This window comes from Agarivorans sp. Toyoura001 (genome assembly GCF_005405585.1).
Lineage (GTDB): Bacteria > Pseudomonadota > Gammaproteobacteria > Enterobacterales > Celerinatantimonadaceae > Agarivorans.
Genome location: NZ_BJEQ01000017.1, coordinates 57,672 through 106,980, shown reverse-complemented (window position 1 = coordinate 106,980; position 49,309 = coordinate 57,672). Strand labels below are relative to the sequence as shown.

General features: G+C 42.6%; 39 protein-coding genes (1 of these 39 running past the window's edge). 22 read left to right on the top strand and 17 right to left on the bottom strand.

What is annotated here, in order from left to right; all coding sequences use genetic code 11:
* Nucleotides 1–319: integrase core domain-containing protein (locus FFR00_RS17360; RefSeq protein WP_137674683.1), on the top strand; the 319-nt coding region annotated here is incomplete at its 5' end.
* Between the two features lie 49 nt (nt 320–368).
* Here FFR00_RS17360 and FFR00_RS17355 read toward each other — a convergent pair.
* Nucleotides 369–1,310: a LysR family transcriptional regulator gene (locus tag FFR00_RS17355; protein WP_137674682.1), complete on the bottom strand. Its 942-nt coding sequence runs from the start codon at nt 1,308–1,310 to the stop codon at nt 369–371.
* Nucleotides 1,311–2,739: 1,429 nt separating this feature from the next.
* Between FFR00_RS17355 and FFR00_RS17350 the strand changes: the two genes are divergently transcribed.
* The 6 genes from FFR00_RS17350 (at nt 2,740) to FFR00_RS17325 (ending at nt 9,050) form a co-directional block, all read left to right on the top strand.
* On the top strand, nt 2,740–4,593 hold the full coding sequence (locus FFR00_RS17350; RefSeq protein ID WP_137674681.1) for a LamG-like jellyroll fold domain-containing protein: 1,854 nt from the start codon (nt 2,740–2,742) through the stop codon (nt 4,591–4,593).
* A 466-nt stretch (nt 4,594–5,059) separates the two neighbouring features.
* Complete coding sequence (locus FFR00_RS17345; RefSeq protein ID WP_137674680.1) at nt 5,060–5,740, top strand: oligogalacturonate-specific porin KdgM family protein; 681 nt, start codon at nt 5,060–5,062, stop codon at nt 5,738–5,740.
* A 103-nt stretch (nt 5,741–5,843) separates the two neighbouring features.
* On the top strand, nt 5,844–6,599 hold the full coding sequence (locus FFR00_RS17340) for an SDR family NAD(P)-dependent oxidoreductase (RefSeq protein WP_137674679.1): 756 nt from the start codon (nt 5,844–5,846) through the stop codon (nt 6,597–6,599).
* A 581-nt stretch (nt 6,600–7,180) separates the two neighbouring features.
* Complete coding sequence (locus tag FFR00_RS17335) at nt 7,181–7,903, top strand: FadR/GntR family transcriptional regulator (protein ID WP_137674678.1); 723 nt, start codon at nt 7,181–7,183, stop codon at nt 7,901–7,903.
* Between the two features lie 115 nt (nt 7,904–8,018).
* Nucleotides 8,019–8,261: a hypothetical protein gene (locus FFR00_RS17330; protein ID WP_137674677.1), complete on the top strand. Its 243-nt coding sequence runs from the start codon at nt 8,019–8,021 to the stop codon at nt 8,259–8,261.
* Between the two features lie 87 nt (nt 8,262–8,348).
* On the top strand, nt 8,349–9,050 hold the full coding sequence (locus FFR00_RS17325; RefSeq protein ID WP_137674676.1) for a DUF4336 domain-containing protein: 702 nt from the start codon (nt 8,349–8,351) through the stop codon (nt 9,048–9,050).
* A gap of 12 nt (nt 9,051–9,062) precedes the next feature.
* Here the strand turns inward: FFR00_RS17325 and FFR00_RS17320 are convergent, their stop codons facing one another.
* From FFR00_RS17320 to FFR00_RS17300, 5 genes are all read right to left on the bottom strand, one after another.
* Nucleotides 9,063–10,229 carry a sterol desaturase family protein gene (locus FFR00_RS17320; RefSeq protein WP_137674675.1) on the bottom strand — a complete coding sequence of 389 codons (1,167 nt, stop codon included), beginning with the start codon at nt 10,227–10,229 and terminating at the stop codon, nt 9,063–9,065.
* Between the two features lie 318 nt (nt 10,230–10,547).
* Entirely contained in the window at nt 10,548–12,173 is a 1,626-nt protein-coding gene (locus tag FFR00_RS17315) for a phospholipase A (protein WP_137674674.1), read from the bottom strand.
* A 220-nt stretch (nt 12,174–12,393) separates the two neighbouring features.
* Nucleotides 12,394–12,732: a hypothetical protein gene (locus tag FFR00_RS17310; protein WP_137674673.1), complete on the bottom strand. Its 339-nt coding sequence runs from the start codon at nt 12,730–12,732 to the stop codon at nt 12,394–12,396.
* 441 nt (nt 12,733–13,173) lie between these two features.
* Nucleotides 13,174–15,321: a heparinase II/III family protein gene (locus tag FFR00_RS17305; protein WP_137674672.1), complete on the bottom strand. Its 2,148-nt coding sequence runs from the start codon at nt 15,319–15,321 to the stop codon at nt 13,174–13,176.
* A 2-nt stretch (nt 15,322–15,323) separates the two neighbouring features.
* On the bottom strand, nt 15,324–17,462 hold the full coding sequence (locus FFR00_RS17300; protein ID WP_137674671.1) for a heparinase II/III family protein: 2,139 nt from the start codon (nt 17,460–17,462) through the stop codon (nt 15,324–15,326).
* A gap of 320 nt (nt 17,463–17,782) precedes the next feature.
* Here FFR00_RS17300 and FFR00_RS17295 point away from each other — a divergent pair, with 320 nt between their 5' ends.
* The 10 genes from FFR00_RS17295 to FFR00_RS17245 all read left to right on the top strand — a co-directional run bounded on the left by FFR00_RS17295 (nt 17,783) and on the right by FFR00_RS17245 (nt 31,897).
* Complete coding sequence (locus FFR00_RS17295; protein WP_137674670.1) at nt 17,783–19,549, top strand: transporter; 1,767 nt, start codon at nt 17,783–17,785, stop codon at nt 19,547–19,549.
* Nucleotides 19,550–19,651: 102 nt separating this feature from the next.
* The gene (locus tag FFR00_RS17290; RefSeq protein ID WP_137674669.1) at nt 19,652–19,987 is read left to right on the top strand and encodes a cupin domain-containing protein; all 336 of its coding nucleotides are present in this window, start codon (nt 19,652–19,654) and stop codon (nt 19,985–19,987) included.
* A 12-nt stretch (nt 19,988–19,999) separates the two neighbouring features.
* Nucleotides 20,000–20,944: a sugar kinase gene (locus FFR00_RS17285; protein ID WP_137674668.1), complete on the top strand. Its 945-nt coding sequence runs from the start codon at nt 20,000–20,002 to the stop codon at nt 20,942–20,944.
* Between the two features lie 16 nt (nt 20,945–20,960).
* The gene (locus tag FFR00_RS17280) at nt 20,961–21,575 is read left to right on the top strand and encodes a bifunctional 4-hydroxy-2-oxoglutarate aldolase/2-dehydro-3-deoxy-phosphogluconate aldolase (protein ID WP_137674667.1); all 615 of its coding nucleotides are present in this window, start codon (nt 20,961–20,963) and stop codon (nt 21,573–21,575) included.
* 222 nt (nt 21,576–21,797) lie between these two features.
* A complete protein-coding gene (locus FFR00_RS17275) occupies nt 21,798–24,497 on the top strand; it encodes an Ig-like domain-containing protein (protein WP_137674666.1) in 2,700 nt (899 codons plus the stop codon).
* A gap of 92 nt (nt 24,498–24,589) precedes the next feature.
* Nucleotides 24,590–25,360 (top strand): N-acetyltransferase, encoded by a 771-nt coding sequence (locus FFR00_RS17270; RefSeq protein WP_137674665.1) that lies wholly within the window; start codon nt 24,590–24,592, stop codon nt 25,358–25,360.
* 721 nt (nt 25,361–26,081) lie between these two features.
* Complete coding sequence (locus FFR00_RS17260) at nt 26,082–27,719, top strand: bifunctional diguanylate cyclase/phosphodiesterase (protein ID WP_137674664.1); 1,638 nt, start codon at nt 26,082–26,084, stop codon at nt 27,717–27,719.
* Between the two features lie 553 nt (nt 27,720–28,272).
* Entirely contained in the window at nt 28,273–30,045 is a 1,773-nt protein-coding gene (locus FFR00_RS17255; protein WP_137674663.1) for a M28 family peptidase, read from the top strand.
* Between the two features lie 118 nt (nt 30,046–30,163).
* Nucleotides 30,164–31,306, top strand: coding sequence for a GNAT family N-acetyltransferase (locus FFR00_RS17250; protein WP_137674662.1), 1,143 nt, complete (start codon nt 30,164–30,166; stop codon nt 31,304–31,306).
* A gap of 18 nt (nt 31,307–31,324) precedes the next feature.
* Nucleotides 31,325–31,897, top strand: coding sequence for a DUF6151 family protein (locus tag FFR00_RS17245; protein ID WP_137674661.1), 573 nt, complete (start codon nt 31,325–31,327; stop codon nt 31,895–31,897).
* Nucleotides 31,898–32,150: 253 nt separating this feature from the next.
* Here the strand turns inward: FFR00_RS17245 and FFR00_RS17240 are convergent, their stop codons facing one another.
* Complete coding sequence (locus tag FFR00_RS17240; RefSeq protein ID WP_137674660.1) at nt 32,151–33,371, bottom strand: DEAD/DEAH box helicase; 1,221 nt, start codon at nt 33,369–33,371, stop codon at nt 32,151–32,153.
* A gap of 154 nt (nt 33,372–33,525) precedes the next feature.
* Here FFR00_RS17240 and FFR00_RS17235 point away from each other — a divergent pair, with 154 nt between their 5' ends.
* The gene (locus FFR00_RS17235) at nt 33,526–33,771 is read left to right on the top strand and encodes a Rho-binding antiterminator (RefSeq protein WP_137674659.1); all 246 of its coding nucleotides are present in this window, start codon (nt 33,526–33,528) and stop codon (nt 33,769–33,771) included.
* A 75-nt stretch (nt 33,772–33,846) separates the two neighbouring features.
* Here the strand turns inward: FFR00_RS17235 and FFR00_RS17230 are convergent, their stop codons facing one another.
* The 3 genes from FFR00_RS17230 to leuC form a co-directional block, all read right to left on the bottom strand.
* A complete protein-coding gene (locus FFR00_RS17230) occupies nt 33,847–35,355 on the bottom strand; it encodes an alpha-isopropylmalate synthase regulatory domain-containing protein (protein WP_235836250.1) in 1,509 nt (502 codons plus the stop codon).
* A gap of 93 nt (nt 35,356–35,448) precedes the next feature.
* Complete coding sequence (gene leuD / locus FFR00_RS17225) at nt 35,449–36,066, bottom strand: 3-isopropylmalate dehydratase small subunit (protein WP_137674686.1); 618 nt, start codon at nt 36,064–36,066, stop codon at nt 35,449–35,451.
* Between the two features lie 49 nt (nt 36,067–36,115).
* Nucleotides 36,116–37,519, bottom strand: coding sequence for a 3-isopropylmalate dehydratase large subunit (leuC, locus tag FFR00_RS17220; protein WP_137674657.1), 1,404 nt, complete (start codon nt 37,517–37,519; stop codon nt 36,116–36,118).
* 385 nt (nt 37,520–37,904) lie between these two features.
* On the opposite strand from leuC, the gene FFR00_RS17215 reads away from it, so the two are divergent.
* Nucleotides 37,905–40,046 carry an alpha-amylase gene (locus tag FFR00_RS17215; RefSeq protein WP_137674656.1) on the top strand — a complete coding sequence of 714 codons (2,142 nt, stop codon included), beginning with the start codon at nt 37,905–37,907 and terminating at the stop codon, nt 40,044–40,046.
* 64 nt (nt 40,047–40,110) lie between these two features.
* Here FFR00_RS17215 and FFR00_RS17210 read toward each other — a convergent pair whose 3' ends face one another.
* Nucleotides 40,111–40,989 (bottom strand): PEP-CTERM sorting domain-containing protein, encoded by an 879-nt coding sequence (locus tag FFR00_RS17210; RefSeq protein WP_137674655.1) that lies wholly within the window; start codon nt 40,987–40,989, stop codon nt 40,111–40,113.
* Nucleotides 40,990–41,261: 272 nt separating this feature from the next.
* On the opposite strand from FFR00_RS17210, the gene FFR00_RS17205 reads away from it, so the two are divergent.
* Nucleotides 41,262–41,696, top strand: a complete 435-nt coding sequence (locus tag FFR00_RS17205) for a DUF4174 domain-containing protein (protein WP_161985200.1) — start codon at nt 41,262–41,264, stop codon at nt 41,694–41,696.
* Nucleotides 41,697–41,756: 60 nt separating this feature from the next.
* Here the strand turns inward: FFR00_RS17205 and FFR00_RS17200 are convergent, their stop codons facing one another.
* The 6 genes from FFR00_RS17200 to FFR00_RS17175 all read right to left on the bottom strand — a co-directional run bounded on the left by FFR00_RS17200 (nt 41,757) and on the right by FFR00_RS17175 (nt 47,717).
* Complete coding sequence (locus FFR00_RS17200; protein ID WP_137674653.1) at nt 41,757–42,512, bottom strand: oligogalacturonate-specific porin KdgM family protein; 756 nt, start codon at nt 42,510–42,512, stop codon at nt 41,757–41,759.
* Between the two features lie 72 nt (nt 42,513–42,584).
* Nucleotides 42,585–43,835: an alginate lyase family protein gene (locus FFR00_RS17195; protein ID WP_235836249.1), complete on the bottom strand. Its 1,251-nt coding sequence runs from the start codon at nt 43,833–43,835 to the stop codon at nt 42,585–42,587.
* 698 nt (nt 43,836–44,533) lie between these two features.
* A complete protein-coding gene (locus FFR00_RS17190; RefSeq protein ID WP_137674652.1) occupies nt 44,534–44,971 on the bottom strand; it encodes a dCMP deaminase family protein in 438 nt (145 codons plus the stop codon).
* A 108-nt stretch (nt 44,972–45,079) separates the two neighbouring features.
* Nucleotides 45,080–46,663 (bottom strand): EAL domain-containing protein, encoded by a 1,584-nt coding sequence (locus FFR00_RS17185; RefSeq protein WP_137674651.1) that lies wholly within the window; start codon nt 46,661–46,663, stop codon nt 45,080–45,082.
* 194 nt (nt 46,664–46,857) lie between these two features.
* The gene (locus tag FFR00_RS17180) at nt 46,858–47,490 is read right to left on the bottom strand and encodes a DUF2959 domain-containing protein (RefSeq protein WP_137674650.1); all 633 of its coding nucleotides are present in this window, start codon (nt 47,488–47,490) and stop codon (nt 46,858–46,860) included.
* Nucleotides 47,487–47,717 carry a hypothetical protein gene (locus FFR00_RS17175; RefSeq protein WP_137674649.1) on the bottom strand — a complete coding sequence of 77 codons (231 nt, stop codon included), beginning with the start codon at nt 47,715–47,717 and terminating at the stop codon, nt 47,487–47,489. The genes FFR00_RS17180 and FFR00_RS17175 overlap by 4 nt, the downstream gene beginning before the upstream one ends.
* A 213-nt stretch (nt 47,718–47,930) precedes the next feature.
* Here FFR00_RS17175 and FFR00_RS17170 point away from each other — a divergent pair, with 213 nt between their 5' ends.
* Both FFR00_RS17170 and FFR00_RS17165 read left to right on the top strand, forming a co-directional pair.
* Nucleotides 47,931–49,064, top strand: coding sequence for an exonuclease SbcCD subunit D (locus FFR00_RS17170; RefSeq protein ID WP_137674648.1), 1,134 nt, complete (start codon nt 47,931–47,933; stop codon nt 49,062–49,064).
* Nucleotides 49,064–49,309, top strand: partial view of an AAA family ATPase gene (locus FFR00_RS17165; RefSeq protein ID WP_137674647.1) — the start only. The gene runs 2,817 nt beyond the window's last position; the window shows 246 of its 3,063 coding nt (coding positions 1–246); its start codon is at nt 49,064–49,066; its stop codon lies off the right edge, out of view. The genes FFR00_RS17170 and FFR00_RS17165 overlap by 1 nt, the downstream gene beginning before the upstream one ends.

Below are 49,309 nucleotides of genomic sequence, written 5' to 3'. Positions count from 1 at the left end.
TGCGTTGAAGGAACGAAGGTCTATAGGGGAGCTTGTTCATCATTCGGACCGAGGTGTTCAGTATTGCTCCAGTGAATATCAAGCGATACACCGTCAGCAGAATGTATCTTGTTCGATGACAGACGGTTATGACTGTTATCAGAACGCCCTTGCGGAGAGAATAAATGGAATACTAAAGATGGAGTACTTGCTGAATAAACCTACAAACTTAAATGAGGCACGAAAAATGGTCGATGAATCGGTTAAGCTCTACAATGAATATAGGCCTCACGAGGCACTAAAATACAAAACGCCCGATGAAGTGCATCGAGCGTTTTAGTTAATCAAGTGTCAACCCATATCAGGACGGGTCATGCTTACAATATGTATTAAAGCAAGCCCATGTCCTGTACTCGCTTGCTAATGAGTCGGCTGCACTCTTGTTTAATAATGCTTCTAAGCCACATTTGAGGTGCAGAGTAATCACAGCGAGCATGCCATATTAGCGAATAATCAAAGGGTTCAAACTTGAATGGAAGCGGCTTAATAACTAGCTGATTTTTTTCTGCCACCAAGTAGGCTAAATCTGCTGGTACAGTGATAATAACCGGGACTTTATCGGTTATCGCTAGAGCTGCTTCTAAGTGATAGGCGCGTAACAATGTGGCAGGTTTGGGGTGTTCAATTAAGGCTTCGTCTAGCAGTGCTTTAACGCCATCGCTAATGGCGATCATCGCGTGAGGGTAGGCGAGGTAGTCTTCAATTGTTAATTCTTTTTCCGCTAGGGGGTGATGTTTTGCTAACAAGCAAAATACGCTCACTAGCCCTAAACTTTCTTTTAGTAGTGGCTCTACCGCTTGTACTGGTCGACAAATGGCCATATCGCAACCTTCGGAAGTCAGTTGCTTGGCAAGATCTTGGTGCTGCAAAGGAGCAAACTCTAAAGAGATATTTGGAGCTTCTTGATAGATACGTGCTAGTGCAAAGGGCAATATGGTTTGCATGGCATAGTCGGTGGTGGCAATTCGAAAATGCTGCTGGCAAGTAGCTGGGTCAAACTCACTGGGGCTAAGTACCTGTCGCAATTCCTCTAGCGGATTTTGCAAAGACAGAGTAATGTCTAGCGCGCGTTGTGTAGGAACAAGACCTTGGCCTTGGCGAATAAACAAAGGGTCGTTTAGCAGCTCTCGTAAACGGGTCAATACTCGGCTCATGGCTGATTGACTGAGATTTAGTCGGCTGGCGGCGCGGCTCACACTGCCTTCCTCAATAAGCACTGTTAGTGCAATGAGGAGGTTTAAATCCCGACGATATATTTCTTCTAATTCCATCGCTAGCTTAGGTAATTATGTCTATGTTTAGTATGCATTAATTACCATAATTTTGGTGGGTTTTTCTAAAGCAAATGGCTAGCTTAAGCTAACGTTTGCTTCTTTTAGAGCTTTGCCAGAAACCTTCACTACTTTCTAACAGATTGAGTTTATCGTTAAGCTTGGGGTTGAAGATTGTGTTGAGCGGCTAGTAAGGGCTAACACTGAGATGAAGTAAGAGTTCTAGCCGGCAAACTACAGCGGCTAGAGGCTTAGTCTTATTCATATCTTTTCTTAATGTATTTAGTGATGGCTCTTAATAACTTGTGCAATATCTATTAGCACTAAGTAAGAGGCAACCAATGCTAGGAATATCCCTATAAATATCATGACGTTGTCCTTTTAAAATCGCGTTTAATTATTAAGAGATTCGTTTCCGACAACAATTTAACGAAAGTCTTAATGTCGATATTTTTTAGTTTTTATTGTTGGTTCTTTATTGCTATGTATACCATTAAATCTTGCTAAAACTTAATAGTAATACAATTAAAGCTCAATAATTGAGCGCGTGTCTGTGAGAATGATCGGGTTTTGACTTTTCAAGCCAAAGAATCTCCTTGTTTGGTGACAATGATCGGCGGCTTAAGCAAAAATCAGTAAGGGAATGTTAACGTTAATAAACGTGCGAATGTGAGCTTAGGAAAATCTGAAAACGACGGTTATTTGTATTACTAGTGGTGTGAGGCGCCATGAAGATCTTTGTTTGTGGTCATGATGTGGCTAACGAAATGTAAGTAGTACCAGATAGTTTTTGCTTTAGGGTTAGTTATAGTTGTCACGCCATTATATTACTCTTTCTAAACGATGCCTTTACTTACCCTATTGTAAATTGAAACTTGGTTAAGTATTGATGAGTACCTTTGACTAAAGAGCTTGTACTAAGCGACTCCCAATAGATATTGTCTTTATTATTCATAGTGAAAAGAATCACGTCCCCACTTATAGAGCAACATGTCTCCTTCCTAGGCGCTCAACCATTATTGACGGATTTACTACTAAAGGAAGGGTGGAAACAAGCATGTAAGCAAATCTGCTAAAGACAAATCGAACCAAACTTACCTGTAAAACAGCATAGATCTCAACTTGAGAAATAGACGGCTTTTTAAGCGTAATAGTGCGAGGCAGGTCACTTTACAATCGCTTTTATTTGCCACATTATAGTTTTGTATTACTAATACAATATGATCATTTTTACCGATTTAAGGAGGTTTAAATGAAACCTTTATCCGGTTACTCGATTTTTAAGTGAGTAACTATAAGAAGGCGAAGTAGCGACTTAAGCTAATAGTGTTAATTCTTCAATAAAACACCTAAGCAATTAATAGCTACGCAGAAACATTAGTACCTTAACTATTACAATAATATTATTTATTCCTACAAGGAGGTTTAAATGAAAGCGTCTAAGCTGCTGCTAATCCCTATGAGCACTACTTTTATGTTTGGCTGTTTCGATGCACCAGAGGTGTACGTTCCACCAGCTGAGCCTACTTACGCTATTGAAGATACAGACTGGAATATCTCCAGTGAGACTTCAAACATCACTACGTCATCAACTGAATACGCACAAATTTACAACTTTGAAAATGATGTGCTTAAAATTTATAGCTACGATGAAACTAACGATCTATACACTTATACAACTCAAGCTTACACCGTTTCAGAAACTACTATTGCTTACGGTACCGTAGACGGTACTTATGTGGTTGATAGTGCAGGAGCGTTAACAATTACATATACCTTGGAAGGTGTTGATTACAACGACTCTGGCGCAGAAGTTACTGATGAAACTATCTTAGCGGCTATTGCTGAAGCAGAAAAAGAGCCAACGCCTGGTGTTGATGTGCCAACTGCAGCTTATGAGTGGGATTTTTCTACCGTAGATGCTGATGCCGCTGAAGGCGATAAAGTTTTACAAATGAGTAAAGCTGATGATAACCCTCGTGCAGTGGTAACTGGCGCAGTAGACAATGGTTCAGCTGTATCAATTGAACAATCAACTACATCTGGTTCATACGGTTACCATTACACGGTAATGGACAGCGCTTCAGATCCATTAGCAGCTGAAGATGGTGTAATTTCAATGGAGATTACATTTAAGGCCGATGATGCAAGCTTTAACGCTGATATGTCGCAAGACTTACAATTACTAGAAAATACCGATAGCAATAAGGGTTGGAAGGTTATTGTAAATAAGAGCACCTTGATTCCAGAACTACGTATTTACAACGGTGATGGTTCAACCAGTATTAAAGCAACGTCTATGTTAGAAGACGATACCTACATGCACCTTGTAGCTACATATAATGGCACAACGGCTAATATTTATGTAAATGGTAAGTTAGAAGGCACTGCTGAAGTAACTGATTACATCGCTAACACCAAAGAAGGCGATAAAGTATACGTTGGTGGCGGCTCAAACAGTTCACAGAAAAACTTAGCTGGAGCGATTGATAGCACGGCGTTTTGGTTAGAGACACTAACAGCAGAGCAAGTTGCTGAACGAGCTAAAGACTTTGGGTTTGGTGATACCGATCCTGATGTACCAGCTGGCCCAGCCGCAGACTTTGAATGGAACTTTGCTAGTGTAGACGCTGCTCCTTCTTTAGGTGCTAAAGTTTTGCAGATGAGTAAAGCTGATGATAACACTAGAGCCGTGGTTGATGGAGCTGTAGATGCTGATGCAGCTGTATCTATTACTCAAACCTCTGCATCTGGTTTATTTGGTTATCACTATACTGTTATGGACTCAACTACGGATCCATTAGCGGCGATTGATGGCGTTATCTCAATGGAGATCGTGTACAAATCAACCAGCGCTAGTTTTAATGCTGACCTAGGCCAAGACCTACAGTTGTTAGAAAATACGGATAGCAATAAGGGGTGGAAGTTACTTGTAAATAAAGGGACTTTAATTCCAGAGATTCGTATCTATAACAGTACCGGTTCTACTAGTGTTAAAGCTACTTCGGTACTTACTGACGATACTTACCAACATCTTGTAGCTACCTATGACGGTACAACAGCAAGCATTTATGTAAATGGTGTGCTTGAGAACTCAGCTGAAATTACTGACTATGTTGCTAACACCAAAGAAGGTGACAAAGTATATGTTGGTGGTGGTTCAAACAGCTCTCAGAAAAACCTAGATGGTGCAATTGACAATACAGCGTTCTGGTTGTCAACACTAACAGCTGAAGAGGTTGCTGCCCGTGCTGAATCTTTTGGTTTCACTGTTGCTCAATAATGAATGGTGACCGCTTAAGTTAGCTTCTTTGGCTTAAGCGATAAAACAGAGCTCCTCGCAACTTAGTTGTGAGGGGCTTTTTTGTGGAAAACGTTTTAGTTTAGGTTTTACTAAGCGGGTACTGCTTATTTCATCGATAGATTTGCTTTGAGTGGCAAAGCTCCTCGCATTTGACTGCCAGGGCTCGAATAGCCTCTCCTGTATTTTGCCAATTTTTCTTTGCTATTTAACGGCATGATTTCTTTTAGACCTTATACTGACCTAGCATCAGAATGCTCTTGATGTTGTGCTAATTAAATGTGCCGAGAAATCTTTTATTTGCGGGTTAAAAATCTGCTCAGCTTCAAAGTTGCCGTCAATTTGACTGATTCGTTTTGATTGTGATCACATTTTATTCACCTCTTACTTGGAAGTGATTACAAATAGTATTGTAATACAAATAATTTCATCCTAAACAGAGTAAATAATGAAATCTAGCAGTCTAGTTATGTTGATTGGCGGCGTAAGTTTGTTGAGCGTAAATGCAATGGCAACGTCGGTAGACTTTCGTCACGAGTATAAAAGTGACACTAAACAACATGCTAGCCGAGTGAAGATGGCCCACACCTTTGAAAACAATTTCTCTATGGCTTTAGAGTTAAAGTTTAAGGGAGAAGAGGGCAAATTTATGGAAGATTTACAATCAAACGGATCCGAAATCGATCTCGGCTATCGTTACAAAATAAACGACCAATGGGCGTTGATACCTGGTATGCCAATTGAATTTGGCACTTCAGGAACAACCTATAAACCACAGCTACGTTTAACCTATACACCCGAGAAGGTTAAGGGCTTGTCTGTTAGTGGCCGTTATCGCCTTGATGTAAAACCCGGCGAAGACGTTAAAAAATACCGTCATCGTTATACCGCAAACATTGGTTATAAATATCAGCAATGGGCATTTGGCTTAGAGAGTAACTACTACTACGCTGATAATTCAGATTACCTGTTGTACAACAACGACAGAACGAACTATGAAAACAACTTTACCATTCATTACAGCATTGGTGATTGGACTCCTTGGTTAGAATTTGGTGATGTATCTGTATCTGATCAGTCTAGCCAGAGGGAACTAAGAAGTCGTATCGGGCTTCGTTATAACTTCTAAAATGTGAACTGAGTATTTGTAATACAATAAAAACATGTTTAATCTTATTGTATTAATAAACGATTCATTTATTTTAGATTAACTAATCAATGAGAGCGTAGATATGTCTAATAAAGTTGCTTTAATCACGGGCGCAACAGGTGGTATTGGTTTCCAAGTCGCCAAGCGATTGGGTCAAGATGGCTACACAGTTTTACTTAATGGTATCGAAGACGAACAAGGCGCAGCGCGTGTTGCTCAACTTAAAGACGCAGGTATTAAAGCTGAATACTATGGATTTGATGTCACTGACGATGCCGCTGTTACCAAAAACGTAAATCTAATCGGCGAAAAGTTTGGACAGATTGATGTTGTGGTGAACAATGCTGGTGGTTTAGGTGGCCGTAGTCCAATGGAGGAAATGACCACTGAATTCTATCGTTTTGTTATGGCACTTAACTTAGATAGTGCGTTCTTTGTTTCGCGTGCGGCCATTCCATTTTTAAAGAAAGCCGAAAATGCCTCAATTATCAACTTTACGTCTAATGCTGCGTGGAATGCTGGTGGTCCAGGAGCGGGTATATACGGTGTGTCTAAAGCTGCGGTTCATACTTTAACTCGTGCTTTAGCAAAAGAGCTCGCGCCCACTGGTATTCGTGTTAATGCAGTATCACCAGGTACTATCGATACGCCATTCCATGCTCAGATAAAAGAAACTAAGCCAGAAGTCTTTGCCTCTTGGAAGGACAGCATTTTGCTTGGGCGTTTAGGTCAACCAGAAGAAGTGGCTTCAACGATCTCTTTCCTTGTTAGTAAAGATGCGTCATTTATCACTGCTGAAACAGTACAAATTGGCGGTGGTCAAGCCTTGGGTATTTAGCCTCTACTAATAAGTATTTGGTAGCGGTGAGATAAATTCTTGATTGCATCATCAAAAAGCCACATGGTTAGCTGTGTGGTTTTTTCTTTTAAAGTGTCTAGATCTAGATTGCTATAGTCTTTCCGGCTCTAACACTTATTCAAACACCCCGTTTGGTCAGTTGAATCTTCCAAATCCATAGTTTGGCTTTCTTACCTATATGGAACGCGAGCGTTTTGCATCGCTGACTCACCACGTCATTAACCTTAGCGAAGCTTACGTAAGCTAATTACCGGATCATTTTGGTGGGTAGGAGGCTCATCTACTGCAGCAAACAAGTGAACGCGGATGGTGTTGTTACTTAAAAGAGTAAAAGAATTATGGTAACTAATTTCCCAAGTCAGTTTAAAAGTAAACGGTCGCTTGATTAGTCTTTAAGTGTTACAAATAAGGCGATCAAGCCTGCATTTGCTAGTATTTTATGTATCTGAGATAAAATAATTACTGTAGTATTAGTAATACTAAATGTGTATTAATTTGTGTTAGCAATGGCAATTCTCAGGGTTGCTATTGCTAACACAAAATTTGGAAAAGGTTATTCTATGTCTAACGAATTCACTCAGATTGAGGGCTCATCACGCAGTCTTCATTTGCAAGTGGCCCGCGAAATTGCCCGCGGTATTTTATCGGGGGCGCTACCACAAGGCAGTATTATCCCTGGCGAGCTTGATTTATGTGAACAGTTTGGTGTGAGTCGCACTGCTTTGCGTGAAGCTATCAAGCTGCTTAACTCAAAAGGTTTGTTAGAGTCTCGTCCTAAAATTGGTACTCGCGTTCGTGACCGCGAGTATTGGAATTTCTTAGACTCCCAATTGCTTGATTGGATGATGGGTTTAAACAACACCGAACTAGCGTATCAAGATTTCTTAGCGTTACGCCGAGCTATTGAGCCAGAAGCCGCTGCGTTAGCCGCACGTAATGCCAGCGCTGAACAGCGTATGGGACTTTCTGCAGTGTTTCAACAGATGGCTGATGTTGCCTCTGGAGCAGATTTAGAAACATCCTGGACTGACGTAGATATGGAGTTCCACCGTTTGGTATTTTTATCAACTGGGAATAGTTTCTATATTCCATTTGCTAATGTATTACGCACCATGTTTATTGGGTTTATCGATCACTCATCGAAAGATGGCGGCACCTGTATTGAAGAACATAAGGCTATCTACGATGCGATTATGGCCGGAAACGCAGATAAAGCACGCGATGCCAATTTAGCCTTGTTAAACAATAGTAATCACCGCCTACCATCGCATAACGCGGCTTAGTATCTAACTACCGTTTTATAAAAGCCTAACTCATTCTTGAGTTAGGCTTTTTTGTTGCTTGATTAATAAAAACAAGGAACCAACTAATTGAGAGTTTAGTTATCATCATGGGATAATGGTTGGAGAAAAAGGCCAAAGTAGAGACTTTGGTTTGCCTACTATTGGTAATCATGTTCGTCTCTCCGCCGGGGCTATTGTTCTTGGCAGTGTTCAAATAGGCGAGAATACAACTGTTGGTGCAGGAGCGGTAGTGGTTAAAGATGTACCTGCTAATTCTGTTGCTGTGGGTAACCCCGCTCGATGTTTTGATAAACCCGTTGAGCATCAAATTGTTGGTGATGAACTAGGTGTGGAGTAAGGTTTCTTACTAAGTCGTCTACTGCCATGAGAATATTCGAGCGGTTATTGGAGTTCTCTCTAAATTGTTTAACCGATAGGGAGTGGAATGAGAAAGCTAGCTGAAGATATTTGGATAATGGAAGGCGAAGCCGTTCCTTTTTTCACCTTACCATACACCACGCGAATGACCGTTGTTCGGCTTGATGACGGCGGGCTATGGCTCCATAGTCCAATCCGTTTTAGTGAGCAGTTAGCTAGTCAATTAAGTGTTCTAGGTGTTGTTAAATACCTGATTGCCCCGAATGATTTACATCACCTTTTTATTGGTGAATGGCAGGGCCGTTACCCTAATGCCAGCACCTACGGCACCGAGCAAGTTATAAACAAACGCGGAGATTTGGTTTTTGACGGAGCGTTAACTAATAGCGCGAATATGCATTGGCCGTGGCAAGAGTTCATAGAACAAACCTTGTTCACCGGCTCACCTGCAATGCAAGAATGTGTCTTTTTCCATAAAAAATCAGCTGTTCTTATTGTTACTGATTTGGTTGAAAATTTTAGTATTGAGCATTTTTCTTGCTGTCATCGATTGATTGCCAAAGGGGTAGGGATTTTAGCGCCTGACGGAAAAATGCCGATAGATTGGCGTTTGAGTTTTATGTTTGGTAAAGCAGAAGCTCGAGATCATCTAGCAAGTATTCTCAATTGGCAGCCCAAGGTTCTGGTAATGGCACATGGCGAGATTGTTGAAACAGAGGCTACAGCTTTTCTAAAACGCTCATTCCGCTGGTTAAGCAAAGCGGAATAAGCGGTCTGTAGCCTAAGCTGTGTGTTTGGTCTTTAGTCTTTTTAGCCACACTTTGAGCGGGTAAAGAGTTTGTCCTATTACTGTCCGAGGCAATCGTTGGGTTGTGCCGTAACTTGCTGGCCAATGTTGTTTGGGAAAATGATAAGTCTTGAATAAGCGGTCGAATAACACGGTATGCGCAGAATAATTAGTATCAATAGCCGGTTTTTCCGAACTATGGTGCCAGTGATGGAATTGCGGCGTAACCAATATGTACTTTAGTGGTCCAAATGAAATACCCAAATTACAATGGATAAGTACTGCTTGCAGCGCGGCGAAGGTAACGTATATATTCAGCGCAGCCTGATCAACGCCCAATAAGTAGAGAGGAATCATTACCATCGCTCGTTCTGAGAATACTTGAACGAAATGTCCTCGCGAACCGGCTAGCCAATCAATATTTTCAATCGAATGATGAACCGCATGAATAGGCCACAAAACTGTGAACTCGTGATAAGCACGATGCTCCCAATATAAAACTAAATCAGCGCTAATCACGATAACGACGAACTGTACAATGGTAGGTATGCTTCGAATGTTTTCTTGAAAGCTGGCGCTAACAGCCCAGTCAAAGTGACTGACATGGTAGTTGGCAAAAACGAGTATGGCCGAAATAGCGAGGTGATTAAAAGAAAAGTAGAACAAGTCTACATCCCATTCAGGCCTCATGATTAATTGATTTCGGTACTTGGGGAATAACTTCTCTAAGCTTAAAAATATGAAGATGGAACCTAAAAATGCCAAGATTAACCAATCAATCCCCAGTGATAGCGCGGCGGGTTCAACGGGGCCTACAGGAATTCTGTATCCACCTAACAACAAAGCGACCGCTGTAAATAGTATTCCCGAAATACCCAAATATTTGTAAGCACCTTTATTGAGCAAAAATGTCAGAATACCTAATACGATTGACGTATACATACCGTATTTAAGCACCTGTTGTAACTGCTCCGCGTCATAGATTTTTCTTAACTCGGTGGTAGTCAGCATGGAAGGATATAGGTAAGCAATAACCGCTAAAAGGCTGAGTATTCCTAGAAATAATGAGCAAAATCCGCTGATTCGTCCTTCACCTAAACGAAATTCTTTGTCTACATTTTTTGAAACGGTACGTGGTTTGTAGTCGTACTCACTATCCATGTGATTCTCTGCTTGTATGGGAACTCAGTTTACGCTTAAGTCTTGGTGCTCAAATAACACTGCTATGAAATGGCAACTGCTGATTAGACCTAAACCGCATTTTGTGGCAGGCATAGTAAAGCGTTTGCTGTTGAGAATAAAGTTATTAACATATTTAATACAACAAAGGGTTTATTGTTAAGCATATGAGTGGGGCTTCGGGGTAGTCTGCTAGGTTTTGTGATTCCAACAGTCCAAACGCCAATATAGTTGGCGTTTGGAAAAGTGAATAGAAGAGAGGGGACTTTAACGCCCACCAGTTTGTTGCTAGCAACGAGATTATTGGTTGATAGCGAAACCTATCCCCAGACTTTTGTTATGTTTGTTGTAGTCAATGAGTGATTCGCCGTAACCATTAAAATACTTAAGATACAGCGCTAATTCTTGGGTAATTCCGTAAGACCAACGTAGGTCTACCGCGCCCTTGTTGTCGCTTTTTAGGTTATTCCGGCCTAAAAAGCTTAAGCGATGTCGGTCATTGATTTGCCATTTGGCTGTGAGCTCTCCGTAACCGTAATAATCTTCCATATTGGGGTTGTCATCTTCTTCCGCTGTTTCCTCAAACCGATACCAAGGTTTTACAGCAATAGTGACTGGTTTAGCGTCAAAGCTAAACTCGGTATATATGCGATTCCACGAACGAGAACGTATTTGGGTCTGACCGTTAGATTCATGCACTAAACCTAAACGTATCCATTCTGGCGACCAAGCCGAGCTGCGCGCCTCTTTTTTGCTGTTCCACTGATAGAAAAACTCGGGCTCGTAGTTAGTTTCCCTCACTGAATCGCCAGAGCGTTCATAAGGTTGCCAAAAGGTTTGTTGGGTATACGCAAAGCTGAGGTTGTCGGTGTCGGTAAACAAGTTGAAGGGCATGGTTAAGCGAAAGCTAAACTGGAACTCCACTTCTACTTTGTCGGGCTGCTGGCCTGGAACGCCTCCTGCCAAGTCGGGAACCGATGGGGAAGGGTTGTACTTGAAAGGCAGAATATAACTATCTCTAAATATGCTCATGCCAGCAAATGTCCATTGGCTGCTATCAGACATCATTTCGCGTCTATCACCAATTCGGTTTAATGCTACTCCTAAGCCGAAGGATTGATTGTGAATGTTGTAATCAAGCATCGATTCACCATAGCCATTAAAGTACTTGGCATAAAGCGAAAACGCTGGCGTTATACAATAGGCAAAGCGTAAATCTATTGCGCCTTTGTTATCAGACTTTAAGTTGTTTCTGCCCATAGCGCTGACGCGATGGTTACATTGGTTGTCACCAAACAAGTAAGCTACAGAAACTTCGCCGTATCCGTAATAATCGGTAAAGTCTCCGCCATTATTAACTTCAGGGCCTATCGGGATCCAAGGTTTAGCGGAGAACAACCAGTCGTTGTAGGATGCATCAAACTGAGCATAAATCCGCTCCCAAGAGCGGTCAAACTCGCCATAAGAGCCATTGGCTTGATGGCTAAAACCAAAACTGGCTGAGCGCAGGTGCCATTTATTCGCGTCAATAGCAAAATTATCAGGTCGCCAAGTATAAATTAGCTCGGGTTCATAGTTGGTATCGCGAAAAGGGGAAGAGAATGGTTTGTTGTATACTTGCCAAAAGCTTCGTTGAGTATAGGCAATACTAAAGTAGTCCCGCTGGCTAAACAGGCTCTCGCCAACAATCAACTTACCACTGATTTGAAACTCGGTTTCTAAGTTATCGATACCGCGATTACCGTCAGCTTCTTTTGTGGCTAAGGCCGAAGAATAGTCACCAAGATCAGGCGGGTTAGGGTTATATTTTCCGAGTAGAATATAAGTGTCGCGATAGGCCACGAGCCTTGGACCGGTTTGTTGTTCTGCAAAACCGCTGGTGCTCGCCAGCGAAAATAACAAGGCGCTAAAGGTTAACTTTTTCATCTCATCCCTGATATTCAAGCAATGGTTTTAAACCTGATTGCAATTTCTATATCAATTTAACAATGTTGTTACCTTAATGTTAGCGGTGATACGTTTAAGATGCGAGGTTTTGTAAGCCAAAGTGTGCTGCGATAGGGTTAGCAACTTGTTGTAACTGAGAGAAAATTTGGAAATAAAAAAGGAAGCGAGACGCTTCCTTTTCTTAGGAGACAAGTACCAGTTAAGAGAGGGTATACGCAATAGCCACACCAAATGCCACAATTGCTACGGTGAATAGTAGCTGGATCCCGGTGGATAATAAGGCTAAAACAAATCCTGCAACTGCAGTGGTTTTAAACAACAGTGAAAATAAAATACTGGTTACCACTATTGCTACCAAAGTGGGGAAGAACCCTTGGCCAATGACTATATCGGTTAGCATGCCTGCTGCAATGGCCAAGATGACCGCAACAAAGCATACATCCATGCCTGAGCGTTCTATTTTTAATACTTGAGTGCCAATTTTAATTGGTGCCAACATGATTAAAGTGAGCAGTGCGAGAGTGATTACTACAGTCATATCATTACCTCATTCCTTGATATTAAGCATCCGTGCTAGTGACAATGAACTGATTTATTGTCATACCTAATTAGGTATAGCTGCAGAATATCTTTCGTTTAGAAAATGAGCCATTCCCCATTTGGGTTAAATTTGTCGTTTAAATAGTGAACACTCTGCTAAGTCTTTGATTATGCTATTTCACAGTGTGAATTTTTTATGACGAGAAGGTTTGTTAGGTTTTCTAAGCGCGGAGTGAAGCGATGTTCCAGAATGTCGTCCATTAGCCCGCTTCAGTTTTTCGTTGTATGAGGAGTTATTGGCGAATGGAGTGGTTACGAACAACCAGTAGAAAGTGTCGTTATATCAGTAAGCTATTGTCTAGTTAGAATCTGAATATAAGTGTTGAATAAGAGAAAGCCTCGCGATAGCGAGGCTTTATAAGCGCTTACATAATAATTGTTATGCAATGAATACAGGACCACTCCAGCGCAGGATTTTACCGTCAACTTCTAGCTGATGCTGAGTGTCTTTTTTTACATTGGCTTGGTTAGACACACATACCGTAATGTGTTTACCCGACACCAGATGAATCGCAACCGCTGACGCCACTTTATTATGAGTGAGAACCTCTACGGCACTTACTTGGCCGCGTGCCTCAGTGCTGGCTTCAATGGCTTCATTAAAGTAGCCGTGAGTTTCAAATACATTAGCAAATAAATGATCTTTAGCTTTCTGGCGAAGTATCAGTACTGGCTCGCTGCGTAAATTAAAGTCAGCATCATTGGCGCCAGTGCGCGCCATTATCACTTGGCTGTTCGCTGTTGCTGAGCTTATTACTGAGTAATAACTGTTGCCTTGTAACCATGTCATTAGGCTTGAGTTGTTTACCTCTGCAGTCGCTTGATGCCACAAGTGCTGGTAACCGTGTGCGTCGCCCAAGGGTTTTAACGTGGCTTTGCATTGGTAGTTAAAATCGCTGTTAATAAAGTGACCAGAGTAGTGCAGGGTATAGTCGTAGTTATGTTCTTGCTCACTCACCAAGCGGAATAAATCTAGCACTAATGGCTTAGTAAAGCCTTCCGCTTCAAACATTATAACGCTGCGTTGTTGGTCTACACCTGGGTAGTAGTTACGTACAAACGCACTCATCGCTTGTAATTTGCTGTTGCCGCTTACGAAGAAATGTTTCTCTCCCCACTTTTGTTCAGCGGTTGCTGTGTCACCTTGGTTTTGGCTTTGGAAATCAACCACCACGGTATTATGGGCAATCGTTTGCTTAGCGTAGCTTTTGTTTTCAGGAATGTAGCGACCACCGAATTTAGGCTCAATGTTTACCCAGCGGCCATAACCGTAATCGTGAAGCACTTCTTGGCCACGATTAAATAGGTTGAAGTGCAGGCCATCAAAGTGGCCGTGGTCTAGCGCCGAGTGAAGTTTATGATCACTGCCGTGTTGGCCAAACCATAGAAGCGCCATGCTGTCGTCTTGCCTAGTGTCACGGTGGCGTAAAATCGCCACGCCGCCGCGATCGCCTTCAGCGCCGTCTGTTAACACTAAACTGCCCCAGTTAAAACCGCCTAAGTTTGCAGCGTTATTGCTGGCATCAGACAAGCTAGCGCCCGAGGCGTGTACCCACACTTTGTTTTGGTGTTTAGCCATAGCAACCAAGTTTGCGTCACGTTGGTAACGGCTAAAGCACATGCTGGTCGCAATCAAAATGCCTTCGTCATTAATGTCCATAGATTTAGAGGAATCATTAAGCGCTGGCAGTACACCATTTGGAAAGGCGGTAGACATTACCGCGTAAGTGGTGGTTTTAATCACTTGGTCTTTTAACTGATAAATACCAATTTCTGGTTGGCGACGTTCAATGGCTTCGGCAAACAAAAAGATTGGACGCAGCGAAAAGCGGTGATAGTAAGGGCCTTCCATGTAGTAACCGTCTGGCGAAAATAATTGAGTAAGTTGGGCAATAAAGCCGCCACTTACGCTATCGCCTTTTAAACCGTATAAGGCTTTATCTACACTGGCTTGGTCTTGAATGGCATAGCCACAAATACCTACCCCTGCTACTGCCCACAAACCATGGTTATGTACTATGTCAAAATCATGGGCATAAACGTCAACAAACAATTCAATCATCAATTTGAACAAATCATTTTCGATCAATGTTTGTTCATCGTCTGCGAGTTTGTGGCGAATACACGAATAGGCACATGAGGCGTAAAGCATCCACATGTTTTCGTTCAAGGTTTGGTGAAACAAGCGCCCTGGTGGATTGGTGTCTCGGCTAGTGTTTAGCTCTAAAGTAGGGTACACCTTGGCGTATTCAACCAGCATGCTTCGCGCATAATCTAGGTAGCGTTGTTCTTCTGTAATTAGGTACAAACGACCGGCTAAATCTAAATGGATGTAGTTTTGCTTATGGCGGTTATGTTCGTAACCACCGGCTTCACCGTGACCAGGGATCTCGATGCCTAATGGCATGTATGCCTCTAACGCGGCTATTTCGCTAGCGATAGATTGACCAATAAGTGAATCGGTATTTAATTGCTTAGCGAGCTCTTTTGCTTCTTCAAAGCTTATCAATAGTGGTTGGTAAGTCATGATTAACCTCGGTTCTTTTCTAACGCCAGAGATCCCTGCCAGCAATAAGTTTGTTGATTAGTTTCTATAGAATGCTGAGTATCGGCGCTTATGTTTCGCTGATTACTAAGCATTACGGTGAAATGAATATTTTCGCCCAGTATTTGAATCACAGTGCCTATTTCGTTACTGGCTATCACCTTTACTTCTGTTACTTTACCGCGAGCATTGGTACTCGCTTCTACGGCTTCATTAAAGTAACCATGTGTTTCCAACACGTTGGCAAATACTGTCGATTTGGCTTGGCGGCGCAGAATAAGACTGGTTTCGCTACGCAAGTTATATTGTGGGTCATTGGCACCAACGCGGGTAAAGAATAGCTCGTCGTTGGCTTCACTGGCGCTAATCCACGAATAGTAGCTATTGCCTTGTAACCAGCTAACAAGGCTGTTGTTTGCGGCTTTGCCTTGGGCAACATTCCATAAGTGCTGGTAACCAAAGTCGCTACCCATTGGCAAGAGTTCGCCATGCATTTGGTAGTCGCTGTTACAGCGAATTATTTGCCCTTGATATTGCAATGCGTAGTCGTAACTATGCTCTTCTTCACTGTTTATGCGGAAAACATCTAACAGCAAGGGGGCGTCTAAGGCATCATCGTTTATCAGCAATAAGCTGCGTTGCTGGTCCACGCCAGGATAAAAGTTATCGGCAAATGCACTTACCGCTTGCAGGTCTTTGGTTTGGTTTTCGAAGAAATGTGGAACACCATGTTTAGCGTCGGCAGTTTCTACATCAAAGTCATTTTGGCAACCTTGGTCTACTGCCACCGCGTTATGGGCAATAGTTTGGCGCGCGTAAGACTTGTTTTCATCTAAGTAGCGTCCGCCAAATTTTGGCTCTACGTTAACCCAGCGTCCAAAACCGTACTCTTTAAGCACTTCTTGGCCACGGTTAAAGAAGCTAATGCCTAAGGTGTCAAAGTGACCATGCCCCATACCGTGTTGGCCATAGTTCATAACTAATTGGCTTACGTCACCGTCTTGGCTTTGAAGGCGAATAAAGCCCTGAGCACCACGGTCTCCGTTTGGTCCTTCGTTCAATTCAACACTTGGCCAATGCGGCAGGCTGGTATTGGTTGATTTTTCAAAGCCTTGTGAAAGCGCTGAACCACAACCGTGTATCCACACTTGCTGCTGAATGTTAGCCATACCGAGCAGTTTGTCATCGTGGCCATAATGTTTGTAGGCCAAACTTACTGCTACCACCACGCCTTGGTCTTTAATACCCATAGATAAAGACGCATCGTTTAAAGCAGGGAATACGCCATTAGGATAGGCAGTGGCTAATAAGGCTTTAATGGTTTTACCAATCACTTGGTCTTTGTATTCAAAAATATTTAGGCTAGGGCGATGGCGGTGCAATACTTCAGCAAATAAACACAGAGGGCGAATCGCATAACGGTGATAATAAGGCCCCTCCATGTAGTAACCGGAAGGTGCAAACAATTGACTAATTTGCGCTAAGAAGCCACCACTTACATCATCGCCTTTAAGGCCATGCACAGACATTTCAACGTACTCTGGTTTATCGATGGCTAAACCACAAATCGCTACCGCAGCTACTGCCCATAAGCCATGGTTATGAATGCGGTCAAAATCGTGACCGTATTTTACCGTGAACATATTCAACATAGGTTGGAATAGTTTGCTTTCGATGTGCTGGCGCTGTTCATCATTCAACCAGTGCTTAATGCAGCTATAGCCTAAGCTTGAGTAAAGTAACCACACATGTTCATTTAGGATCTGATGGAACAAACGACCTGGTGGGTTGGTGTTGCGTTGAATGTGAAAGCCAAAGCCTAAGTATTTGTCGGCATATTCAGTCAGTATCTCAGCGGTAAATTTGGCGTATTGTTCGTCGCCAGTGATTAGAAATAAACGACCCGCCTGATTGATGTATTGGTAGTTTTGCTTGTGACGGTTGTGCTCGTAGCCGCCGGCTTCTCCATGTCCCGGTACTTCGATAGGGGCGGCCATGTAAGTTTGAGTATCGCTAATCATTTTAGCTAGGCTTAAACCCATTAAGCTGTTGGTACCAAGCTGCGCACTAATCTCGGTAATTTCTTGCTGGTCGAGTAGCACTGCATTTGTTGTCGCAAGCATCTAAAAACCTCTGAATACATTAATTTATTGCTATAAAGTAATACAAATAAAGGGTGGGTTCATCCTTGCGGACAAAAAATAGTGAGATTACTCACAATATATCTTTCTTTATATTTTATGTTTGTGGTGTTGCTGCTGATCTGTGTATTCGTTGTTATTGCTGGCTTTATGTGCTTTTTGACGCATCAACTGAATGTATCGGAAAAATAATTGGATCTTCATCACGAATAAAGTGTTTTTGTATTACAATATAATTTAATTGTTTTAGACTTAGCGTGTTCTTACATTTTCTCATTAAACTTTAACCTTCAGAGGCGGCTATGAGTATTGATATCGTTGTTGTACTGGCCTACTTCGTATTTTTAATTGCGATAGGTTGGATGTTCCGTACCTTCACATCTTCTACCAGTGACTACTTTAGAGGCGGCGGTAAAATGCTGTGGTGGATGGTAGGTGCGACAGCATTTATGACTCAATTTTCAGCATGGACCTTTACTGGAGCAGCAGGGAAAGCATTTAGCGACGGTTTTGCCATCGTTATCTTGTTCTTAGCCAACGCGTTTGGCTACTTTATGAATTACATTTATTTCGCACCGAAGTTTAGACAACTTCGCGTGGTAACAGCCATAGAAGCCATTAAGAAACGTTTCGGACGTACCTCTGAACAGTTTTTCACTTGGTTAGGTATGCCAGACAGCCTTATTTCGGCGGGTGTGTGGTTAAACGGTTTGGCTATTTTTGTTGCCGCTGTGTTCAACATCCCAATGGAAACAACCATTATCTTTACTGGTGTAGTGCTAGTGATTATGGCGGTAACCGGCGGTTCGTGGGCTGTTGTCGCGTCTGATTTCATGCAAATGTTGGTTATTATGGCGGTAACAATTACCTGTGCCATAGCGGCTTACTTCCACGGTGGTGGCTTAACTAACATTATTGGTAACTTCCATGGCGACTTCGTGATGGGCAGTAACCTTAATTACGTGAGTATTTTCTTACTATGGATTGTTTTCATCTTTGTAAAACAGTTCGGTGTAATGAACAACAGCATTAATGCTTATCGCTACCTTTGTGCTAAAGACAGCGATAACGCGCGTAAGGCTGCAGGCCTAGCGTGTATCTTGATGATTGTTGGCCCTCTTATTTGGTTCTTACCACCTTGGTACGTTAATGCCTTTATGCCTGACTTTGCCGAAGCGTATAGCTCGGTAGGTGGTGCTGATGCAGCTTACCTGGCCTTTGTACAAAACGTTATGCCAGCGGGCATGGTGGGTCTGTTAATGTCGGCAATGTTTGCGGCAACCATGAGCTCTATGGACTCGGGTCTTAACCGTAACGCCGGTATCTTTATTCGCAACTTCTATTCACCCATCGTGCGTAAAGAAGCCGCTAGCGAAAAAGAACTGATTGTAGCGAGTAAAGCAGCCACTATTTTCATGGGGATTGTGATTATCTCTATCGGGCTATTTATTAACTCGCTTCGTCACTTAAGTTTGTTCGACATTGTATTGAATATTGGTGCCTTAATTGGCTTCCCAATGCTCATTCCTGTGCTACTAGGCATGTGGATCCGCAATACGCCTGATTGGGCTGGTTGGGGAACCTTAGTTGTGGGTGGTGTGGTGTCTTACGTATTTGGTATCGCGTTAACTGCAGACGATATTCAAAACTGGTTTGGTTTGGACCAAGCGTTAACTGGTCGTGAGTGGGCAGATCTTAAAGTTGGCCTGAGCTTAGCGGCACACGTAGTGTTCACTGGTGGCTTCTTTGTAGCCTCAACCATGTTCTTCAAAGGCCGTTCACCAGAGCGTGAAGCGGAAGTTACCGAGTTGTTCCGTGATTGGAATACCCCTGTTCACGCTAATACTGAAGAGCAACACAACCTAGATACTAAGCAGCGCTCAATGTTGGGTAATCTAATTAGCGTAGCTGGCTTCGGTATCATCTCTATGGCGATGATACCAAACGATATTTCTGGCAGAGCCTTGTTTGTACTGTGTGGAACTATTGTACTAGTAGCGGGTATCTTGTTAGTTCAAGCGGCAAGAAAACCAAATAAAAATATACCGGCAGAAGCGACGACGGAATAAGCGCTAGATGCTTAAACCAAGGCGAGCACAATGCCCGCCTTGGTTTATAAAAAACGGATTTGCCTTAAGCACAACCGAAAACTAACCATAACGAGAAACATTATGACAGCATTTTTTGATTCAGCAGCAACACCTTGGGACGATCTAGGCGACGGTATCACGCGCAAAATCGTGGGGCACACAGACCAACTAATGGTTGTTCACGTACGTTTTGAAAAGGGCGCAATTGGCGCACCACATGCCCACGAGTTACATGACCAAATTGGTTACGTAGCCGAAGGTAGTTTTGAAGCTGAAATTAACGGCGAGAAGAAAATCGTTAAGAAAGGCGATGCCTATATTGCTCCCAGAACCTTTATGCATGGCGCAGTGGCGCTTGAAGAAGGCAGCGTATTAGTAGATTGTTTCTCACCACCGCGTGAGGACTTCTTGTCTTAAGAGGAAACATTCATGACTGAGTTAAAAGTCGCCTTTATCGGCGAATGCATGGTAGAACTACAGCAGCAAGAACAAGGCCTTCGTCAGAGCTTTGGTGGCGACACACTAAATACTGCTGTTTACTTTTCACGGATTAGTGAAAAAGCCAAAGCAAGTTATGTTACTGCATTAGGTAGCGATAACTTGAGCGAGCAAATGATCGCTACTTGGCATGCTGAAAATATTGATACCCACTTAGTGCAGCAACTAGACGATAAGATACCGGGCATGTACATGGTGCAGGTAGACGAAACCGGTGAGCGTAGCTTTTTGTATTGGCGTAACGATTCAGCGGCAAAATTTTGGTTAGACAGAGCTAGCGAAGAGCTATTGGCGGAGCTAAGCAGCTACGATGTAGTGTACTTATCTGGCATTAGCATTGCAGTGTTACCTGAAGCATCTCGTGAAAAACTCTTCCAAGTATTAGCTCAGTGCAAAACCAATGGGGCTAAAGTTGTTTTTGATAATAACTTTCGCCCAGCATTATGGCAGAGCAAGCAACAAGCAATTGAAGCTTACGCAAAAGTATTAGCTTGTACTCATACCGCCATGCTTACCTTTGATGATGAGCAAGAAATTTACGGTGATGAGAATATAGAGCAGTGCATAGAGCGCACTTTAGCTTTAGGTGTTAGTGAGTTGGTCATTAAACGCGGTAGCAAAGACTGCTTGATTGTGACCGAAGATGGCGCAATTAGTGTGCCTGCAACCAAAGTAACTAACGTGGTTGATACTAATGCTGCGGGTGACTCATTCGCCGCAGGGTACCTTGTTGCACGTTTACACGGTGCAAACACCGAGCAAGCTGCGTTAACTGGCCACAAAGTGGCAGGTACTGTTATTCAGCATAAAGGTGCGGTAATTGACGCTGCGCATATGCCAAAAATTCAGCTATTATTTACCGCAGATGCGGTATAAGAACTAGGAACAAAACATGAACTTAAATGAACAACTTCAAGCGCTTAAAGTAATTCCTGTTATCGCTATTGATAACGCTGATGATGCAGTGCCATTGGCAAAAGTATTGGTAGAAAATGGTTTGCCATGTGCCGAAATTACCTTTAGAACGCCTGCTGCAGCGCAAGCTATTGCTAATATGCGTGAAGCTTACCCAGACATGCTAATTGGCGCAGGTACGGTATTGACTAGCGCGCAAGTAGACCAAGCTATTGATGCTGGCGTTGATTTTGTAGTAAGCCCTGGTTTTAACCCCACTACTGTTCGCTACTGTCAGCAACGCAACATGCCAATTATTCCTGGTGTTAACAATCCATCGTTGGTTGAGCAAGCAATGGAAATGGGTTTAGACACCTTGAAGTTTTTCCCAGCTGAGCCTTCTGGCGGTGTAGGCATGTTAAAAGCCTTAACTGCGGTTTATCCGGTTAAATTTATGCCGACCGGCGGTGTATCAGTTAAAAACATTAATGATTACCTCAGCATTAATGCCGTTTTAGCCTGTGGTGGAACGTGGATGGTACCGGCAAACTTAATTAAAGAACAAAACTGGGATGCAATTGCAGAGCTAGTTAAAGCGATTGATTTAAGCTAGTTTGGCATCTTGTTTTAAACGGCCCTTGCAGAGCATTCTGCAAGGGCTTTTTTTTGCTTGCGTAGCTGTTTAAAAAATCTTTTTTAAGGGGCTAGTTAGCAAGTTTTTATATCGCTAATTTTAGTATAAGCTTTTGTTTAAACATTGATTTTGTTTGTTTATTGATGCTTTAATTTTATTGTTCTAGTATCAATTTATGCTTTCATCATTAAGCCAAAGTATATGAACAAGTTTTTGTTTTACTGTGCCATGCTTTTCGTTGTTGCATCGCTTAATGCTTGTATTTTTGAGACTACAGGCAACCTAAATGTCGCTAAACTGCAAATCTCGCTGGTGGTAGAGGAAGGGAGTTCAATATCGGCCTCAATACCAAAAGGTTTTCGTCAGGCTGTTGTAGCTACCGCTACGCTTTATAACGGCTCAATTAAAGATGTTACTGAAGAGGTCGAATGGTTTAGTGGCGACCGAAATGTTGTGGTTTTTGATGGCAACAAGATTGTTGGGGAGGATCTAGGACAAGCAGTGGTTTTTGCTGAACTGAAGGGTTTTCGAAGTAATGTTCTAGAGCTAGAAGTAAGCGCCGCTATTCCCACTAAGTTGCAATTGACACCAGCATCACTGGTTTTACCATCAGGAATAACGCGCAACTACCAAGCTCTAGCGACTTTTAGTGATGATAGCGTTTTGAATGTTACTGATTCCGTGGATTGGTTTATTAGTCATGCCGGAATCGCTGCGCTTAGCAATGGAGTACTGGCAGCGCTAAGCCCAGGTGTGGTTACGTTAAATGTGTCATTAGGCAATTTGGAAAGCAACGAAAGCCAAGTTGAGGTGACGTCGGCTGAATTGGTGTCTATTCAAGTTAGTAGCGTTGTTTTATCAATTGCTAAAGGTACAACTAATCGCTATACCGCAATAGGTACATACACAGACAGCAGTACCCAAGATATTAGCGAGCAGGTATCTTGGATTAGCAGCGAATTAAGCATAGCAAGCGTTGATAAGGGTTTGGCCTCTGGGTTAGCGGCTGGTAACAGTATTATTAGTGCCCGTTTAGGTGATATTACCAGTAATTCAGTTGATTTAGCCGTAACAAACGCTGAGCTAACGCGTATCCAAATTACTCCACCTTCAAGCAGTATTGCTAAAGGCTTAACCCAAGCCTATGTTGCCACTGGCACTTATACAGACAATAGTACTCAAGACATAAGTACATTAGTGTCCTGGAGTAGCAGTGAACCGAGTATAACCACTATTGTTAATAGTTTGGCGACAGGCTTAACTGCCGGTAGCAGTGTTATTAGTGCTAGCCTAAGTGATGTAATGAGCAATACCGCTAGTTTAGTTGTAACAGATGCAGAACTCGTAAGTATTCAAATTACTCCACCTATAAGCACTATTGCAAAAGGCTTAACGCAAACTTACTTCGCTACGGGAACGTTTACTGATAATAGCACTCAAGATATCAGCGGAATCGTGTCTTGGAGCAGCAGTGATCTTGATATTGCGACTATTGTCGCAGGATCTGCTAGCGCGACAGAAACAGGTAGCAGCGTTATTAGTGCTAGTTTAAATGGCATTGCAAGTAATACAGCCAATTTAACAGTGACCGCAGAAGAGTTAATTGGCATTCAAATTACTCCACCTTCAAGCAGTATCGCTAAAGGCTTAACTCAAGCCTATGTTGCCACAGGTATTTATACCGACAATAGTACCCGAGATATTAGTGGCGTCGTGTCTTGGAACAGCAGTGACTCTCACATCGCCACAGTAGTAGGTGGGATGGTGAATACTGTTGCCACAGGCAACAGTGCTATTACCGCCAGTTTAAATGGCATTGCAAGCAATACGGCCAATTTAACAGTGACCGCAGAAGAGTTGCTGAGCATTTCCATTACGCCTGCTGCGGCTAGTAGCATAGCAAAAGGTAATACCAAATCTTACGTGGCAATGGGTGTTTATACCGACAATAGTTCCATAGACTTAAGTTCAACAGTATCTTGGAATAGCAGTGATGTAAGCGTTGCTACTATTGTCAATGGTTTAACCACGGGCGTTATAGAGGGAAGTACCACTATAAGCGCAAACTTAAATGGTATTAGTAGTGATGATGTCAATTTAACGGTTACAGCCGCGGAGCTTGTTTCTATTAGTGTTGAGGCATTAACGGACATTTTGGTTGTATCACGCTCCAGTACTTACATTGCTATGGGGACTTACTCTGATGGTTCCACTGTCGATGTGAGCTCTTCAGTGGTTTGGCTAAGTAGCAATACCGGCTTGGTTAGTATTGTATCTGGTACGGCAACCGCTTTGGCTTCAGGCAATGTTGATATATCAGCAAGTCAAGGTGGCGTCAGTAGCTCAACAAGTAGCTTAGAAGCTACAGCCGCAGTACCCGAATGTGGACTGGATTCATCTGCGGGACCTTGTATAAAGGTTACACTGGGTTTGAGTGGTACTGCACTTAATCGACAGTTTACCAATACACCGAGTCTGGCGGTGCTGAATACTATGGGTTATACCATAGACAATAGTGTAAATAATACCGGGACTACTTATTCTAATACTTACGACCGCTCAGGGATTTATAGCCCTATAGGGGAGTTTGCAAGAATGAAACAATCTGGCAGTGGCTTAAGTCAATATGCTCGCTACTGTGCAGATTTAAATACCTTGGCATTTAATTCAAAAAACAATTGGCGACAAACATCAGTATCAGAGTTAAATGATTTCTACGATGACCATAACAATGTTACCCAAGATAAGTTATATATTGTGGATGGTTGGTCTATATTTTACGGTTATTGGACGGATACCCCTGGAGGCGCAGGGTTTCAATTCAAAGCTCTTTGGGATGGTCAACAGGCTGCTTCAGCGGCAACCCAAGCGCGTCCTGTATCTTGTGTTTCCGATCCCTAGTTGATGAGTAGTAGCAACTGATTGTGCAGTGTCAGTACCCACATCAATTTGGCTGCTAGAGTAGGGCCCGATCCTACTTGGAGTGCTAGTTTATGGACTATATACAACTTAATGCCGAAAATATTGCTGATGAACATATCTGCTGCGGCTTTTCGGATAAAAAGTGTACAGAAAGTTACCTAGCAAAAAAAGCATGGCTAAGGGAGCAGTTCGATCATGGATTGGTATTTGAGCGACTCGATGAACGGGCTAAGGTATTCATTGAATATCAACCTGCTGAAAACGCTTGGTTGCCGATTGAAGCAGACGATTATTTGGCCTTAGCTTGCTTTTGGGTGTCTGGTAAATATAAGAAACAAGGCCATGGTAAACGCTTATTGGCGTCTGCCCTTAGTGCCGCAAAGCAACAAGATAAAGCCGGTTTAGTCACTGTGGGAGGGCGTAAAAAGTATCATTTTTTGAGTGATACTAAGTGGTTACTTCGGCAGGGCTTTAGAGTGGTAGACGAGGCGCCAAACGGCTTTGTATTGCTTGCGCTTGATATCAATTCTAAGCGTAACCATAAACCGCCTTGTTTTAAGGAAAATGTTAAGTCTCCCTCTTTAAACCAGCAGGAAAAGACATGTGTAGCTTACTATTCTAATCGCTGTCCCTTTGCTGAATATCACGTTACCCAATCGCTACAAGAAAGTTGTAAAAAGCGAAACATTACTTTGCACTTAGTTAAATTTACTAGCTCGGAGCAGGCTCAAGCTAGCCCAACACCAGCGACTATTTTTAGCTTGTATTATGATGGCCAGTTTATTACTACAGATATCAGTGCGTGTATGGATAGCCGCTTTGATAAGTTTATCGAAGTGTAACTCGTCATGTTAACTAAGGATTCTAAAGGAAAAGTTGTATTTTATATGTGGTTTTATTGGATCGGGGAAAACCACCTACGCAAAAATACTGGCTGATCAATTACTCGCTTTTCGTTTTACTATGTTGAATGGATGCCCCCATTATTTGGTGAGCATAGGGAGCGAAAGTCTTCGATAATCGTATCGCCACGCTTACTCGCCTTTTTCAATAATCGGCCGTTGATCTTATCAAGCTAGGCAATTCAGTTGTTCTAGATAGCGGTTTATGGCGACGTATTGACCGTGAACAAATGGTGCAGTGGGTTGAATCACTCGCTATTGATTATGAGATACACTATTTGAATGTAAGCTTTGCAAGGTGTTGCGAACGAGCTTACTTGCGAAAAGGGGATTGTGGCCAACACGCCTACAAAAGACGCCTGAAATGATGACTCAATTTTGGCAAAAATTTGAGGTGCCAACTGAGGATGAGCTTGTAAAGTGGGTAGGGGATTAAACTGATAAAGTAGTGAGGCGAGCTTAAGTTAATCATTATTATAGATTTTTATTTTGTGTGATTACTTATTAAGGCTTGTAAGCTTTAGCCTAAAGCAATAGACTTTAACTTTATAATTATATGACATTAATCACAAAGTCATTTTTGCTAATGCTTCTACATCATACTTGATGATAGATCCAAAACGCGTTTTGCGATTTAGGATGAAAGCTCAAGGGACTGAGTTTGGATAGACAAACTAGTAAGTTAAATTTAAAGGTATTGGCCGAACTAATCTTCGCTTTAGTGGCTATTTTAACCTTAGGCTTTATGTTAGCGCGTTTCGAAGCGTTTGAATCTATATATAACTTCTCGCGTGCTCATGAAAGCTGGGAGTTAGACGAACTAATCATTATGCTGCTGTTATCACCGGTATTTTTGGTATGGGTGTTGGCACGTAGATGGATAGAAGCCTTACAAGAAGCAAAACTTAGAGACAAGCGCGAACGGCAATTAGCGTATCAAGCTACTCACGACCCCCTTACAAAATTACCCAATCGATTGTTACTTGAAGACCGACTTAGCCTTGCAGTAGCTCGCGCACAGCGCAACCATACTCAAATTGCAGTTATGATGTTAGATCTCGATGATTTTAAGCGAGTGAATGACGAACTTGGCCACGATGTCGGAGACCGCTTACTGGAACAGTTAGTCGCCCAGCTAAAAGCTTGCGTCCGAGCTGAAGACACCATCGCGCGTTTTGGTGGTGATGAATTTGTAGTAGTACTTTGCAGTGCTACCGAGCAGCAAGCCTGTTTGACATTAGTTGACCGTATTCTGGAAAACTGCGTAAAGCCGATTACCCTCAATGGTATAGAGTTAATTACTTCTGCCAGTGTGGGCCTCACTTTTTACCCCGATAATCATCATGAAGAGTTAGCACCTGAACAGTTAATTCGCCAAGCTGACCAAGCGCTGTACCAAGCTAAATTAGCAGGTAAAAATTGCTACTCCATTTTTAATAGCGAAAGTGCCAAGGCGATTAAGTGTTCCTACGCTAAGCGTAAAGCGTTTGCTTATGCACTAAATAATCAGCAACTCCAGCTATTTTATCAGCCTCAAGTGAATATTAAGACTGGCCAAGTAATAGGCGCTGAAGCGTTGTTACGTTGGCTGCATCCTAGTAAGGGCTTGCTCTCTCCGATGAGCTTCTTAGATGCTATTGAAGAGCACAGCCTAAGCATTGATTTGGGGGAATGGGTTATCGACACTGCCTTGGCGCAATTACAGCGCTGGCAGCTAACAAACTGTCGTTTTAAGTTGAGCATTAATATTGGTGCATTACATATTCAACAATCTAATTTTGCTGAACGCTTGCAACAGCGACTGGCTAAATATCCCAGAGTTAACCCAAATTGTTTACAGTTAGAAATTACCGAAACTGGCATTTTAGATGATCTGCAGAAGGTAGCGGAAACCATAACGCAATGTCAGAAGATGGGCGTGAGCTTTGCCTTAGATGATTTTGGTACCGGCTTTTCGTCACTCACGTATTTACAAAGCTTGCCCGCAGAGTTGATTAAAATTGACCGTAGCTTTGTTCGTGACGAGTTGAATGACCCTAAAGACTTACGCATGATTCAAGGCATTATTAGCTTAGCCAAAGTCTTTTCTTTACCGGTTATCGCAGAAGGTGTGGAGTCTGAAGCGCAGCAAAACAAGTTACTCAGTTTAGGTTGCGAGCTTGCTCAAGGCTACTTGTACGCCAAAGCCTTACCGGCTGATGAGTTTTTATTATGGCTAACAGAATGGCAAGCTCAGGAAGGTCGTCAGTGTTCTTCTCCTGCGGTTGAGTATTCAAGTACTCCTAAATTAGCCTTGTAACTATCTGGATTAGTGGCTGTTGTTGCCTAAAGATAACTCAATGAAATTAGCCATGTTAATAAGTATTGTGGTGAACAGGCTTGTTACCATTTTTGCAATTTCAACTTTATTCATATCAGTTTACAGATGGTTGAACTAACCCTCGTTTAAAGCGTTTTATGTTTTGTAGGCAGAATATGTCCCTCGAAATGTAAACCTTATCCTATTTATTTTAAATTCCATCAACCTACTTTAACTTTGTTTTTGCTCTGTATTTCAAATGCATCTTAGCTTGTTATGTTGCGATTCGTGTAAATCGTCGAGTCTAAAATTGTTGAATTTGTCTTAACCTAGCCCATGATGCTAATTTTATCACTCTTATAGTCAATAATATCAACAATGGTCTCTTATACAAAAAACTACAAAATTTCCTACAGTTAATTATTTGTTAGGATCTTGTTGAGGGTTTGCAATTGCAAATGCTTATTTTTAACAAATTGTTGGTTTATTTTGCTATTAGGGTAGGCGGGAAGCTTGTCTGAGTTATCTAATAGAACACTAAAAGGGAATCATAATGCATAGGTACAAGCGAACATTAAAAGTCACTTTATTACTTGCACTTTCAGCGGGTTTGATAAGTGCTTGTTCAGAAGAGCAGAAAGCGACGTTAGGTGCAGAACTGCTTAGTAAGTCAATTTCTCAAGCGTCAATTCTAGATCATTTAGCCAGCTTAGAGGGCTTATCTTCAGCCACTACCGATGGAAACTCAATTACTCGAGTGGCTGGCAGTGAGGGCTATAGTTCTTCTGTAGAGTTTATTGTGGGCAAGATGGAAGCGCTAGGTTACCAAGTGGTATTGCAAAGCTTCGACTTTAGGAGTTGGGAGGAACTACCGGGCTCAGCGGTGCAAGTTGATGGAGTAAACTTATTAGGGATTTCTGACATTGCCGAAGGTGAAACGGCTGATTACGCAGCGATGTCTTACTCTGCTAGTTCAACTGGAAAAGTGATGGCTGATATCGCATTTGTTAGCCCTGATTTTCGCTTTGACGCCGACGATTATGACAGTACCGATGGCTGCGAAGTGAGTGACTTTGATGGCTTAGAACTAACAGGAAAAATAGCAGTTATTCAACGAGGTGGCTGTAGTTTTAACCAAAAAGTAGTGAATGCCCAGCAAGCGGGCGCACTCGCTGCACTTATATTTAATCAAGGCAATGATGAAGGGCGTACTGCCGTTGTAAATGGCACCTTGGGAAGTGATAGTGAGGCGGTTATTCCAGCCTTTGGGGTAACGTTTGACCTTGGTGAGCAATGGTATCAAGCGAGTTTAGTGGGGACGGTGACAGGGGAGCTGACCATATCTACGGATGACAACATGATCGTCACCGAAAACATTATCGCTGAAACTAAAAGAGGTGACGCCGAGCAAGTGGTGATGTTAGGCGCTCACTTAGACTCCGTTGCAGTAGGTCCGGGTATTAACGATAATGGTTCGGGTAGTGTGGGTTTATTAGAATACGCAACGCGCTTAGCCAAATATGACCATTTGCTAAAGAACAAAGTTCGATTTGCTTGGTGGGCCGCAGAAGAGGCTGGCTTAGTTGGGTCTGAGTATTATACTAACGACTTGTTTGCTCCCCTTTATAATACCGCTCAACAGCAAATATTGTCTGAGCTAGGCTTAGGTGATGTGAGTGAATTAAGCCCAGAGCAAAATGCATTGGTTGATCAACGTTACAACCAGCTTAATCACATTAAACTCTATTTGAACTTCGATATGATTGGCTCGCCAAACTATGTATTTGGTGTAATGGACGGGGATTTGTCTGACACCAAAGATAGCCCTGATAATGCTTATACTGGCGACTTTACTCCACCTGTTGGTACCTCAAACATAGAGTCTGTCTTCAACCGCTTTTTTAGTGAACAGTCTGAACAAACGGTACCGCAAGCGCTGTCTAAACGTTCAGACTACGCAGGTTTTGCAGATTGGGGGGTAGCATTTGGTGGCTTGTTCACCGGAGCGGAACGCGTAAAAAGCGTAGCTGAAGCCGAAGCATTTGGTGGTGAAGCTGAGCAAGCTTACGATCCTTGTTATCACCAAGCGTGTGATGACTTAAATAATGTTAGTGCTAAAGCAGCATACATCAATACTCAAGCATTGGCGTATGTGACCACCTATTATGCGATGAAAAAAGAGCTGTTTCCTGCTGAACCAGTCGTTCAGCAGGCGAGGTTTAGCTCATCAGCAGTTTACTTACCTATTGGCACGAAGTTAAAAGCTGCCCCTAGTCATAGTGATCATGGACATTTCCATGGTGATTTAGACCAAGATAGAGAGTAAAGCACTGTTCACTTAGCTATTGGGGGCTTTACACCCCCTATTTTATTTCTTGTAACGGGTGTTGTTCTGGTCTGCTTTGTTATAGTTTGGTTGTTTATATGTAGCCAAGTGTGAGTTTGTGACAATAAGTTTAAAAGAAGCAGGTGAAATCCATCAGGTTCGTATTCATAGCAATCTGAGCGATTGTAAATCGTCTCTTGATGCTAGCTCACCTTTTTGTAATCCCATTTTTCTGGACGCTCTTGAGGAGCAACTTTGCGTAGGCGGCAACACCGGTTGGCAGCCACATCACATTGAGTTGCCCGATCATCAAATAGTGATCCCTAGTTATATAAAGCAACACAGTTATGGTGAGTATGTATTTGATTGGGCGTGGGCCGACGCTTATCAGCGTTACGGTGTAGAGTATCATCCTAAGCTGGTCACTATGCAGCCCTTTACTCCTATAACTAGCAATAAGCACCTTGGTAGAAACCTTAACGCATCGCTCATAAAGCAGTGGGTAGATAGTGTTTATACCGTTTGCGAGCAACAGCAATTAAGCTCTTGGCACTGCAACTTTATTGGTAAGGACTTAGCCGATGAATTTGCAGAACTTGGTTTAATGACCCGCCATGGAGTGCAGTTTGAATGGCTTAATAAAGGCTATCAAGATTTCAACGATTTTTTGGCTAGCTTTACTTCTCGTAAACGCAAAAACACCAATAAGGAGCGCCGAAGCGCTCAGCAAAATGTAGATGCTATTCACTGGAAAATTGGCGCCGATATAGACTCAGCCGCACTAGACGCTTTTTACCTGTGTTACCAAGCCACCTATTTAAAGCGTGGCCAACAGGCTTATTTGTCTCTCGCTTTCTTTAAACAGCTTTGCGAGAACATGGGTGAATCTATGTTGTTGGTGGTGGCCGAAAAAGATCAGCAAATTATCGCTTCAGCCTTATTCTTTTTTGATGACAGTAATCTTTATGGCCGTTATTGGGGGAGCGTGCAACAAACCGATATGTTGCATTTTGAGCTGTGCTTTTACCAAGGGATTGAGTTTGCGATATCAAGAGGTATTAAACGCTTTAACCCTGGAACACAAGGAGAGCACAAACTGTTAAGAGGTTTTGAACCCATCACTACTTATTCATCTCACTATGTAAAAAGAAGTGACTTTTCCGCCGCTATCGCCGATTTTTGTTTGCAAGAAAGAATGCAGATGGCGCAATATAAACAACAATGTTTACAGCTGCTTCCATACAAGCAAAGCTGTGACTAAAGGGAATACGGAGTTCTAGTGATTGATTTAGCGTTACGCTGTCATTGCGGCAAAATCGAAGGTGTAGTTAAGCAAGTCAGCGCCAATAGCTGTAACCGAATGGCGTGTTATTGTAAAGACTGTCGCCGATTTGCCAATCACTTGTCAGCAGATTCAAACACTCTAAATGAGTACGGTGGAACAGAGCTATACCAAGTGGCTCCAAATAGTTTACGCATCACCCAAGGTGCTGAACATCTAGCGTGTTTAAGGTTAAAAAGAAAAGGTATCTACCGTTGGTATAGTGCTTGTTGTAATACGCCCATTGCTAATACTGTGAGTATAAAGCTACCGTTTGTTAGTGTTTTCCATGACTTTGTAGCAGAAGGGCAACAACCAGACCTTAACTTAGGAAAATCTTTAGGTGCAGTTCATTCTGACCAAGCCTTAAAACCCTTACCTGAACACTTACAAGGTCTGTCTCAGCGTAAAATTGTCGTAAAAACAGTACTTAAGTTGTTGCTGTGGAAACTTACGGGGAAGGGCAGGCCAAGTCCATTTTTTGAAGACTTAGGCAGAGCAAAAGTGAAACCAATTATTCTGGAAGACTAACGGTTCGTTTGTAGTGGTTCAAAATTCAAGCGGATTATAATTTGCTGGCTTACAACTCAGGCTTTTTAGGCGCAAAGGTAAATAACGACATCTGACTGTGTGACCGTTGCGTTTCTGGTTATAGAGCTGCAGAGCCACTAACTGAGTGAAGTTAAATGATTAGCACGCAGAAAATGCAAGAAGTTGAGCTTAAGCGTTTATGCCAGCCTTCTCATGGTTGCGACCACGAGAAGACTTTGCTTAATCAAGAATATTAATCCTTTTTCTTTGTGGCTCTATAGTGGCCATTACCTTTCTTAGATTTAGGTTTGTAGTTAAGAATAGAAACCGGAACCTCTTTAGTCGGTACAAAGCCTTCTACTTCTTTTCGTTCGATTAAGTGACCAATACGGCTTTCTATGGCGCAAAGATTTCTAAAGTCATCTCTAGAAACAAATGATATCGCTTCGCCTTGAGCACCAGCTCGACCTGTTCTGCCAATACGGTGAACGTAGTCATCGGCTTGGTCTGGCAAATCGTAGTTTACAACGCGGCTCAGTTCATCAATATCAATACCGCGAGAAGCGATCCCTGTGGCCACTACAAACTTTACTTCGCCAGCCTTAAAATTTTCTAGTAGCTTGTTTCTCGACGCTTGGCTTCTGCCGCTATGAAAAGCCTCAGCGGCAATGCCTCGTTTTTCTAACTGACTCACTAACTTAGCAGAACCGTGTTTGGTTTGAATGAAAATTAGCGCTTGTTGCCAGTCATTTTCCTTAATCATATGGCTTAGCAGCGCAGATTTTTTATCTTTGTCTACGGTAATCAAGCACTGGTCGATTTTGGGAGCGTTATCGATATTGTTGCTTACTGATATTTCTACCGCATCGTAAATGGTGGTTTTCGCTAAGGCTTTAACTTGCTTTGACAGTGTCGCCGAGAACAGCAGGCTTTGGCGATTGTCTGGTAAGCGGTCAACGATTTTAGTGATATCGTCGATAAAGCCCATATCTAGCATGCGGTCGGCTTCGTCTAACACCAGGGTTTCTAGTTGGTCAAAATGTACCGCTCTTTGGTACATCATATCTAACAACCTTCCAGGGGTGGCCACGAGTATGTCTATCCCGTAAATTAGCGCTTGTTTCTGAGGTTCTGAATCAACACCACCCACCATCGCCAACGAGCTTATTTCTAGGTGTTTGGCGTAGTCTACAATGTTTTTTTCTACTTGCTGCGCTAACTCACGAGTGGGAGTGAGTATTAATGCTCGTACTCGTTTACCGCGTAAATCTTCACCTTGTTGGCTGATTTTTTCCAAGATAGGTAACACAAAGCTGGCCGTTTTACCGGTACCTGTTTGCGCAGCGCCCATTACATTCTTTCCGGCTAATACCAAGGGAATTGCCTGCTGTTGAATAGGGCTTGGAGTTTGGTAGTTTAGCTCTGCTAAAGCGTGCAAAATTGGCGTGCTTAATCCGAGTTTGGAAAATGGCATGATAGTTCTCAGGTCAACAAAGAGGGCTGTTGCTATTATAGTGGCTAGCAACACAAATTAATAAGGCGCGCAGTGTAACACGTAAGCCCGTGTAAGCTAGTCTAGTGATTGGCGGTCTGTTGTATTGTTAACAGCACTAAATGAAGAGGCGTAAATGATTTCTTGCCAAGATTATGACTATATCGAAATAGTATGCATGTATCATTTTCCAATAAAGCTCGAGCTTGTAAACGGCGAGACCATTCAAGGTAAAGCCTTGGGTACACAAAGAAATACAGAACAAGAGGAATGTATAAAAGTATTGGTAGGCGAAGATGAGCGCTTAATAAATTTAAGCTCGATTAAACGTTTAATAGTACTCATGGATAACCCACACTTTCATGCCGTTGAGTTCAATTGATTTGGCTGTGTCACTATTGTTCTGATGTAAAAAAGGCGAGCTGTGCTCGCCTTTTTAGTTAACCGAAACCTTATGTTACGCAGGCTGGCGTTGATGTAACCTTACGTTTAACATGCGCAGGGTCGCTTGAATACCGGCAAATACTTGGTTTGAGTTAACCCCACGAGTATGGAACTGCTTGGCGTCATCGGCCCATTGAATCACACATTCTGTTAAGGCATTTGCTTGGCCACCTGGAGGAATACGTACCTCGTAATCAAGAAGTTCAGGCATGGTGAGAGCAGCTTCAGAAAGCGGATAGGCTAGCGCTTTCATAAAGGCATCAAACCCACCGTTGCCGTGGCCAGAGCTTTTGTAGACTTCATCACCAATTCGCAGGCGAATATTGGCAGAGGATTCTAAATCTAAGCCGCTGGTGATCGAGCAGTTAAGTAACTCAATATGGGCGAAATCATTGCTTTCCATAATGTCGGCAATAATAAACGGCAAATCGTTAGGGGTAATAGTGGCTTTTTGGTCGCCTAGCTTAACAATTTTATCCAACAGCTTTTTCTGGTTCTCTGGCGATATTTCTATCTCCATCGCTTCAAGGTTTTTAATAATTGAAGCCTTACCGGCCATTTTCCCTAACGCGTAACTGCGTTCTCGGCCAAAGCGCTCTGGGCTAAGCTCGGTAATATATAAACCGCCTTTTTGGTCACCGTCGGCATGAATACCGGCCGTTTGGGTAAACACATCGGCGCCGACAATCGGCGTATTGGCCGCTAAACGTTTGCCCGAAAAGCTCTCTACTAGCTTAGCAATATTGTGAATCTCTTTTTCATCAATATTAAGCTTGAAGCCGAGTTTATCTTTGAGCACAACCGATACTTCAGCTAGTGAGGCATTACCGGCACGTTCACCTAAACAGTTCATGGTGCAATGCAACGCAGCTACACCGGCTTCTGCCGCTGCCATAGCATTTGCGGTGGCTAAACCATAATCGTTATGTGGGTGGAAATTAAACTTTATGTTTGGGAAGCGGCTAATCATATCGCTTAGGCTACTTGATACTTCTTTTGGCGCCATAACGCCCAGTGTATCGGGTAGCATAAAATGCTCAATGCCTAAGTCTTTCAGCGCTTCTACCAAGGCGTAAACATAGTCAGGGCTGTTAGCATAGCCGTTTGACCAATCTTCTAAATACACATTTACACTCAAACCTTGGCGTTGTGCGTAGCTTACCGTTTGTTTAATGTCGGCAATGTGTTGTTCTAGCGTTTTACCCAGTTGGTTAGTGCAGTGATTAAGGCTGCCTTTGGTAAGTAGGTTGATGATCTTCGCGCCGGATTCAACAATCCAATCCACGCTTTTGGTGTGATCAACAAAACCTAAAATTTCTATTTGTTGTAAATGGCCAGCGCCTTTTGCCCAATCGGTAAGCTGCTGTACCGCAGATTTTTCGCCGTCTGATACGCGAGCAGATGCCACTTCAATGCGATCAACTTTTAGAGATTGGAGTAGGGCTTTGCCTATGCTGACTTTTTCCTGAGGGAAATAAGACACACCTTGGGTTTGTTCGCCATCGCGAAGGGTAGTGTCCATGAGTTGTATTGAGCGGTTTTGCTCCATAAACCATGTCTCGCAGTTAAGAAAATTGCTAAAAGCAGGCGCAGCGATAGCTGCGCCTAGCTACAACTAAGCGCTTGGCCACAACCAAGGTAGTTGTTGTTTGTGTTTCACTTCAAATTCGTCGATTTTATCTTCAAATTTCAAGGTCCAACCGATGTCATCAAGACCTTTAGATAAAGTCTCTTTGCGGAATGGGTCAACATCAAACGTAATTTCGTTACCCGCTGGGGTGTTAATTACCTGATTCTCTAAATCGATAGTAATTGAAATGCCTGGTTCAGCTTCTACTTCATCCATTAATGCTTGCAGTGTCTTGGCATCTACTTTAATTGGCAATATGCCATTTTTAAAGCAGTTGCTAAAGAAAATATCAGCGTAACTGGTTGAAATAATGGTGTTAAAACCGTAATCGGCAATTGACCAAGGTGCGTGTTCACGTGAACTACCACAACCAAAGTTATCACCAGCGATTAGGATTTTTGCGCCTTTAAACTCGGGGCGGTTTAACTCAAACTCTGGATTGTCAGAACCGTCTTCTAGGTAACGCCAATCGTGGAATAAGTGGATACCAAAACCGGTGCGCTCAACTTTCTTCAAGAATTGCTTTGCAATGATTTGGTCTGTATCAACGTTACTGCGGTTCATTACCGCAGCAACAGAGTTGTGTTTTTCATATGGTTGCATCATTAACTCCAAAAATTTAACTCACATCGATTAACTCAATGTGTTTACATTATTTCCAATTACGTAAATCGACGAACTTACCTTCAACGGCTGCGGCTGCGGCCATTGCTGGTGATACAAGGTGGGTACGACCCCCTTTACCTTGACGTCCTTCGAAGTTTCGGTTTGAAGTTGAAGCACAACGTTGCTCAGGTTGAAGGTAATCACCATTCATGGCTAAGCACATTGAACAACCTGGCTCACGCCATTCCCAACCCGCATCAATGAAGATTTTATCCAAACCTTCTTTCTCGGCTTGTTCTTTTACTGGGTAAGACCCTGGTACGGCAATAGCTTGTACGCCTTGGGCAACTTTTTTGCCTTTGGTCATTTCAGCGGCTGCACGGAAGTCTTCGATACGACCATTAGTACAAGAGCCTACGAATACCACATCAACTGGGAAATCGGTCATTTTCTTGCCAGCTTCTAGGCCCATGTAGTTAAGGGCACTTTTAGCGGCGAGTGACTTGATAGAGTCTTCGATTTGGGCTGGATCCGGAATAGCTTGATCCACTGGAAGTACTTGCTCAGGCGAAGTACCCCAAGTGATTTGCGGAGCGATGTCAGCGGCAGCTAATTCTACTACTGCGTCGTACTCTGCGCCTTCATCAGTGGTTAGTGATTCCCAGTAAGCAACGGCTTGTTCCCAGTACTCACCTTGAGGGGCAAATTCTTTGCCTTTCAAGAAATCATAGGTTTTTTGATCAGGAGCGATAAGGCCAGCACGTGCACCGCCTTCAATAGCCATGTTACATACGGTCATACGACCTTCCATGCTAAGGGCTTCAATAGCGCTACCGGCAAATTCGATAACATAACCAGTACCGCCTGCGGTACCAATTTTACCAATAATAGCTAGAACAATGTCTTTAGCAGTAGCGAATTCAGAAAGTTCGCCATCTACTTTAACCAGCATGGTTTTTGATTTTTGCTGTTGGATGGTCTGAGTAGCCATGATGTGCTCTACTTCAGAAGTACCAATACCAAAGGCTAGGGCGCCAAAGGCACCGTGAGTAGCGGTATGGCTATCACCACAACATACCACCATACCTGGATGTACAAAGCCATGCTCAGGTACAACAATATGAATAACACCATTGTTGGCGTTGTTCATGTCGTAAAGGTTAATGCTGTTGTCAGCACAGTTTTGCGCCATCACTTCGATTTGTTTTTTGCCAATTGGGTCTGGCAAGCTTACGCGGTCGGCTGCTTTAGTTGGAACACAGTGGTCCATTGTAGCCAGAATGCTGTGTGGGTTACGAACCGGGCGATTAGCAATGCGTAAACCTTCGAAGGCTTGCGGGCTAGTTACTTCGTGCATGAGGTGACGATCAACAAAAAGGATAGATGCGCTACCTTTTGGTTCGTGGACTACATGCGCGTCCCAGATCTTTTCGTACATTGTTTTTTTCATGGCTTCCTTTACACCCTGTCTGTTGCTCTCACTCGCGTTGTTTTTATATATCTGTCAAGCGTTAAGCGAATACTACTAACGTAAACTGTTTATTTTCTCTGTCTGCCAATTACGATTTTTAAGCTAAAAATAGCGCTTAAATAACCACAATTAAGACCCGACATCATAAAACAACATCACAGGTGCAGCAAGGGGCACGAGGGATTCATTGTTGATCTGGCGGCCAAGTTGATGTTTTGCCAAATGAAAGCGCTGTCAGTCATAAAAATCACAAATAATCATGCTTTGTTAGTGAAAACTTAAGTAGCTTTTGTTTTCATCATTCCAAATGGTTGAACGAGGTGTTTGCTCGCAGGGTGCGATGTACAAATACCATGGAGGTTGAATGAAAGGTTTTAAACTTGGTTTATTAAGTGCCGCGTTAGTTATGGCGGGCGGTTCGGCAAATTTGTCGGCGGCAATGATCAAAACCCCTTTGTACATGAATTATGCCGATAGTGGCGTAAATGTTGAGCAACGCTTAAAGTTTGCAGGAAAGAGTCGCTACAAGATTACGGTACCTCTAGAAAAAGGCATTTATAACTTCCAGGTGTCTGATGAAGGTCAACAATGTGGCTTACGTTACGGCCCAGCCGATGAAGCCAAAATGCGCTTTTCCAAACCTCAAGGCTTGAGCGACTGCGCTGAAGACAAGTTCTTTGAGCTAAACATTCGTTTTGCTGGCAATTATGAGCTGATTTTAGATAACTCCGATGCCGATAAACCCACTTTACAGGTATCGCGTAAAGCCAAAGCGTCTACCTTCAAACGTAAACCTCCTGCCGTGGATTGTATTGCTTGGGATGGACAACCGGTTACGGTTGATGTGAGTTCTACCTTTAGTAACGGCGAAACGGTAAAAGACTTCTATTCTGGTCAAACACAAAAAGTCACTAACGGCACTGTTACCATGCAACCAGACCCTGCAAGCGGTGGTGTATTGTTGATAGAAGCGGCGGATGCTGAAGCCAGTGAGTTCTCGTGGGATAATGCGAGTGTTTATTTCATCATGACAGACCGTTTCAATAACGGTGATACTAGCAATGATTACCCACTAAATCGTAAAGCCGACGGTAAACAAGAAATTGGCACCTTTCAAGGTGGTGATTTTAGCGGTATTACGGCCAAGTTAGATTACATTAAAGATTTAGGCATGAACGCCATTTGGGTTACCCCTATTGTTGAACAAATTCATGGCTTTATTGGCGGTGGTGAAAAGGGTAGTTTCCCATTCTATGGTTACCATGGTTATTGGGCGTTAGATTTTACCAAGATTGATCCAAATCTAGGCAGTGAAGAAGACTTTGGCCGCTTTGTAGATGAAGCGCATAAGCGTGGTATTCGAGTATTGGTAGATGTTGTAGTGAACCACGTTGGTTACCCTACAATGGATGATATGCAAACCTTTGGTATCAACGCTATGGCACCAGGCGCCCCGGTGCCTAAGCAGTGGACTGATTGGCAACCTGATTTCGAAAAAGGCCACAACTGGCATCGCTACAACAACTTTATTCGCTGGAGTTCTAGTGACTGGGCTGACAAATGGTGGGGACCAGATTGGGTTCGTAGTGGCATGGCTGGATATACTGCTCCTGGCGGCGATGATATCACTATGAATTTAGCTGGCTTGCCAGATCTAATCACCGAAAGCACTAAGCATGTAGGCTTGCCGCCTATTCTAAAAAATAAGAAAGATACCAAAGCTGTTGAGCGCGAAGGTTATACGGTATTGGATTATTTGGTGGAGTGGCATACCAACTGGGTACGTGACTACGGTATTGATGGCTTTAGAGCAGATACCGTTAAACACGTTGAAGCCGAAGTATGGGGCAAGCTAAAAGACTCTGCGACAGAAGCGTTAGCCGAGTGGAAAAAAGAAAATCCTGAGAAAGCAATAGATGACAAACCGTTTTGGATGGTGGGTGAAGTATGGCACCACGGAGCTTACCGTGATTTCTACTTCGATAACGGTATGGATAGCCTAATTAACTTTGAATATGCAGGTGAAAGTGCTGCGCTTAAAGGCTCTCAGTGTTTAGCGCAAAACGAGAAAATGTACGCAACTTATGCCAAAGACATAAACAGCGATCCTACGTTTAACTTGCTTACTTACATTAGCTCGCACGATACCAAGTTGTTCTATTCAAACTATGAAGATATTCCGCTACAAGCAGGTGCGGGTACAGCATTGTTGATGATGCCTGGTGGCGTGCAACTGTACTATGGTGATGAGAGTGGGCGACCACGTGGTCCGCAATCGGATGCATTTGATTCGCCAACGCGTTCATTTATGAATTGGGAACAAATTGATAAAGACGCGGATCGCCAAGCCTTGGTTAAACACTGGCAAACAGTGGGTCAGTTCCGAGACCGTCACGTAGCGGTTGGAGCTGGTGAACACAACAAGATCAGTGACCAGCCCTATGCCTTTAGCCGCACTAAAGGCGACGACAAAGTCGTCGTTGTATTTGCGGGCATCAAGCAATAACAAATAAAAAATAAACGGTAATAGCAAAGCGACAGTATGGTTAGCCATACTGTCGCTTTTTTGTTTAGGGTTCGCCTACTGCTTTTCTAACGACTAATGCACTTAAGCCCAGCAGTGCTAGCCAAATTGAAGTTGGTTCAGGTACTTGGGCTGGTAGATTTGCGTTGCCACTAATTACGATATCGCGAAAAGCAAAAGCTTCGGCACCACTATTCTGCGCTGCGTTAAAATACAGACTAAATACCGAACCACTGCCATTAAGTGATTGTTCTAGTGTTTGGAACTGGTTATTTAAACGCTGGTTGTTAATAAGCAAAGGGTCGTTTAATACCTGCTGGTTGCCATTGGCTAAACGGTAGTTTTGATCGGATTGCTCATCTACAACACTCGAAAACAATGCGCTTACCGGTGCAGCATCAATCGAGTAGGCAAAGCTAAATATGTCTGAAGATTCAAAGTCACCCATAGCCGCCGTAGCAATAGAAATCGTGTTGAGGGTAAAACCCGCAATGTTGAAGTGCCAAACTGCTTGAGCGCTGCCGCTTGAATTGTTTGGGTTAACAACATCAGTAACACCAAAAAACGTATCGGTGTCATTTTGAGCATCAACAATGCCCAAGCTATCATTGGCGATAGTTAAACTAGTGTCTAACAAACTATTTGGGATAGTGGCGCTTACTCCAACACGGTACTTCTCAAATCCGTCTTGCTCACTATTAAACTGCTGCTCGTAAGGGTTGCTGTGCTCAATAAGACCTTGGCTGTTGCTATTAAGCATATCGTAGGCAATTACTGAGGCGAAGCTGGGGCTACTTAGTAACAACAAGTAAGCTGGTAGAACAGTGTTGGTTTTAAGCATTCGGCATTCCTTTTTAAAGTGAACACCAGCAATATCAATAATTAAGCCAGAAGCAATAAATTCAAATTTATCAATGAGTAGCAAAGACTTCCTCAGATCTTTTTGTGTGAGTGTAAATTAAAGTGACACTCTTGTTACTAAGTTTTTTTGCTTATTTATTATATTAAATAACATTTATCTCAATAGAAGAGTGTTTACACGGCCTAAAGTTTTTCTATAAGAAAATTAAAGGCTTAATATAAAGGGTCATTATGCTGTAAAGAAATCTGACTACCTCCAATGAAATAACTGTAGATAAATTGAACTAAAGCTAAGGCTCAAACGTTCTAATAATGGTTAAAGCGAGGATAACGTTTATGAAGAACTTACTAGCTCTACTCATGATTTGTTTTAGCGCTTATTCGCATGCTTACCCCTTAGAACATAATTATTGGTCACATCGCAGTGTTTTATTTTTCGCTCCGCAACAAGACCAGTATGTGGAAAAATTTGAAGCGGAAGAACTACGCTATCGGTGCCAGATTAAAGAACGAGACATGGTGGTGTTGGTGGTGACCGAAGATGCTAAAGCCATATCTAGCGGCCATTTTGATGATGGTGGGTTTGAATATCTACGCAATAAATACCAAGCCAGTCTGAAACAATATACTGCGGTGTTAGTGGGTAAAGATGGCCGAGAAAAATATCGCTGGGGGGCAGAAACTGATTGGCAAAAGATCTTTTCGATTATCGATGCGATGCCGATGCGTCAGCGAGAAATGCGAGATGCTCCTAGTGTGTGTTCAGCCTAAAAAAAGGGCCAAGTAGGGTTACTACTTGGCCAAAAAAAGGAATGCTAAGGTTTTATGAAACTAGAACTTGTATTTAACACCAATACGGGTTTTTAGTTGGCGTTGATCAGTTTTAGAGCTTACGCTTGAATTCCAAAATTCTACGTATGGGCGCCATTTTTCAATTTGGTAACCAATGAAGATACCTGCATCCCAGTTGTCATCACCGTTGTTAAATTGTGCATCTTTAGCTTTACCAGCTTCTGCATCCCACTCGTACTCGTGGCTCTTCCAGTAGTTTGCTTCATAATCTAACTTAAGGTTAGGCATGCTTTTAACTTTGTAGCCACCCGTTAAGGTGATTTTAGATTTGTTCCACGTTTCACCATTCTCTTTACCATCAGCATATTGACGGATTTCGTAACGGTAACGAAGGGCCGTTTTCAAACCAAAGTCCGCAGTGTACCCAACACGGAGTTGTGGTTTGAAGGTGATGCGCTCGTCGCCAAAGGTAATTGGCATACCAGGTTGGATGTACCATTTTTTATTTAGTTTATGACGGTAGCCAAAATCAAATTCAGAGTCGCCACGTTGTAGGTTTTCTAAGAAGCCACCAGGAGTGCCATCTACTTTGTCACCGCTGAAGAATTTCATTTCTACGCTGTAGTACACTTTGCCTTGGTCACTTACTTTGGTTGAGTCACCAATCTTAATACGGCCAGCATGGTCTTCTGATTCATGTTTGTACTCAGTACGGATATCAAGCTGTCCAGCGAACGCAGTACCGCTAAGGAATACAGCGGCAATTGCAATTGGTAACGCTTTCATTTTATTCATAATAAATTCCATTTCTATATTTGGGGGCTTATTGTTAAGCCTCGGTTTTATATTTAAGGAGTAGGGTTAAAATTATTTTCTTGGGTAGAGCAACTCTATGTCGCGTTCAGCCCAAATTTCTGCGAGGTTTTTCTTTACGGTGTATTTCGAGAAATCACCTGATTTAGACAGAGCAAGCAAGCTTTCATCACCCATTCCTAAACCAGCTTTCCGGTAAATAGGTATCATACGCATAGTGCGAGGCGTCTTTTTGTGTTGATAAGGCCATCCCTCGGCGTTGTCATGATATTGTGCAACTAAATCAATACCTTTTTTCAGCGAAGCGCCAGTAGGTGATTGATAGCTCCATAGGTCTATACCTATTTTTTCACCTACTTGAGCAACACCGGCTAATGCATCCAAATTAAAGTAGCTGTAGTGGTAAGAACGGGTTCGGCCTAATTCGTGAGGCTGAGTGCCGTCGGGCATAAACTGAGTATCAATTCTCATTTTGCCTTTTTCCACTATGTTCATTGCAACGGATTCTTTTCCTAGAAAGTAGGAGATGCCAGCTACCTGCAAGTCGTACCAAGAACCATGGTTGTTTTCAGCGTAAGCTTCGCCTTTAGGGCCACCACCTAATTCGCTGGTGAGCAACCAGTTTAAGTACTCGCTATACCATTGGTTGATGCCTTTTTCATCGGCTTCTGTCCAATTAGGTGAGGTAGATACCATTGCAACGGCATCTAACATCCGGTCAGCAAATGAACGTGAATCGATTAAACCGCTACGGCGACCGTCAGCACGGCCAGGAACACCTTGTGCGAAGTTCATATTCGGGTTCATACGTGTTTCAGGATTTAAGAACCAAGTTCGAATATAGTCGATAGCGGTTTCAGCATATTTCTCGTCTTGGCTAAAGTAATAAGCAATTGCCAAGGCGCGAACTGAACGGGTAAATTTACCGAGACGTTTTGAGTCGGTTTCGCTGGTCTTAGACGCAGGGTTAACTTTGCCATCGTGGCGGATCCACGGTAATCCATCGGCTTTATTTTTATCAGGCCACCAATATGGACTAATACTTAAGTAATCGTTTTTGTCACCACTTGGCGGGGTCATGCCCTTATCGGTTACAGAAAAGGGACCTGCTTTTGTCGCGTAACCCGCTTCTTCTAATAAGCGCTCATAACTCAGCTTCATAGACGCAGGTGCAGCATCAGAATGAAGTAAAGCTCGGTTCTCTTTAAGAACACTTTCGTTCACAAATACAAATTCAGCTGCTAAAGCTGAAGAGCTAAAAGCAAAACAAATAGCAAATGCCAGAGGCTTATAATTCGTCATCATCAATCCTTATAGGTGACTTCGATTACTGTATTAATGTAATACAAATATGCTATTGCGATTTGCGATAGTTATCTGTGAACCTGATCAGGTTATTAAATATTCTTGTATGATTAATAGTGAAAAGGTCAAAAAGTGTGGACTTGATAGAGAAAATTGTAAAAAACTGTGAGCTTTTCGCAGCAATTACTCAATTGGTGGTGTTTATTTGAACAGCCATGTGAAGCCCTTAAGCTTTGTGCTTTACATCATTGAAAAATGTTATTTGGCATTGATTGTAGTTTTCATTTTCGGTGTTTATCACGATCAAACCATTGAATCTAGGCGACTTAGCATAAAGTGTGAGGCAGAGAAAAGTGTATCGACTTAAGTAAATAACTGATTTGCGTAAGTTCTTAGCTATTTAACGTAAGTTAAGCTTAGTGTCGTCAACATTGTTAATTAAGCGATAAGTGATACATCAAGGTCATTTAGTAGTTAAACAAAGTGAGAGGGATTAGAGTTAGGGAAGTGGAAGCTTTACTCTATTATCAATTGTTGATTTTGAGTTCATTTTTGTCTTAATTGTACGACATAAGCTTATTTTGATGAGTGTTCGTTAGATTAAAGCTTCGCCAACACTCTGAAAACGAATCAGAATAAATAAAAAGCCTTTTATGAGAACAAGGCTTAGGAGAGCGCAATGGTAGAACTAAGCGTTTCTATTGGCTTAAAGGTAGCCAATCTACTTGTACACCGGCCTGGCTAAACATGTCTTCGCTGACTTTGATTTTGTCGCCCCAGCGAGATAAAAAATCTTCACTTTGTTCTGGGCAATGCACAGTACTAATGCCGGTTTGAATGATCTTGGCCGCGCAATTAGGACAGGGGAAATGAGTGACCCAAATTTCGCAACCAGACAAATCGCGCTTTGCAAACAGAATGGCGTTTTCTTCGGCGTGCAAGGTTTTAAGTAGTTTCATTTCTCTATTGTCGGTTTCTGCACTGTCTGAAATACCGTGAGGGTAGCCATTAAACCCTAGAGAGACGATTCGGTTATTTTCGGTGATTACTGCACCTACCTGGGTAGAAGGGTCTTTACTCCAAGAACCTACCAGTTCAGCCATTTGAAAAAAGCGTTGTGCCCATTTAGAAACCATATTGCTTACTCCTTTGTTAACGGGGCTATTGTGCGTAAGTTCCAATGCGCTTGCAAGTTATCATAAGGTAATGATTTCTCAACTAATCAAGGTGTAGTTTTAAGGTCTCTATGCCGTAAAGTTACTAATGGCCTGAGGTTTACCATATAGCCACCCTTGGTGAAAACTTACGCCCTTTGAAATTAAGTATTCAGCTTGGGCTTTTGTTTCTACGCCTTCGGCGACCAACTGTAACTGTAAATTTAGTGCTAAATCTATGACCCCATTTAATACTTTTGCTTGCGGAGATTCAGTGCCAATGGCGATAACAAAACTACGGTCAATTTTTAAGGTATCTAATGGTAGCTGTTGCAAGTATTGCAGACCCGCGTAACCCGTTCCAAAATCATCAATCGCCAGTGTTACACCTTGTTGTTTAAGCTTTTGCAGCGACAGTTTTACCTGCGGTGAATCTATTTCGACCAACTCTGTTTCAGTTACTTCTAGGCAAAGGTTAGGGAAATCAGCATGTGCAGCTAACACTTGGCTAATAAATTTGGGACTTTTTAAATGTTGCCCAGTGATATTAATGTTTACTTTAATCTTTGGGTATTTTGCCAACAAGGTGTGTAAATCACGTTTTAGATTTTCGATAACTTGTTCTGTTAGCGCCACCTGTAGTTGATAACGCTCTACATCTGGCAAGAAGGAATCGGGGCTGCGGAGGCCGTCTACTGGGTGCATCCATCGAACAAGTGCTTCTACAGCGACCAATTGGTTATTTCGAGTATCAAAAATGGCTTGATAAAAATTTACGAACTCTCGATTCTTCAAGGCTACTTTTAAGCGTGATTTTTGACTTAAGCGGCGGCTACGATGCCGATATGCCAAAAAGGTCATGCTACACAGTAAACAAGCAAATAAGCTTACTTGTAGCAGACTTAAGCAATAAACACTTTTGTATAGCTCGTGAATGGATCGGCTTGAGATAAGCGATAAACCCGGTAGAGCTGGGAACACCTGGACGATATAGAAACGCTGTACCTCATCGTCAAATAGCCTAGCGCCAGAGGTTTTACTTTGTTGGAGAGGGAATAACTGGGCAGAGTTATGCAACGGTAGGCTGTAGTCTCCTATTTTGAATAGCGGCGATCCGGTTTTACTATCGCTTAAGGCTATGGAGTCACTGTGATGATTTGAATCCTTTAAAAATGCACGAAAAACATCTAGAGGGATTGCGGCGTTTATTTCGCTTCCATCATGGCGGGTTTGGGCCACTATCATTGCTAGTTCTTCGGTGTAATCTAATACGGCAGGGCCAAAGTAGCGAAGGCTGCTATCGTTAACTGGTTTAAGTACATCTAAGGGAGGGCTAACCGGGCCCCAGCTGGAGCAAGTGAGTTTACCAAATGGGCTGACGATGCCCATTTCAGCAATGTAAGAGATACGAAAGTGAGTTTTGCGTAAGGCGACTAAGGTTTCTTCAGAGCAGTGAGTATTAGCGCTGTCTAGAAGTGAAAATTGCTGAGCAATCGCATTTAAGTTATGGCTAATGTTATTGAAACTGGTTTGGTAATCGTGAATAAAGGCTTCGCGGCGTTGCTGCTTGTTGTTTTCAATTATACAAACATATGCTATCGCAATAGGTAGCAGGCTACACAGTAGTGCCAAAAGTGCAGGTTTAAAATGAAACCTTCTGATTTTGCTGAGCATTTGTTGCCACCTTGAATGCAGAGTATTGCCATTACGCACGAAAATGCTCTCGCGCTTAGAAACAGACAATAATTTTGAGTGGCAAATTTACTGCATTTTTATGAAGGAATTGTTACGGGTAGGGCTAAGAAGAAGATTGAGAAACGAGTGCGTAAATAAAAGGCTACAATTGATGTTTTTGTAGCCTCTAGGGTTTACTTCATGGTAGCAATAAACTTATCTGACTCAGCTATCGCTTTGCTCATTTGCTGAATCACGTCAGCAACCTCTTGCTCTAAGCGTACGAATTCTTTGCCTACAGAGCCAATAGCTCGCGCATTTAGATTGTGTTTTAAATAAAGCTGATTGTCGTTTAAACGACTTAACACCGGCGCCATTTGTGATTCGGCTCGGCGCATTGCTTTTAGCATTGCTGCATAGCGCTTTTTAGTGTCGGCGAGTTGAGCTTCGCTTTCCGCTCTTAAGCTGGTTGATTGATATTGTTCCAGCTCGCCTTGCCATTCATCAAACAAGGCTTCGGCCACGCTATTAACTTCATCAATGCGCTCACTCACTAGTTCAGCAGCTGCTTTGGAATCTTTATATTGATCATTTACTTGGTCGTAAATAACTTCTAAATCACCGCCATCAAAATTGGTCAGCGTTTTAAGGTGTTCTAACGCAGAAGTAAATTGTTGCTGCGCTTCTTGTTGGCTTTCTTGAGCGTCTTCAACTCGGTCGACCAAAATTTCACGTTTGTGATAACCCACTTTTTCCATGGCCGAGTAGTAAGTAGATTCACAGCCAACAAGGAAAATGAGCAACAAAAAGGGCGAGAGCAGTTTCATCGTGAACCTCCAGGAGAAAAGCGCGCAGCATCAATAATGGCCCAAATGTGAACGATAACGGCAATAATCACCGGAAATACTACGAGCCACAGTGCGTAACCTGCAGCGGTAAAAATAAAGAATAGTATAGCTGGCAGTATCCGCCCTTGTACCAATTGACCAAGACCCGGGATAAAAAAACTACATATGGCGGCGAGTACATTGCCGGTAGAACCTTGTTCAGTCACAGCTCTTCCTTGAAACGAGATAAATAATTTAACTTATGTTGCCAGAGTATTTAATCGGGCGCGAGTTTAGTTAGCCATTTTTGATGTAATGCTGCCCAGTGAGGCGAATAGGCTTAGTTTTGTCGTTGGCTTATTGATTGTCATCACTGATAATAAGCATCAGCTTTTTTGAGAAAAATCTTTTTTCTCATTTACTTAGACCACGGATATTGAATGAAATTTCTCCATACATCAGATTGGCATTTAGGCCGACAGTTGCACAATCAATCTTTGCTTGAGGATCAAGCCTTTGTATTGGAACAGATTGTGAGCTTGGCCAAGCAGCACGATGTTGATGCATTAATTGTTGCTGGAGATATCTTCGACCGCTCTGTTCCACCCAGCCAAGCAGTAGCCTTGTTAGATGAAGTATTACACCAATTAGTTAATGAGTTGGGGATAAGCGTGATTATGATTGCTGGTAATCACGATGGCGCTCAACGCTTAGCTTTTGCTTCGCGGCATATGCAAAATTTACATATCGTAGGCCCCTTAAAGAATCAGATAAAACCTATCATGATTAAGTCTAAGACTGGTGAAAACACGGCGTTTTATGGTTTACCTTATGCAGAGCCTGCAACGGTAAGAGAGGTATTTGATTGTGAGGTGTCAAGTCACCAGCAAGCCATGCAAGTGCTGCTTAAACAAGTCAGCGAACACAATAGCCAAACAGCGAATAAGGTTGTTATAGCTCACTGCTTTTTAGATGGTGGGGATGAATCTGAATCTGAGCGGCCGCTCAGTATTGGCGGCGCAGACAAAATATCGCCGAATTTATTTACTCCTTTTTCTTATGCTGCACTTGGCCATTTACACGGGCCTCAATACAAAGGCGACTCGCATGTGCGTTATTCTGGGTCGCCACTTAAATATTCGTTTAGCGAACAGCACCAAAACAAATCAATAACTTTGGTTGAACTGAATGGTGATGATTATCAATTTGAATTACTGCCCTTAAACCCCTTACGTGATGTACGCATTATTGAGGGAATGCTAGACGATGTTATTAGTGCAGGCGCAACCGACACCAATAACAACGACTATTTAATGGTAAGGCTACTCGATAAGTCCGCCATATTAGATGCAATGGGTAAGTTAAGAAACGTATACCCCAATGTATTACATTTAGAACGTACCGGTTTAATGGCAGAGAATCAGCAGTTGGCTTTGCATCGTGAACATGTACAAAAAGGTGAATACGACATGTTTAGCGATTTCTTTTCTCAGGCATCAGGAGAAAGCTTGAGTGACGAGCAACAAAGCTTGCTAAAAGCCACCATCGAATCACTGCACACTGGAGACCAATAATGCGCCCCATTAGCTTGCGCATGAGCGCTTTTGGTCCGTTTGCTGGCACCGAGTTTATTGACTTCTCTCAGCTAGGACGCAACCCGCTGTTTTTGCTTAACGGCCCCACTGGCGCCGGTAAAACCACCATTTTAGATGCGATGTGTTTTGCCTTGTACGGTAAAAGCACCGGAGATGAACGAGAAGCAGCACAAATGCGCTGTGATTTAGCCGATGAATCACTGCTTACCGAGGTGGTTTTTGAA

What these genes read in the sequence shown, in the direction of transcription:
- FFR00_RS17355 (WP_137674682.1), bottom strand. Translation starts at nt 1,310, where the DNA reads ATGGAATTAGAAGAAATATATCGTCGGGATTTAAACCTCCTCATTGCA.
- FFR00_RS17350 (WP_137674681.1), top strand. Translation starts at nt 2,740, where the DNA reads ATGAAAGCGTCTAAGCTGCTGCTAATCCCTATGAGCACTACTTTTATG.
- FFR00_RS17345 (WP_137674680.1), top strand. Translation starts at nt 5,060, where the DNA reads ATGAAATCTAGCAGTCTAGTTATGTTGATTGGCGGCGTAAGTTTGTTG.
- FFR00_RS17340 (WP_137674679.1), top strand. Translation starts at nt 5,844, where the DNA reads ATGTCTAATAAAGTTGCTTTAATCACGGGCGCAACAGGTGGTATTGGT.
- FFR00_RS17335 (WP_137674678.1), top strand. Translation starts at nt 7,181, where the DNA reads ATGTCTAACGAATTCACTCAGATTGAGGGCTCATCACGCAGTCTTCAT.
- FFR00_RS17330 (WP_137674677.1), top strand. Translation starts at nt 8,019, where the DNA reads ATGGTTGGAGAAAAAGGCCAAAGTAGAGACTTTGGTTTGCCTACTATT.
- FFR00_RS17325 (WP_137674676.1), top strand. Translation starts at nt 8,349, where the DNA reads ATGAGAAAGCTAGCTGAAGATATTTGGATAATGGAAGGCGAAGCCGTT.
- FFR00_RS17320 (WP_137674675.1), bottom strand. Translation starts at nt 10,229, where the DNA reads ATGGATAGTGAGTACGACTACAAACCACGTACCGTTTCAAAAAATGTA.
- FFR00_RS17315 (WP_137674674.1), bottom strand. Translation starts at nt 12,173, where the DNA reads ATGAAAAAGTTAACCTTTAGCGCCTTGTTATTTTCGCTGGCGAGCACC.
- FFR00_RS17310 (WP_137674673.1), bottom strand. Translation starts at nt 12,732, where the DNA reads ATGACTGTAGTAATCACTCTCGCACTGCTCACTTTAATCATGTTGGCA.
- FFR00_RS17305 (WP_137674672.1), bottom strand. Translation starts at nt 15,321, where the DNA reads ATGACTTACCAACCACTATTGATAAGCTTTGAAGAAGCAAAAGAGCTC.
- FFR00_RS17300 (WP_137674671.1), bottom strand. Translation starts at nt 17,462, where the DNA reads ATGCTTGCGACAACAAATGCAGTGCTACTCGACCAGCAAGAAATTACC.
- FFR00_RS17295 (WP_137674670.1), top strand. Translation starts at nt 17,783, where the DNA reads ATGAGTATTGATATCGTTGTTGTACTGGCCTACTTCGTATTTTTAATT.
- FFR00_RS17290 (WP_137674669.1), top strand. Translation starts at nt 19,652, where the DNA reads ATGACAGCATTTTTTGATTCAGCAGCAACACCTTGGGACGATCTAGGC.
- FFR00_RS17285 (WP_137674668.1), top strand. Translation starts at nt 20,000, where the DNA reads ATGACTGAGTTAAAAGTCGCCTTTATCGGCGAATGCATGGTAGAACTA.
- FFR00_RS17280 (WP_137674667.1), top strand. Translation starts at nt 20,961, where the DNA reads ATGAACTTAAATGAACAACTTCAAGCGCTTAAAGTAATTCCTGTTATC.
- FFR00_RS17275 (WP_137674666.1), top strand. Translation starts at nt 21,798, where the DNA reads ATGAACAAGTTTTTGTTTTACTGTGCCATGCTTTTCGTTGTTGCATCG.
- FFR00_RS17270 (WP_137674665.1), top strand. Translation starts at nt 24,590, where the DNA reads ATGGACTATATACAACTTAATGCCGAAAATATTGCTGATGAACATATC.
- FFR00_RS17255 (WP_137674663.1), top strand. Translation starts at nt 28,273, where the DNA reads ATGCATAGGTACAAGCGAACATTAAAAGTCACTTTATTACTTGCACTT.
- FFR00_RS17240 (WP_137674660.1), bottom strand. Translation starts at nt 33,371, where the DNA reads ATGCCATTTTCCAAACTCGGATTAAGCACGCCAATTTTGCACGCTTTA.
- FFR00_RS17235 (WP_137674659.1), top strand. Translation starts at nt 33,526, where the DNA reads ATGATTTCTTGCCAAGATTATGACTATATCGAAATAGTATGCATGTAT.
- FFR00_RS17230 (WP_235836250.1), bottom strand. Translation starts at nt 35,355, where the DNA reads ATGGACACTACCCTTCGCGATGGCGAACAAACCCAAGGTGTGTCTTAT.
- leuD (WP_137674686.1), bottom strand. Translation starts at nt 36,066, where the DNA reads ATGCAACCATATGAAAAACACAACTCTGTTGCTGCGGTAATGAACCGC.
- leuC (WP_137674657.1), bottom strand. Translation starts at nt 37,519, where the DNA reads ATGAAAAAAACAATGTACGAAAAGATCTGGGACGCGCATGTAGTCCAC.
- FFR00_RS17215 (WP_137674656.1), top strand. Translation starts at nt 37,905, where the DNA reads ATGAAAGGTTTTAAACTTGGTTTATTAAGTGCCGCGTTAGTTATGGCG.
- FFR00_RS17205 (WP_161985200.1), top strand. Translation starts at nt 41,262, where the DNA reads ATGAAGAACTTACTAGCTCTACTCATGATTTGTTTTAGCGCTTATTCG.
- FFR00_RS17200 (WP_137674653.1), bottom strand. Translation starts at nt 42,512, where the DNA reads ATGAATAAAATGAAAGCGTTACCAATTGCAATTGCCGCTGTATTCCTT.
- FFR00_RS17195 (WP_235836249.1), bottom strand. Translation starts at nt 43,835, where the DNA reads ATGATGACGAATTATAAGCCTCTGGCATTTGCTATTTGTTTTGCTTTT.
- FFR00_RS17190 (WP_137674652.1), bottom strand. Translation starts at nt 44,971, where the DNA reads ATGGTTTCTAAATGGGCACAACGCTTTTTTCAAATGGCTGAACTGGTA.
- FFR00_RS17185 (WP_137674651.1), bottom strand. Translation starts at nt 46,663, where the DNA reads ATGCTCAGCAAAATCAGAAGGTTTCATTTTAAACCTGCACTTTTGGCA.
- FFR00_RS17180 (WP_137674650.1), bottom strand. Translation starts at nt 47,490, where the DNA reads ATGAAACTGCTCTCGCCCTTTTTGTTGCTCATTTTCCTTGTTGGCTGT.
- FFR00_RS17170 (WP_137674648.1), top strand. Translation starts at nt 47,931, where the DNA reads ATGAAATTTCTCCATACATCAGATTGGCATTTAGGCCGACAGTTGCAC.